This window comes from Methylobacterium sp. D48H, from assembly GCF_053345715.1.
Map to the genome: position 1 here is coordinate 1 of NZ_JBKFAP010000013.1, position 55,122 is coordinate 55,122.

The 55,122-nt window shown below is 71.3% G+C and carries 49 protein-coding genes and 1 pseudogene (1 of these 50 only partly in view); 27 read left to right on the forward strand and 23 right to left on the reverse strand.

Going from position 1 to position 55,122, the window contains the following annotated elements; all coding sequences use genetic code 11:
• Nucleotides 1–593: pseudogene (locus ACLBX8_RS19765) on the forward strand (polysaccharide biosynthesis/export family protein); the annotation flags it as partial.
• A gap of 198 nt (nt 594–791) precedes the next feature.
• Here ACLBX8_RS19765 and ACLBX8_RS19770 read toward each other — a convergent pair.
• The 3 genes from ACLBX8_RS19770 to ACLBX8_RS19780 form a co-directional block, all read right to left on the reverse strand.
• On the reverse strand, nt 792–2,159 hold the full coding sequence (locus ACLBX8_RS19770) for an aminotransferase class I/II-fold pyridoxal phosphate-dependent enzyme (protein ID WP_012317954.1): 1,368 nt from the start codon (nt 2,157–2,159) through the stop codon (nt 792–794).
• The gene (locus tag ACLBX8_RS19775) at nt 2,156–9,598 is read right to left on the reverse strand and encodes an SDR family NAD(P)-dependent oxidoreductase (protein ID WP_447700616.1); all 7,443 of its coding nucleotides are present in this window, start codon (nt 9,596–9,598) and stop codon (nt 2,156–2,158) included. Before ACLBX8_RS19775 ends, ACLBX8_RS19770 begins: the two co-directional genes overlap by 4 nt.
• A gap of 368 nt (nt 9,599–9,966) precedes the next feature.
• A complete protein-coding gene (locus ACLBX8_RS19780) occupies nt 9,967–11,310 on the reverse strand; it encodes a UDP-glucose dehydrogenase family protein (protein ID WP_447715640.1) in 1,344 nt (447 codons plus the stop codon).
• 312 nt (nt 11,311–11,622) lie between these two features.
• Here ACLBX8_RS19780 and argB point away from each other — a divergent pair, with 312 nt between their 5' ends.
• The 3 genes from argB to rplS all read left to right on the forward strand — a co-directional run bounded on the left by argB (nt 11,623) and on the right by rplS (nt 14,155).
• A complete protein-coding gene (gene argB / locus ACLBX8_RS19785; RefSeq protein ID WP_020095286.1) occupies nt 11,623–12,516 on the forward strand; it encodes an acetylglutamate kinase in 894 nt (297 codons plus the stop codon).
• A 201-nt stretch (nt 12,517–12,717) separates the two neighbouring features.
• Nucleotides 12,718–13,470 (forward strand): pyrimidine 5'-nucleotidase, encoded by a 753-nt coding sequence (locus ACLBX8_RS19790; RefSeq protein WP_447715641.1) that lies wholly within the window; start codon nt 12,718–12,720, stop codon nt 13,468–13,470.
• A gap of 283 nt (nt 13,471–13,753) precedes the next feature.
• The gene (rplS, locus tag ACLBX8_RS19795) at nt 13,754–14,155 is read left to right on the forward strand and encodes a 50S ribosomal protein L19 (protein WP_091683176.1); all 402 of its coding nucleotides are present in this window, start codon (nt 13,754–13,756) and stop codon (nt 14,153–14,155) included.
• Nucleotides 14,156–14,269: 114 nt separating this feature from the next.
• Here the strand turns inward: rplS and ACLBX8_RS19800 are convergent, their stop codons facing one another.
• The 3 genes from ACLBX8_RS19800 to ACLBX8_RS19810 form a co-directional block, all read right to left on the reverse strand.
• Nucleotides 14,270–15,856: a methyl-accepting chemotaxis protein gene (locus ACLBX8_RS19800; RefSeq protein WP_447715642.1), complete on the reverse strand. Its 1,587-nt coding sequence runs from the start codon at nt 15,854–15,856 to the stop codon at nt 14,270–14,272.
• Nucleotides 15,857–16,338: 482 nt separating this feature from the next.
• On the reverse strand, nt 16,339–16,722 hold the full coding sequence (locus ACLBX8_RS19805; RefSeq protein WP_091980913.1) for a RidA family protein: 384 nt from the start codon (nt 16,720–16,722) through the stop codon (nt 16,339–16,341).
• Nucleotides 16,719–17,933, reverse strand: a complete 1,215-nt coding sequence (locus ACLBX8_RS19810; RefSeq protein ID WP_447715643.1) for a lytic murein transglycosylase — start codon at nt 17,931–17,933, stop codon at nt 16,719–16,721. Before ACLBX8_RS19810 ends, ACLBX8_RS19805 begins: the two co-directional genes overlap by 4 nt.
• Before the next feature lie 171 nt (nt 17,934–18,104).
• On the opposite strand from ACLBX8_RS19810, the gene ACLBX8_RS19815 reads away from it, so the two are divergent.
• The gene (locus ACLBX8_RS19815; RefSeq protein WP_447700620.1) at nt 18,105–18,446 is read left to right on the forward strand and encodes a carboxymuconolactone decarboxylase family protein; all 342 of its coding nucleotides are present in this window, start codon (nt 18,105–18,107) and stop codon (nt 18,444–18,446) included.
• Between the two features lie 49 nt (nt 18,447–18,495).
• Here the strand turns inward: ACLBX8_RS19815 and ACLBX8_RS19820 are convergent, their stop codons facing one another.
• Nucleotides 18,496–19,149 carry a TetR family transcriptional regulator gene (locus ACLBX8_RS19820; protein WP_447700621.1) on the reverse strand — a complete coding sequence of 218 codons (654 nt, stop codon included), beginning with the start codon at nt 19,147–19,149 and terminating at the stop codon, nt 18,496–18,498.
• 94 nt (nt 19,150–19,243) lie between these two features.
• Between ACLBX8_RS19820 and ACLBX8_RS19825 the strand changes: the two genes are divergently transcribed.
• On the forward strand, nt 19,244–19,915 hold the full coding sequence (locus tag ACLBX8_RS19825; protein WP_447715644.1) for an O-methyltransferase: 672 nt from the start codon (nt 19,244–19,246) through the stop codon (nt 19,913–19,915).
• A 72-nt stretch (nt 19,916–19,987) separates the two neighbouring features.
• Here the strand turns inward: ACLBX8_RS19825 and leuD are convergent, their stop codons facing one another.
• The gene (gene leuD / locus ACLBX8_RS19830; RefSeq protein WP_447715645.1) at nt 19,988–20,590 is read right to left on the reverse strand and encodes a 3-isopropylmalate dehydratase small subunit; all 603 of its coding nucleotides are present in this window, start codon (nt 20,588–20,590) and stop codon (nt 19,988–19,990) included.
• 69 nt (nt 20,591–20,659) lie between these two features.
• Complete coding sequence (locus ACLBX8_RS19835; protein WP_447700623.1) at nt 20,660–21,391, reverse strand: HisA/HisF-related TIM barrel protein; 732 nt, start codon at nt 21,389–21,391, stop codon at nt 20,660–20,662.
• A 9-nt stretch (nt 21,392–21,400) separates the two neighbouring features.
• Here ACLBX8_RS19835 and ACLBX8_RS19840 point away from each other — a divergent pair, with 9 nt between their 5' ends.
• Genes ACLBX8_RS19840 through ACLBX8_RS19855 form a run of 4 tightly spaced genes read left to right on the forward strand, consistent with a single transcriptional unit; the run spans nt 21,401 to nt 24,108 of the window.
• Entirely contained in the window at nt 21,401–22,450 is a 1,050-nt protein-coding gene (locus ACLBX8_RS19840; protein WP_447715646.1) for a hydantoinase/oxoprolinase family protein, read from the forward strand.
• The gene (locus ACLBX8_RS19845) at nt 22,447–22,647 is read left to right on the forward strand and encodes a hypothetical protein (protein ID WP_012317969.1); all 201 of its coding nucleotides are present in this window, start codon (nt 22,447–22,449) and stop codon (nt 22,645–22,647) included. Before ACLBX8_RS19840 ends, ACLBX8_RS19845 begins: the two co-directional genes overlap by 4 nt.
• 23 nt (nt 22,648–22,670) lie before the next feature.
• Nucleotides 22,671–23,453: a hypothetical protein gene (locus ACLBX8_RS19850; protein WP_447700624.1), complete on the forward strand. Its 783-nt coding sequence runs from the start codon at nt 22,671–22,673 to the stop codon at nt 23,451–23,453.
• A 34-nt stretch (nt 23,454–23,487) separates the two neighbouring features.
• Complete coding sequence (locus tag ACLBX8_RS19855) at nt 23,488–24,108, forward strand: GNAT family N-acetyltransferase (RefSeq protein ID WP_447700625.1); 621 nt, start codon at nt 23,488–23,490, stop codon at nt 24,106–24,108.
• A gap of 77 nt (nt 24,109–24,185) precedes the next feature.
• Here the strand turns inward: ACLBX8_RS19855 and hpnH are convergent, their stop codons facing one another.
• Nucleotides 24,186–25,349 (reverse strand): adenosyl-hopene transferase HpnH, encoded by a 1,164-nt coding sequence (gene hpnH, locus ACLBX8_RS19860; RefSeq protein ID WP_020095300.1) that lies wholly within the window; start codon nt 25,347–25,349, stop codon nt 24,186–24,188.
• 620 nt (nt 25,350–25,969) lie between these two features.
• On the opposite strand from hpnH, the gene ACLBX8_RS19865 reads away from it, so the two are divergent.
• Complete coding sequence (locus ACLBX8_RS19865) at nt 25,970–28,636, forward strand: MMPL family transporter (RefSeq protein WP_447715673.1); 2,667 nt, start codon at nt 25,970–25,972, stop codon at nt 28,634–28,636.
• 45 nt (nt 28,637–28,681) lie between these two features.
• Here ACLBX8_RS19865 and ACLBX8_RS19870 read toward each other — a convergent pair whose 3' ends face one another.
• From ACLBX8_RS19870 to ACLBX8_RS19895, 6 genes are all read right to left on the reverse strand, one after another.
• Entirely contained in the window at nt 28,682–29,557 is an 876-nt protein-coding gene (locus tag ACLBX8_RS19870; RefSeq protein ID WP_447715647.1) for a bifunctional helix-turn-helix transcriptional regulator/GNAT family N-acetyltransferase, read from the reverse strand.
• Between the two features lie 32 nt (nt 29,558–29,589).
• Nucleotides 29,590–30,432 (reverse strand): hopanoid biosynthesis-associated protein HpnK, encoded by an 843-nt coding sequence (gene hpnK, locus ACLBX8_RS19875; RefSeq protein WP_447715648.1) that lies wholly within the window; start codon nt 30,430–30,432, stop codon nt 29,590–29,592.
• A gap of 121 nt (nt 30,433–30,553) precedes the next feature.
• On the reverse strand, nt 30,554–31,987 hold the full coding sequence (hpnJ, locus tag ACLBX8_RS19880; protein WP_020095304.1) for a hopanoid biosynthesis associated radical SAM protein HpnJ: 1,434 nt from the start codon (nt 31,985–31,987) through the stop codon (nt 30,554–30,556).
• A gap of 57 nt (nt 31,988–32,044) precedes the next feature.
• Nucleotides 32,045–33,253 carry a bacteriohopanetetrol glucosamine biosynthesis glycosyltransferase HpnI gene (hpnI, locus tag ACLBX8_RS19885; RefSeq protein ID WP_447715649.1) on the reverse strand — a complete coding sequence of 403 codons (1,209 nt, stop codon included), beginning with the start codon at nt 33,251–33,253 and terminating at the stop codon, nt 32,045–32,047.
• An 86-nt stretch (nt 33,254–33,339) separates the two neighbouring features.
• Complete coding sequence (locus ACLBX8_RS19890) at nt 33,340–33,963, reverse strand: MlaC/ttg2D family ABC transporter substrate-binding protein (protein WP_020095306.1); 624 nt, start codon at nt 33,961–33,963, stop codon at nt 33,340–33,342.
• A complete protein-coding gene (locus ACLBX8_RS19895; protein ID WP_091980928.1) occupies nt 33,954–35,066 on the reverse strand; it encodes a flippase-like domain-containing protein in 1,113 nt (370 codons plus the stop codon). Before ACLBX8_RS19895 ends, ACLBX8_RS19890 begins: the two co-directional genes overlap by 10 nt.
• Nucleotides 35,067–35,276: 210 nt before the next feature.
• Between ACLBX8_RS19895 and ACLBX8_RS19900 the strand changes: the two genes are divergently transcribed.
• Complete coding sequence (locus ACLBX8_RS19900; protein WP_020095308.1) at nt 35,277–36,452, forward strand: amidinotransferase; 1,176 nt, start codon at nt 35,277–35,279, stop codon at nt 36,450–36,452.
• 75 nt (nt 36,453–36,527) lie between these two features.
• Here the strand turns inward: ACLBX8_RS19900 and ACLBX8_RS19905 are convergent, their stop codons facing one another.
• Nucleotides 36,528–37,538, reverse strand: coding sequence for an alpha/beta fold hydrolase (locus ACLBX8_RS19905; RefSeq protein ID WP_447715650.1), 1,011 nt, complete (start codon nt 37,536–37,538; stop codon nt 36,528–36,530).
• 181 nt (nt 37,539–37,719) lie between these two features.
• On the opposite strand from ACLBX8_RS19905, the gene ACLBX8_RS19910 reads away from it, so the two are divergent.
• The gene (locus ACLBX8_RS19910) at nt 37,720–38,208 is read left to right on the forward strand and encodes a hypothetical protein (RefSeq protein WP_091683202.1); all 489 of its coding nucleotides are present in this window, start codon (nt 37,720–37,722) and stop codon (nt 38,206–38,208) included.
• Between the two features lie 10 nt (nt 38,209–38,218).
• Nucleotides 38,219–39,073 carry a 3-deoxy-8-phosphooctulonate synthase gene (gene kdsA / locus ACLBX8_RS19915; RefSeq protein WP_103986064.1) on the forward strand — a complete coding sequence of 285 codons (855 nt, stop codon included), beginning with the start codon at nt 38,219–38,221 and terminating at the stop codon, nt 39,071–39,073.
• Between the two features lie 5 nt (nt 39,074–39,078).
• On the opposite strand, the gene ACLBX8_RS19920 is transcribed toward kdsA, so the two are convergent.
• Nucleotides 39,079–39,753, reverse strand: a complete 675-nt coding sequence (locus ACLBX8_RS19920) for a class I SAM-dependent methyltransferase (RefSeq protein ID WP_447700629.1) — start codon at nt 39,751–39,753, stop codon at nt 39,079–39,081.
• Between the two features lie 316 nt (nt 39,754–40,069).
• On the opposite strand from ACLBX8_RS19920, the gene ACLBX8_RS19925 reads away from it, so the two are divergent.
• Complete coding sequence (locus ACLBX8_RS19925) at nt 40,070–40,408, forward strand: hypothetical protein (protein ID WP_012317985.1); 339 nt, start codon at nt 40,070–40,072, stop codon at nt 40,406–40,408.
• 64 nt (nt 40,409–40,472) lie between these two features.
• Here the strand turns inward: ACLBX8_RS19925 and queF are convergent, their stop codons facing one another.
• Nucleotides 40,473–40,925 (reverse strand): preQ(1) synthase, encoded by a 453-nt coding sequence (queF, locus tag ACLBX8_RS19930; RefSeq protein ID WP_447700630.1) that lies wholly within the window; start codon nt 40,923–40,925, stop codon nt 40,473–40,475.
• Between the two features lie 195 nt (nt 40,926–41,120).
• Between queF and eno the strand changes: the two genes are divergently transcribed.
• Both eno and ACLBX8_RS19940 read left to right on the forward strand, forming a co-directional pair.
• Entirely contained in the window at nt 41,121–42,410 is a 1,290-nt protein-coding gene (eno, locus tag ACLBX8_RS19935; protein WP_012317987.1) for a phosphopyruvate hydratase, read from the forward strand.
• A gap of 104 nt (nt 42,411–42,514) precedes the next feature.
• Nucleotides 42,515–42,811 carry a DUF3574 domain-containing protein gene (locus ACLBX8_RS19940; RefSeq protein ID WP_280142487.1) on the forward strand — a complete coding sequence of 99 codons (297 nt, stop codon included), beginning with the start codon at nt 42,515–42,517 and terminating at the stop codon, nt 42,809–42,811.
• A 69-nt stretch (nt 42,812–42,880) separates the two neighbouring features.
• Here ACLBX8_RS19940 and ACLBX8_RS19945 read toward each other — a convergent pair whose 3' ends face one another.
• Complete coding sequence (locus ACLBX8_RS19945; RefSeq protein ID WP_447700631.1) at nt 42,881–44,083, reverse strand: adenylate/guanylate cyclase domain-containing protein; 1,203 nt, start codon at nt 44,081–44,083, stop codon at nt 42,881–42,883.
• 112 nt (nt 44,084–44,195) lie between these two features.
• On the opposite strand from ACLBX8_RS19945, the gene ACLBX8_RS19950 reads away from it, so the two are divergent.
• The 8 genes from ACLBX8_RS19950 (at nt 44,196) to lpdA (ending at nt 51,825) form a co-directional block, all read left to right on the forward strand.
• A complete protein-coding gene (locus ACLBX8_RS19950) occupies nt 44,196–44,507 on the forward strand; it encodes an FtsB family cell division protein (RefSeq protein WP_012317989.1) in 312 nt (103 codons plus the stop codon).
• Between the two features lie 172 nt (nt 44,508–44,679).
• The gene (gene pdhA / locus ACLBX8_RS19955) at nt 44,680–45,765 is read left to right on the forward strand and encodes a pyruvate dehydrogenase (acetyl-transferring) E1 component subunit alpha (protein ID WP_020095317.1); all 1,086 of its coding nucleotides are present in this window, start codon (nt 44,680–44,682) and stop codon (nt 45,763–45,765) included.
• Between the two features lie 56 nt (nt 45,766–45,821).
• Nucleotides 45,822–47,264, forward strand: coding sequence for a pyruvate dehydrogenase complex E1 component subunit beta (locus ACLBX8_RS19960; protein WP_100253252.1), 1,443 nt, complete (start codon nt 45,822–45,824; stop codon nt 47,262–47,264).
• Between the two features lie 59 nt (nt 47,265–47,323).
• Nucleotides 47,324–47,611: a DUF5076 domain-containing protein gene (locus ACLBX8_RS19965; protein ID WP_020095319.1), complete on the forward strand. Its 288-nt coding sequence runs from the start codon at nt 47,324–47,326 to the stop codon at nt 47,609–47,611.
• 15 nt (nt 47,612–47,626) lie between these two features.
• Complete coding sequence (locus ACLBX8_RS19970) at nt 47,627–48,220, forward strand: Uma2 family endonuclease (RefSeq protein WP_447715651.1); 594 nt, start codon at nt 47,627–47,629, stop codon at nt 48,218–48,220.
• A gap of 4 nt (nt 48,221–48,224) precedes the next feature.
• Nucleotides 48,225–49,658 carry a pyruvate dehydrogenase complex dihydrolipoamide acetyltransferase gene (locus ACLBX8_RS19975; RefSeq protein WP_447715652.1) on the forward strand — a complete coding sequence of 478 codons (1,434 nt, stop codon included), beginning with the start codon at nt 48,225–48,227 and terminating at the stop codon, nt 49,656–49,658.
• Nucleotides 49,659–49,914: 256 nt separating this feature from the next.
• Complete coding sequence (locus ACLBX8_RS19980) at nt 49,915–50,385, forward strand: endonuclease domain-containing protein (protein ID WP_447700634.1); 471 nt, start codon at nt 49,915–49,917, stop codon at nt 50,383–50,385.
• Nucleotides 50,386–51,825 (forward strand): dihydrolipoyl dehydrogenase, encoded by a 1,440-nt coding sequence (gene lpdA / locus ACLBX8_RS19985; protein WP_447715653.1) that lies wholly within the window; start codon nt 50,386–50,388, stop codon nt 51,823–51,825.
• A gap of 60 nt (nt 51,826–51,885) precedes the next feature.
• Here lpdA and ACLBX8_RS19990 read toward each other — a convergent pair whose 3' ends face one another.
• Nucleotides 51,886–52,089, reverse strand: coding sequence for a hypothetical protein (locus tag ACLBX8_RS19990; RefSeq protein ID WP_091928197.1), 204 nt, complete (start codon nt 52,087–52,089; stop codon nt 51,886–51,888).
• Nucleotides 52,090–52,211: 122 nt separating this feature from the next.
• Nucleotides 52,212–52,430, reverse strand: coding sequence for a hypothetical protein (locus ACLBX8_RS19995; protein WP_020095325.1), 219 nt, complete (start codon nt 52,428–52,430; stop codon nt 52,212–52,214).
• Nucleotides 52,431–52,680: 250 nt separating this feature from the next.
• On the opposite strand from ACLBX8_RS19995, the gene ACLBX8_RS20000 reads away from it, so the two are divergent.
• Nucleotides 52,681–53,697: a threo-3-hydroxy-L-aspartate ammonia-lyase gene (locus ACLBX8_RS20000; protein WP_447715654.1), complete on the forward strand. Its 1,017-nt coding sequence runs from the start codon at nt 52,681–52,683 to the stop codon at nt 53,695–53,697.
• A 133-nt stretch (nt 53,698–53,830) separates the two neighbouring features.
• Nucleotides 53,831–54,208: a HesB/IscA family protein gene (locus tag ACLBX8_RS20005; RefSeq protein WP_012317999.1), complete on the forward strand. Its 378-nt coding sequence runs from the start codon at nt 53,831–53,833 to the stop codon at nt 54,206–54,208.
• Between the two features lie 64 nt (nt 54,209–54,272).
• Here the strand turns inward: ACLBX8_RS20005 and ACLBX8_RS20010 are convergent, their stop codons facing one another.
• Nucleotides 54,273–55,122: the 3' portion of a GGDEF domain-containing protein gene (locus tag ACLBX8_RS20010; protein WP_020095327.1), read on the reverse strand. Its footprint extends 209 nt past the window's final position; 850 of the gene's 1,059 nt are visible here — the last part of the coding sequence; its start codon lies off the right edge, out of view; its stop codon occupies nt 54,273–54,275.

The window sequence follows — 55,122 nt, forward strand, 5'->3', positions numbered from 1 at the left end:
CGGGCCACGGCGACCGCATCCTCGACGTCATCGCCGCCGCCGGCGGCAACCGCGCGCCGGTCAACGAGACCTTCGTGCGGCTCTCGCGCGGGCCGGTGACCGCGACCGTGCCGCTGACCACGGTGGTGTCGAACCCCAAGGAGAACATCTACCTGCGGCCCAACGACGTGCTGACGCTCGTGCGCGACCCGCAGACCTTCATCGCGGTGGGCGCGCTGGGCAACAGCACCGAGCTGCCGTTCCAGGCCGACGGCATCACGCTGGCGCAGGCGCTGGCCAAGGCGCGCGGCCTGTCGGACTTCGCCGCCGACCCGGCCGGGACGTTCATCTTCCGGTTCGAGCCGGCCAGCGTCGTGCGCCGGCTCAGCCCCGGCTCGAAGCTTCTGGGCACGCCTCTGGTGCCGGTCGTCTACCGGATCGACATGCGCGACCCCAACAGCCTGTTCGTGTCCCAGGCGTTCCGCATGCGCAACCGCGACCTGATCTACGTGTCGAACGCCCCCTTCACCGAGGTCCAGAAGGTCCTCACCGCCTTCAACGGCGTCACGGGCCCCGTCTCCTCGGCCGCCCTGGCCTATTCCTACGCCAAGTAAGGCGGCGCACCGCGACGCGGGCACCCACCCCATCGCGCGACGGATGCCGGGTTCGCGTCGCGCCGATCCGGCCGATGCGCGCGTCCGACCGAGACCGCGGAGACCGGCCGCCCGAATGCCGAAGGGGGCGCGGATGTGATCCGCGCCCCCTTCTTCGTAACGCTCTCGGGGAACCGGGGCTCCCGGCCCCGGCCGGGCTCAGACGCGCTTCGCCAGCAGTTGCTCGATCAGCGAGCCGCCCTTGTCGATGGCGGCGAGCTCCTCCGCCACCGCGTTCACGGTGTCGCGGATCTGGTCGGGGGTGTGCTCGGAGGTGAGGAAGAAGCGCAGGCGCGAGGCCCGCTCCGGCACGGCCGGGTGGATGATCGGCTGCACGTTGATGCCCCGGCGGAACAGCCGGTCCGACAGCGTCACCGCCTTCAGCGAGTCGCCGACGATGATCGGCACGACCGCGAGGCCGAGGCTGAAGCCGGTGTCGAGGCCGAGCTTCTTGGCGGTGGCCAGGAACAGGGTGCCGTTCTGGCGCAGGCGCTCGACCCGCTCCGGCTCGGCGTGCATCACGGCCAGCGCCGCCTCGGCGGCGGCGGCCAGCGGCGGCGACATGCCGACGCTGTACACGAAGCCGCCGGCCGTGTGCTTCAGGTACTCGATCAGCGCGATCGGGCCGCAGATGTAGCCGCCGCAGGTGGACAGCGTCTTCGACAGCGTGCCCATCCAGATGTCGACCTCGCGGGGATCGACGCCGCAATGCTCGAACAGGCCGGCGCCGGTGCGGCCGGTGACGCCGAGGCCGTGCGCCTCGTCGACCATCAGCCACGCGTCGTAGCGCTTCTTGAGGGCCACGAGCCCGGCGAGGTCCGGCGCGTCGCCGTCCATGCTGTAGAGGCCCTCGACCACGATCAGCGCCCGGCGATGCTCGTGGCGGGTCGACTGGAGCAGGGTCTCCAGGGCGTCGAGGTCGTTATGCGCGAAGGAGCGGCGCTGGGCGCCCGACAGCTGCGCGCCGGTGACGATGCTGTTGTGGGACAGCGCGTCGTGGAAGATCACGTCGCCGGCTTCCAGCAGGGCGCCGATGGTCGTGACGTTGGTGGCGTGGCCGCTCACCATCACGATGCAGCCCTCGGACTGGTAGTGCTTGGCCAGAGCCTGCTCGAGGCTGATGTGCCCGGGCCGCTCGCCCGCCACCACGCGGCTCGCCGACGCGGAGGTGCCGTAGGCCTCGATCGCCTCCCGGGCGGCGTTGCTCACCCGCGGATGGCCGTTGAGGCCGAGGTAATCGTAGGACGAGAAGTTCGTGAAGCTCTTCTGGTCGATCCGCGTTGTGGCCCCGGCCTTGGCGTCGTGGACGCGGAAGAACGGGTTGCCCAGACCGATCAGGTCGGCCGCCTGGCGCTGGAGCTTCAGCTCGCGGTAGCCCGGCAGGTTCTCGAAGTTCTGCGCCGCCGACTTGCCGGCGGGAGAGGCCGTCTTGACGGGGGCCGGGCGCGGCGTCGCGCGCCCGAGCCGGTTGGTCACGAAGCCGGCGAGCGCCGCGCGCCCGCCGTCCGGCCGTGCCGTGTCGGTCATGAGTTGGTCTCTTTGATCTCGCTGGACGTCTGCTCGATGAGTTCCTTGAGAGGCGCGAGGATCTGCGCATCGACCTCACCGCCGACATGCTTCGAGACGAGGCTCATCGCGACGCCGGCCGTCTCGTCCATGGGCGCGGAAACCGCCTGAATTAAGGACTCCGACAGCTCGTTGACGGTCATGCCCGACGAAAGTCCGGCGGGCGGCGCGTCGAGGGCGAAGCGCTCCTGCAGGCTGGCGCCGAGCTCGACGCCCATCAGCGAGTCGAGGCCGATCTCCGAGAGCTGGCGCACGCGGCTGATGTCGTCCTTCGGCAGCCGCAGGATGCGGGCGATGTCCTCGACGATCGCGTCCGACACGGTCTTGCGGACCGCGTCGAGGTCGCCGCCCTTGAGCAGCGACGCGATGTTGATCGCCTGGACGCCGCCGGCCTCGGCCTGCTGGTCCGAGCCGAGTTCGGCGTAGCTCGGCGAGCGCATGGTGGCGAGACGCTCGCGCGCCTTGCCCCAGTGCATCGCCGCGATGGCGATGACCGCCTCGTCGGGGGACGTGCCCTGGCTGCCCAGCGCCTCGGCCATCAGGTCGAGGCAGCGACGGGCCTCCATCGGCGTGACGCCGACGCGGCCGGCGAGGCCTTCCATGACCGCCTTGTTGCGGGCGAGCATGCCGACATCGCCGATGGCGCCCCAGGCCACGGCCAGCGCGGGCAGGCCGCGGCGGCGGCGCTGGCGCGCGAGTCCCTCCATGAAGCCGTTGGCGGCCACGTAGGACCCCTGGCCCGGGTTGCCGATGAAGGTCGTCGCCGAGGAGAACAGGACGAAGTAGTCGAGGCTCCGGTCGCGGGTCGCGGCGTCGAGGTGCTGGGCGCCGATCACCTTGGGGCCGATCACCGCGTCGAGCGCCGCGGCGTCGATGTTGGAGATCAGGCCGTCCTGGAGCACCGCCGCGGCGTGCAGCACGCCGGCGAGCTTCCTGCCGCCCTGCTCGATCCCGGCGATGAGCCGGTCCACCGAGGCGCGGCTCGTGATGTCGACGGCCTTGGCCTCGACGGTCACGCCCCGCGCGGCGAGTTCGGCGACGATCGCCTTGGCCTCGTCGGTGGCCGCGCCCTTGCGGCCCGCGAGCACGAGGTGCTTGGCACCCCGATCGATCAGCCAGCGCGCCGCCTCCAGGCCGAAGCCGCCGAGGCCGCCGGTCAGCAGGTGGACGCCCTCGGCCGAGACCGTGAATGGCCGGGCCGTGTCCTTCATGATCGTGCCGGCCTTGGGCGGGCTGATCACGATCTTCCCGATGTGGCCGGACTGCTGCATCAGCCGGAACGCGTCCGAGGTCTCGGCCGCCGTGAACGGCTGGTACGGCAGGGGCTTCAGGCCGCCGTCGTTGAAAAGGGCCATGACCTCGCGGAACATCCGCGCACCGTCGTCGCCCTGGTGCTGGATCACCTGATCGAGGTCGACGCCGAAGTAGCTGAGGTTCCGCCGGAACGGGCGCAGGCCGATATGGGTGTTGGCGACGTAGTCGCGCTTGCCCAGCTCGACGAAGCGGCCGAAGGGCCGGAGGGCGTTGAGCGAGCGCTCCATCGCCTCGCCGAACAGGCTGTTCAGCACGATGTCGACGCCGTCGCCGGTGATCGCCCGGACCTCGTCCACGAAGGCGAGGGAGCGGGAATCGAGCACGTGCTCGGCGCCCAGCGCCTTCACGAGGGCCCGCTTCTCGCGGGAGCCGGCCGTGGCGATGACCCGCGCGCCCTTGAGCTTGGCGATCTGCAGGGCCGCCAGCCCGACGCCGCCCGCGCCGCCGTGGACCAGCACCCACTCGCCGCGCCGCATCCGGGCGCAGGAGACGAGGCCGTAATAGGCGGTGAGGAAGGCCACCGGCACGGTGGCGGCCGCCATCGGGTCGAGGCCGTGCGGCATCGGCGCGACGACGAGGTCCGGCACAACGATGTGCGTGGCGAAGCCCGACTGCGCGAAGGCGACGACCGGGTCACCGACCTTGAAGCCCTTCACGCCCGGGCCGACGGCGGTGACGCGACCGGCACACTCGAGGCCGAGGCGGGGGCCGGCGAAGCCGTCCTCCAGGATCTCCTCGGGGAGCATCGAGAGCGCCCAGAGAACGTCGCGGAAGTTGAGGCCGGTGGCCTCGACCGCGATCTCCATCTCGCCCTTGCCGGGAGCGCGGCGCTCGGCCGGCCCCCAGACCATCTCGCTCAAGCCGCCGGTGTTGCTGCGCTCCAGGCGCGCGGCCTCGGCCGGGACGGCGTCGGCCGGATCCCGGTGCTGCGGCCGGCCGGCATGGAAGCGCACGACCTGGGTCCGCTCGTCGTCCAGCACGATCTCGGTCTCCGGGGTGCCGGAGAGGATGAGGTCGCGTAGGCGCTCGGAGGCGCGCTTCGACGACATCTCGGGGGAGAGGTCGATGCGGCGGACGTCGAGGTTCGGGGCTTCGTTGGCGAGCGTGCGGGAGAAGGCCCACACGCCGGCCTCGATGTTGGTGGTCTGGCCGCCGCGGTCGCGGGTCGCGCCCGGGGCCACGACCCAGAGCTTGGTCTGGCGCGATCCCAGGTGCTCGGTGCAGCGCTTCAGGCTGAGGCAGCGGTCGCGCAGGCGCTCGGACGCCTCGCCGCCGCGGGTGAAAGCGCCGGCCAGGAACACCACCGTGTCGGGGGTCTCCTTCTCCAGCTCCATCAGGGAGGTCTCGGAGTCGAGGATGATGGAGACGTGCACCCCGCCCGCGACCAGCAGGGTCGCCAGGGAGGAGGCGGTCTCGGCCGCGAACTCGTCGTCCGAGCCGATGATGAAGGCGAAGCTCTGCGCCGGGGCCGGGCCCGGACGCACCGGCGCCTCGGCCGTCAGCAGCAGGTCGTCGCCGTTGGCGGAGGCGGCCCGCTCGACCTCGACCTTGACCAGGCCGTGGGCGCTCAGGATGCGCTGCCAGCCCTCGATGTCCTCGAGCCGGCCCACGGGCAGGCCGCCCGCGGCCTCCTCGAACCAGCCGGCCGTGAGACCGAACACGAGGTCACGGAACAGGGAGGCGCCCGGCTCGACGGCCACCAGCAGGCCGCCGGTGGCGAGCGCCCCGGCGAGCTGGCCCGGCAGGGCCCGGTCACCGCGATGCAGGCTGCCCGACGCCAGGATCAGGTCGAAGCTGCCGGGCGCGAGCTCCTCGGCGGTCTCGACCACGGCGGCGGCACGGCCGAGCGACAGGCGGGCGCGCTCGGCGAGCCGGCGGTCGGTCTCGAAGACGGTGAGCCGGGCCTCGGCGGCGGACGCGAAGGTCGCGGCCTGGGCCGAGAGCGGGCCGAAGCCGACCTGCAGGACGCGGAGCGCCCGCTCCTTCGGGAGCTGGGCACGGCTCCGCTCGATCAGGCCGGCGACCACGTCGGCGCCGTGGCGCGCAGTGGCCGAGCGCAGCACGAAGGCGTCGATCGCCCCCTGCGGCAGGGACGGTGCGTCGGTGAGCGTGCCGGCGAGCAGCCGGTCGACCAGGGCGCCGACATCGGCGATCAGCACGAGCTCGGCCGAGAGGTCCGGATGGTCGCCGGCGATCCAGCGCATGATCTCGTCGGGCGCCGGCAGGGCGGAGCCGTCGCCGAGCGTCCAGTTCTGGCCGGCGCGCTCGGCGAGGCCGCTGCTCTCCAGGGCGTAGAGCGCGTTCAGCAGCCAGGGGCGCAGGGCCTCCGGCACGCGGCTGTCGGTGACCGAGACGGTGGCGCCCTGCGCCAGCCCGGAGGCGAGGCGGTAGGCGAGCGAGGTCGCCCAGCCCTCCAGCAGGAGGTGGCCCGGCGACAGGGCGGCGTCGGACGGCCCTTTCGCCTCGGCGGCGAGCGGGCGCAGACGCGCGGCCACGCTCGGGCGGCGCTCCATCGGGATCGCTGTCGGCTCGGTGGCGAGCTCCGGCACCTGCGAGATCGCGAAGGTCGAGAGGTCGCCGCCGCTCTTGGCGCGCAGGGCCTGGAACCGGCCCTCGCGGATCGTCGCGATGACCGCGCCCTCGGCGTCGAGGAGCGTGAAGTCCGCCAGGATCGAGCGCTCATTGCAGCGGCGGGTGCGGATGATCGAGCGGGCGATCACCGCGCCGGGGCGCAGCATCCGGACCTCGCCGAAGCGCACCGGGATGTAGGCCTTGCCGCCGTTCTCGCCGAGCAGGTCGGCGAACAGCAGGATCAGCCCGTGGAAGCACGCGTCGAGCCGGTTCGGCACCAGGCCGTAGCGGGTGTCGGGCTCGGCCGGCAGCAGGTCGGAGACGATCGTGGCGTCGTCGAGCCGCGCGCTCATCGCCACCTGCTGGAAGCTCGGGCCGAAGCCGAGCCCGGAGGCGAGGGCCTTGGCGTAGAGCGCGTCGCCGGTGAGCACGTGGTCGCCCGCGGTCTCGAAGCTGAAGCCGTCGAGATCCGGTGTCTTCGGGGCCGAGAAGGTGCCCTCGACGATCTTGGCCTGGGCGTGCAGCTGCCAGGGGGTCTGGGTCAGGCGGGGCCGGCTCAGCACCTGGATGCCGTTGCCGGAGCCCGACAGGCGCACCGCGACCTCGCGCAGGGCGTCCTCGGCGAACACCATCGGCGCCACGATCTCGAAGTCGGCCAGCACGACCTCGTCGTCGCGCAGCGCCTCGCGAACGCAGGCCAGGGCCATCTCGACGAAGCCGGCGCCCGGCATGATCACCTGGCCGTCGACCTTGTGATCCTCCAGTTCCGGCACGGTCACCGGGTCGACGAAGCCGTTCCACTCCAGCCCGTCGAAGGTCGTGCGCGACCCGATCAGCGGGTGATAGGGGCGGGGGCTCATCGCGCCGACGCCCTCGGTGGTGTCGGCGAGGCGGAACGGGCGGCGCTGCCACGGGTAGGAGGGCAGGCGGACGTCGCCCTTCGGGGCGTCGCCGAACAGCAGCGTCTCGTCGACCTGCGCGCCCTGGACGAGGGCGGCGCTGACCGCCTTGGCGATCGGGTCGCCGCCGGAAGCCTTGCGGTGCATCACGCCGACCGTGGCGGTCTCGATGCCCAGCGGCTCGACCGCGTCGCCGACGTGCGACATCAGGGTCGCGCGCGGGCCGACCTCCACGAACACGCGGGCGCCGCGGCGGGTGGCGTCCTGCACGGCCTCGCAGAAGCGCACGGGCTCGCGGATGTTGCGCCACCAGTAGCCGGCGCCGAAATTCTCGCCGCCCAGCACCGAGCCGGTCACGGTCGAGACCATCGCGGTGGTGCCGGTCCGCGACTTGAGGCCCGCGAGGTCGCGCAGCAGCGGCTTCTCGGTCGGGTCCATCAGCCGTCCGTGGAAGGCGTAGGCGAGGTCGAGCTTGCGGCCGCGGCGGCGCTTGCGCGACAGGGCCTTGATGGCGGCGTCGATGTCGGCCACCGGCCCGGCGACCGTGACGGCCTTGGGGCTGTTGTAGGCGGCGATGTCGAGGGTCGGGTAATCCTTGAGGAAGGTCTCGACCTCCTCGGCCGGCATCAGCAGCACCGCCATGGTGCCCTGGCCGTGCGTTGTCTCCTGGTGGTGGCTGCGGTAGTAGATGACCCGGACCGCGTCCTCCAGGCTGAGGATCCCGGCGGCCTCGGCGGCCGCGATCTCGCCCACGGAGTGGCCGAGGACGTAGGACGGGATCAGGCCCTTCGCCTTGAGCGCGGCCGTCGAGGCGCTCTCGATGGCGAAGATCAGCGGCTGCGAGACGCTGGTCAGCGCGAGGCGCTCGTCGAGGTCGTCGGCGTAGAGCGCGTCCTTCAGCGACCAGTCCGAGTAGGCCCGGAACAGGGTGTCGATCCGGTCGAAGGTCGCGCGGAAGGTCGCGTTCTCCTCGTAGGCCTCGCGGCCCATGCCGGCCCACTGGCTGCCGTTGCCGGAATAGATGAAGGCCACCTCGGCGACGCGGTCGACCGCGGTGCCGGTGAAGGCGTCCTGCGTGTCCTCGCCCTCGCCGACGGCGCGCAGCGCCGCGGCGACGTCGGTCTTGCCGTCGAGCGCGACGGCGAGGCGGGCGGGCATGCGCTCGCGGCGATGCGCCACCGCGGCCGCCACGGTCGCGACCTGCTCGGGGGCGGCCTCGAGGCGCTCGGCGTAGTCGAGGGCGAGCTCGTTCAGCGCCGCCCGGCTCTGGGCCGAGAGCAGCAGCACCTGGGCCTGGGGCTCCGCGGTCGCCGCCGCGGGCTTCGCCCAGGCCGGGGCGTCGGTGATGACGACGTGGGCGTTGGTGCCGCCGAAGCCGAAGGAGTTGACGCCGGCGAAGCGCTCGCGCGAACCGCGGCCGATCTTCAGCGGCGCGCGCACGACGTCCAGGTTCAGCTCACCGAACGGGATCTCGGGATTGAGCTCGGCCGCGTGCAGCGACGGCGGGACGAGATCGTGCTCGAGCGCCAGAGTCGCCTTCATCAGGCCGGCGAGGCCGGAGACCGGCTCGGTGTGGCCGATATTGGTCTTGATCGAGCCGATCGGCAGCGGCGCCTGCCTGCCGCGGCCGAGCTTCGAGCCGATGGCCGAGGCCTCGATCGGGTCGCCCACCGGCGTGCCGGTGCCGTGCGCCTCCATGAAGGCGAGGTCGTCGAGGCGGATCTCGGCCTCGCGGTAGACCTTCTCCAGCAGGGCGCCCTGGGCGTAGCCCGAGGGGAGGGAGATGCCGGTGGTCCGGCCGTCGGAGTTGATGCCGGAGGCGGCGACGACCGCGCGCACGGTGGCGCCGTTGCGCCGCGCGGCCTCGGCCGACTGCAGCACGAACACCACGCCGCCCTCGGAGCGCACGTAGCCGTCCGCGTTCTTGGAGAACGCCTGGCACAGGCCGGTGCGCGAGAGCATCTGCGCGGTGGAGAAGCAGATGAAGTTGAACGGGCTCGCCAGCACGTTCACGCCGGCGACGACCGCGGTGTCCACGCGGCCCGACCGGATCGCCTGCACGGCGTTGTCGAAGGCGACGAGCGAGGACGAGCAGGCCGTGTCGACCGTGAAGCTCGGGCCCTTGAGGTCGAAGATGTAGGAGATGCGGTTCGAGATGATCGAGAGCGTGTTGCCGGTCGCCGCGTAAGCGTCGCCCGACGGCGCGTCGAGGATGCGCAGGTTGCCGTAATCGAGGGACGAGGCGCCGACGAACACGCCGATATTGCTGCCGGCCACGCTCGACGGGCGCAGGCCCGCGTCCTCGAGGGCTTCCCAGGTCAGCTCCAGCAGCATCCGCTGCTGCGGATCCATCTGCTCGGCCTCGCGGGGCGAGATCCCGAAGACCGACGGGTCGAACGACCACACGTCGTCGATGACACCGGCCGCCCAGGTGTAGCTCTTGCCGCGCTCATGGGCGCGCGGATGGGCGAACCGCTCCAGGGAGAACCGGTCGGCCGGCACCTTGCTGACGGCGCAGCGCCCTTCGGACAGGAGTGACCAGAGCCCATCCACGCTGGGGGCCCCGGGCAGTCGGCATGCGCGTCCGACGATCGCAATGTCTGTACGTTGTGTCACGTTCGGTTCGCACACGCTCGTTATCGGAAGTCGGCTCGGCTCTCGACGAGTGAGTACCCTCTCACCCCTTACTGTGGCACCATTGCGGTGTCCAACCAGCCCTAACGCGAGGTCATCCCCGCGTGGCAAAATTGCCAGAGGCTGTGACATGTATTCATCAGAAGCTTATCCAATTCCTACGGTCAAAACGCCAAGTTTGAACCGCCGGACCGGCTGCCGAGACGCGGGCTCGATCACGAGAAAGCCACAGTTGCGCCTCCGCGGACGCCGCCCGTCTAGCGGCATCGATGCCGATTCCGGAAGAAATCTTCGCGATGTCGCGCAGGTCCCGCACAGGAATCCGGGCTCGAAGGCCGGCGCGGTGATGATCAAGACCCGATCCGGGCGACGCTCTCCTTGGTTCGTCCGACGCCGCAATAGGTGAAACCGTGGCGCGCGGCGCTCGCGGGGTCGTAGATGTTGCGCAGGTCGATCAGCACGGGAGCCGCCTCACCGGACGACATGGCCTGACGCAGCCGGTCGAGGTCGAGGGCCCGGAACGCGTTCCACTCGGTGACGATCACCACCGCGTCGGCGCCCTCAGCGCAGGCGTAGGCGTTCTCGGCGTAATCCACAGCCGGCATCAGGATCCGAGCCTGCTCCATGCCCTCGGGATCGTAGGCGCGGATTACGGCGCCGGCGTCCTGCAGACCCGCCACGATCGCCAGCGCGGGCGCGTCGCGCATGTCGTCGGTGTTCGGCTTGAAGGTCAGGCCGAGCAGCGCCACCGTCCGGCCGCGCACCGACCCGCCGCAGGCCTTGATCACCTTGCGCGCCATCGCGCGCTTGCGCTGGTCGTTGACCGCCACCACCGTCTCGACCAGCCGCAGCGGCGTGCCCGCATCCTGCGCGGTCTTGACCAGGGCCAGCGTGTCCTTGGGGAAGCACGAGCCGCCGTAGCCCGGCCCGGCATGCAGGAACTTCGACCCGATCCGGTTGTCCAGGCCGATGCCGCGCGCCACCGCCTGCACGTCCGCGCCCACCGCCTCGCACAGGTCCGCCACTTCGTTGATGAACGTGATCTTCGCCGCGAGGAACGCGTTCGCCGCGTACTTGGTCAGCTCGGCCGTCCGGCGCGAGGTGACCATGATCGGCGCCTGGTTGAGGTAGAGCGGCCGGTAGACCTCGCGCATCACAGCCTCGGCCCGGGCCTCCTCGGCGCCGACGACGATGCGGTCGGGGCGCTTGAAGTCGGCGATGGCCGCGCCCTCGCGCAGGAACTCGGGGTTCGAGACGACCGCGAACTGCGCCTCGGGGTTGGTCTCGCGGATGATGCGCTCGACCTCGTCGCCCGTGCCCACCGGAACGGTCGACTTGGTCACAACCACGGTGAAGCCGGACAGGGACCCGGCGATCTCCCGGGCGGCATCGAACACGTAGCTCAGGTCGGCGAAGCCGTCGCCGCGGCGGGAGGGCGTGCCCACCGCGATGAAGACCGCGTCCGCCTCGGCCACGGCGTCCCGCATGGTCGCGCGGAAGGCGAGCCGGCCCTGGCGGACGTTCTCGGCGACCAGGACGTCGAGGCCCGGCTCGTAGATCGGCATGCGGCCGGCGTTCAGGCTGGCGATCTTATCGGGATCCCGGTCGATGCACACGACCGTGTGGCCGAAATCGGCCAGGCAGGCGCCGGAGACCAGGCCGACATATCCGGCCCCAATCATCGCAATCCGCATCGGGCCCTCCCGGCAGCTCGCCCTCGGCTTGCTGCGATGCAACATGATCCGGGCCGCGTGAGGATGCAACCCGGGCCAGCCTGGATCTGCTCCAGTCTGTCACGGGAATGCAACACCCGCGAAGGATGACTGTAGTTTGACAGCGGGTCCCGGAGCGCCCCGCATCGGCCGCCGATCCGCGCGGCGCGCCTCCGCGACGGCGCGCGGGGCGGCTTCGCAGCGCGGGCGGCTTCCTGTAGAAGCGCCCCCGCCCGACGGGGAGGCCCGGATCCGCCCCCGAGGACCCGACCCAAGGATCGGTGAAGGACCGCGATGACCGAATTGCCCAACGTGCACGTGCGTGCCGAGGTCCTGGCCCAGGCGCTGCCCCACATGCAGCGCTACGACCAGGAGATCGTCGTCATCAAGTACGGCGGCCACGCCATGGGCGACCGGGCCGCGGCCGAGGACTTCGCCGAGGACATCGTCCTGCTGGAGCAGTCCGGCCTGAAGCCGATCGTCGTGCACGGCGGCGGACCGCAGATCGGCAAGATGCTCGACCGGCTCGGCATCCAGTCCGAGTTCCGCGGCGGCCTGCGCGTCACCGACGAGGCCACCGTCGAGGTGGTCGAGATGGTCCTGGCCGGCCTGATCAACAAGCAGATCGTCGGCTGGATCTCGGCCGAGGGCGGCCGGGCGGTCGGCCTGTGCGGCAAGGACGGCAACATGGTCCGGGCCAAGCGGGCGATGAAGACCGTCGTCGATCCCGAGAGCCGCGTGGAGCAGACCGTCGATCTGGGCCTCGTCGGCGAGCCGGACCACGTCGAGCGCGGCGTCCTCGACGCGGTGCTCAAGGCCGAGCTGATCCCGGTCCTGGCGCCGGTCGCCTACGGGGCGGACGGGCAGACCTACAACGTGAACGCCGACACCTTCGCGGGGGCGATCGCCGGGGCGCTCCGCGCCAAGCGCCTGCTGCTGCTCACCGACGTGCCGGGCGTCCTCGACAAGGACAAGAAGCTGATCCCGGAACTCACCGTGGAGGATTGCCGGCGCCTGATCGCCGACGGCACCATCACGGGCGGGATGATCCCGAAGATCGAGACCTGCATGTACGCGATCGAGCGCGGCGTCGAGGCGGTCGTCATCCTCGACGGCAAGGTCAACCACGCCGTGCTGCTCGAGCTGTTCACCGATTACGGTGCCGGCACCCTGATCCGTCGCGGCTGAGATCCGGACCGCCCGCGCACTGTGCCGGATCCCGGCGCAACGCGCGGGCGCAACCTCCGCGGGCCCGGCGCATTGTCGTACCCCGCCCGCCCCGGAGGGGCCGGCCCAGCAAGGCCCGGGCAAGGTACCGGCAAGCACCGAACTTGCGAGCTTGACCGTTCCGGTCCAGATTCCAGGGCAACAGCAACCTGAGGGGTTCCGGTGCACCACCCCGACAAGGCCCAGTTCACCACGCCCGCGGCGCGCGGCTTCGCCGATGTCGACACCTGGGTGTTCGACCTCGACAACACGCTCTACCCGAGCGACGCGGCGGTCTGGCCGAAGGTCGACGAGCGCATCACCCTGTACGTGATGCAGCTCTACGGGCTCGACGGGATCTCGGCCCGCGCCCTGCAGAAGTACTTCTACCACCGCTACGGCACGACGCTGTCGGCGCTGATGGTCGAGTCGCGGGTCGATCCCCACGACTTCCTCGATTTCGCGCACGACATCGACCATTCGTCGATCAAGCTCGACAAGAGCCTCGGCGACGCGATCGAGCGGCTGCCCGGGCGCAAGCTGATCCTGACCAACGGGTCGCGCCGGCACGCCGAGAACGTCGCCGCGAAGCTCGGCATCCTCGACCATTTCGAGGACGTGTTCGACATCGCCGCCGCCGACTTCGTGCCGAAGCCGGAGCGCACGACCTACGAGCGGTTCCTGGAGAAGCACGCCGTCGAACCGACCCGCGCCGCCCTGTTCGAGGACATCGCCCGCAACCTCGCGGTGCCGCACGACCTCGGCATGGCGACCGTGCTGGTGGTGCCGAAGGTCACCGATCCCTACCGCGAGGCCTTCGAGCAGGAGGCGGTGCGCGAGCCGCATATCGACCACATCACGGACGATCTCGCCGCCTTCCTCGACGCCTGCGTGCTGCCGGACGTACGGCCCGGCGAATCCAAGGAGCGCCGCTGACGCGAGGCCGGGGCGCCTCCCGGAAAGGGCGCCGCGCGCGGCGCCCGATGTCGGAGCAGGCGCGGGACGCGGACCCGGCGCTCTCCCGGACAGGCGGCGCGCACCGGGCCCCGATCCGGTATCGATCGACCATCGGCAGCACCGCGGACCGATCGCGGCGGCAACCCAATCGACAAGCCGGCGACGATCCTGTAGAGAGCCGCCCAACTCACAACAGGATCGCCGAAATCCTGGCGCCGATCGCCCATGAGGGGCGGAACGGCGCGACGGCCGGAGCTATGCCATGAACATCATCGAGCAGCTGGAGCGCGAGGAAGTCGCGCGCCTCGCCAAGACCATCCCAGATTTCGAGCCGGGCGATACGCTCATCGTCAACGTCCGCGTGAAGGAAGGCGAGCGCACCCGCGTCCAGGCCTACGAGGGCGTCTGCATCGCCCGCTCGGGCGGCGGCCTCAACGAGAGCTTCACGGTCCGCAAGATCTCCTACGGTGAGGGCGTGGAGCGCGTCTTCCCGGTCCATTCGCCGATGATCGACTCGATCAAGGTGGCCCGCCGCGGCAAGGTGCGCCGCGCCAAGCTGTACTACCTGCGCGACCGGCGCGGTAAGTCGGCCCGCATCGTCGAGCGCACCGACCGCTACAAGGCCAAGGACACCCCGGCCCAGGCGCCGGCTGCCGCCGAGTAAGCTGTCCGATTCGCTCCGCAGGCCGGAGCGATCGCCCCGTTTCAGACCGGTCCGGCTCAGCCGGGCCGGTTTTTTCGTGGCCGACAGGTCCGTCCAGTCGGCCGATAGCGCGCCTCAGGCAGCCCGGATCCCGTCGAGGAGCCGGTGGATCTCGGCGGAGAGCTGATCGGACCTGCGCGACAGGTCGATCGCGGCGCCGAGGACCTGCTCGGCCGCCTCGCCCGTCGCCTCGGCGCCCTGCGAGACCTCGGCGATGTTGCCGGTGACGGCCTCCGTGCCGGCCGCCGCGCGCGCGACGCTGCGCACGATCTCCTCGGTGGTCGCGCCCTGCTGCTCGATCGCGGCCGCGACGGACGCGGCGAGCGTGCTGACCTCGCCCACGCTGCGGCCGACTCCGTGGATCGCCTCCACGGCCTGCCGGGTCGAGGCCTGGACCGCGCCGATCCGCGCGGCGATCTCCTCGGTCGCGGCCGCGGTCTGCTCGGCCAGCGCCTTGACCTCGCCCGCCACGATGGCGAAGCCCCGGCCCGCCTCGCCGGCCCGCGCCGCCTCGATCGTGGCGTTGAGGGCGAGGAGGTTGGTCTGACGGGCGATGCCCGCGATCATGCTGGCGACGGCCCCGATCCGCTCGGCCCCGTCGGCGAGATCGCCCACGAGGGCGTCCGTACGCCGCGCCTCGGTCGCCGCCCGCGCGGTCTTGGCCGAGGATTGCGCCATCCGTCCGGAGATCTCCTGGATGGTGATCGCCATCTCCTCGGTGGCCGCGGCGACGCTCTGCACGCTCCCGGCGGTCTCCTGCGCGGCCCCGGCGACGCGCGTCGCCCGGGCACTCGTGCGCGACGCCGTCCGCGCCATCGCCTCGGCGGTCGCCTGCATCTCGGTGGCGGCCGCGGAGACGCCCGTCATCAGCGCCCCGGCCCGGGCCTCGAACGCCCGGGTGAGCGCGTCGAGGGTCTGCGCATGCCGGACCTTGGCCTCAGCTTCGCGCGCGACCGCCCGGTCCGTCTCGGCCTTGGCGACCAGCGCCTGCCGGAACACTTCGACGGTCCGGGCCATCTGACCGATCTCGTCCGTCCGCTCGAGTCCCGGTATCGGCTCCGCACCGTCGCCCCGGGCGAGCGCCTGCATCCGGCGGCCGAGGCGGTCGAGCGGGCGCGTGATGCCGCGCCCGATCAGGACGGAGCCGATCACCCCGAGCGCGCCGACCCCGAGCAGAAGGCCGGTCGTCGCGAGGGCGAGCGCCTGGAAGGCGGCCCTGATGTCGTCGGTGTAGGTCCCGGCCGCGATCATGATGTCCCAGGGCTCGAACCTGACGGCGAGCGTCGTCTTCGGAGACAGGCCTTCGTGCCCCGGCCGGGGGTAGAGATAGCTCAGCGTCGCCGTGTCGGAGGTCTTCAGCCGTTCGATCAGCGTTCCGGCCGCGCGAACGCCGTTGACCCGGGTCTCCAGCTGATTGCTGCCGACGAGACGGCGGTCGGGGACCGCCAGGACCGTGCCGTCCATCGCGTAGATGGCGACGTAGTTGGTGCCGTTATCGAATCGCATGGCCATGGCGGTCTCGGCCAGCTCCGCCAGGGCCGCCTCACGGGACAGGGCGCCGCTCCTGACCCGGCTCTCGAGACTTTGCGCATAGGTGGTGAACAACTCCGTGACCGTGCGCAGGGACTTCAGCCGCCCCGACAGCATCTCTTGGTAATACATGCGCAGTCCGATGACACCGATGACCGATATAAGCAGCCCTATCAAGGCAATCTGCGTCATCATCCGACGTGATAGATTTTTACTCAAAAATCTTCTTATCATAATACGTTCCGCGAGATCGACAAACTCGTCGATGCTGCGGTGTGGCCTGATAAATCTGAGCCCGCATGTCAACGTGATCTCGCAGATCTGGATCGAGATCTGAGAGACACACGGTTCAGGCGCACAGGGCGGGCGAGGAAGCGGTCACTCGCGACGCGGTCTGCGCCGGCGGCAGGAGCGGGCCGTCAGTCGGCGAGCAGAACCTGAGATCGTGCCCGCGGCGCGGGGCCACGCCCGACCAGCCCGAATGACCGGGATCGAACCGCTCCCTTGCACGCAGAGCTCGGGCACGATGGGGATGACGTCATCGGCGGATCGGAGTGGCGCCGCGGCCCGGCGGAACGGCGCGGAGACGGCGCGATCGGGAGCGGGACAGGCGTCTAGCCGATCCGCGCGGTCACCTCGATCTCGACGCGCATCTCGGGGCGCAGGAGGCCCGCCACGACCACGATCGTGGCGGCGGGCCGGACGTCCGCCAGCACCCGCCCGCAGACGGCCAGCACGGCCTCGGCATCGTCCCGGTCGGTGACGTAGTAGGTGGCGCGCAGGACGCCGGCGAGGCCGGTTCCGGCCTCGGCGAGGACCGAACGGATCGTGCGCCAGCAGGCCTCGGCCTGCGCGGCGGCGCCGTCGGGCATCGTCATCGTGGCGTAGTCGTAGCCGGTCGTCCCAGAGAGGTAGACGGTGTCGCCGTCGACCACCGCCCGGGAGTAGCCGTAATCCCGCTCGAACGGGGACCCCGACGTGATCAGCCGCCGGCTCATCCCCCGCGCAGGGCCTCCAGAACCTTGCCGCCGGCGCGGCCCGTCGGTGTCATGCCGAGCCGGCGCTCGACGTCCTTGATGGCGTCGCGCGTCTTCTGGCCGACCTTGCCGTCCGGCTCGCCGACGTCGTAGCCGCGGGCGGCCAGCCGGGTCTGGAGGTCGCGGCGCTCGGCCCGCGACAGGGGCGGGTCGTCGGTCGGCCAGGCGGCCTGGACGCCGGGCCGGCCGCGCAGCCGGTCGGACAGGACCGCGATGGCGAGGCCGTAGGATTCGGCGGCGTTGTACGAGTAGATCGCGTCGAAGTTCCGGGTCACCAGGAAGGCCGGTCCGTCGATGCCGGCGGGCGCCAGGATCCCGGCCGGGCCCTCGCCCGAGAGCGGGCGCCCGTCCGCGCGGGTGACGCCGAGCGACGCCCAGTGGGCGACCGGCTTCTTGTTCTTGCGCCCGGCGGCGCCGACGTTGAAGCCGCGGGGCAGCTTCACCTCGTAGCCCCAGACCTGACCGTTCTGCCACTTGGCGACGCGCAGGAAGTTGGCGGTGGAGGCGACGGCGTCGGCCACCGAGTCGACCACGTCGCGCCGGCCGTCGCCGTCGCCGTCCACGGCGAGTCGCTGATAGGTCGTCGGCATGAACTGGGTCTGGCCGAAGGCGCCCGCCCAGGAGCCGGTCAGCCGCTCCGGCGCGATGTCGCCGCGCTCGATGATCCGCAGGGTGGCGATCAGCTCGCCGCGGAAGAAGTCCCGACGGCGGTTGTTCGAGCAGGCGAGCGTCGCCAGCGACTGCACCAGCGGCATCTTGCCGAGGTTCTTGCCGAAATTCGACTCGACGCCCCAGACCGCCGCGATCGTGTAGCGGTCGACCCCGTAGCGCGACTCGGCCTGGGCGAGCGCCGCCGCGTTCTGGCGCATGGCCGCGCGCCCGTCCTCGACCCGCTCGTCGTCGACGAGCGCCGCCATGTAGTCCCAGATCGGCGTCTTGAACTCGGGCTGCGCCTGGGACAGCTCGATCACCTTGTCGTCGTAGCCGATGCCGCTCGTGGCGGCCCGGAAGGTCTGCGCCGAGACGCCCGCCGCTGCCGCCTGCGACTGGATGCCGGCGAGGCAGCTGTTGAAATCGGCCCGCGCCGGCAGGCTCGCCAGGGGCAGGACCGCGATGCCGGCGAGCAGCCCGAGCGCGCGCGCCGTCCTCGGTCCCGTCGGGTGCTTCGGCATGCTGACGATCCTCACGATGCGGAACGGAGTCTGGGCGCGGATTCAGGCGACATGTGGGTTAACGAACGGTGAGGAAACCCGCCTCGTCTTGACCCTGCGGCCTACCAACCGGTAGGTTGGTACCGTACTGGCGCATCGCCGGTCGGGTCAACGAACAGGGAGACGGGACGCATGATGAAGGACTGGAATCAGTACGGCGCCGAGCTCGTCAGCACGCTCGAGCGCATCGGTGCGGTGAGCCCGGACCTCCTCAAGGCCCACGACCAGCTCGCCGCGGCGGCCCCGACCGAGCGCAAGCTGGACGCGAAGACCCGCGAGCTGATCGCCCTCGCGGTCGCGGTCACGACCCGGTGCGACGGCTGCATCGCGGTGCATTCCGACGCCGCCCGCAAGGCCGGCGCGAGCAAGGAGGAGGTCGTGGAGGCGCTGGGCGTGGCGGTGGCACTGAACGCCGGCGCCGCCCTGGTCTACACCGCCCGCGCCTTCGAGGCGTTCACCGGCGAGTCCGGCTGAGCCGACCGGGATAGGGCCATGTCCGGTTCGCCGGGTCCGGGGCTCGTCTTCAGGACGGCGTGCCGGCCCAATCTCGGCTGCCCAGGCGGTCCAGATAGGCGCAGAGCATGTCGGCCAGGGCGTCCGCGAAGGTCGCCATGGCCGCCTCGGTCCGGACCATCTCCGAGATGCGCTCGCCGACCTCGCCGAGCGTCATCGCGATGATCTCGCCCGCGACCGCCAGGTCCGTCTCGGGCGCCGCGGGAAGTGCCGCGCGCAGGAAGTCGCGGAACGCCTGCGAGCCGGCCAGCTGCGGCTCCGCGGCCTCGGGCGCGTCGCGATAGGCCGGGGCGGCCGCGTCGAGGGCCCGGCGCATCGCGGCCTCCGCGCATTCCGAGCGCACGAAGGCGTGGACGGCGGCGCGCAGGCGCTCGCCGGGCGCGCAAGCGGGATCCGTCAGGATGCCGGCGAGGAGCGCGGACGTGTCCCGCCACTCGTCGCTCTGGAGCTGGAACAGGATCGCCGCCTTGTTGGGGAAGTACTGGTAGAGCGAGCCGATGCTGACGCCGGCGCGCTCGGCGACCCGCGCCGTCGTGAACCGCGCCGCGCCGACCTCCGCCAGAACCTGAGCGGCGGCCTCCAGAACGGCCGCGACGAGGTCGCTGGAGCGCGCCTGCCGGGGCTGCTTTCGCTTGGAGATTCCGAGACTTGGCCGGTTGGGCATGGGGCGGGGCTCGGAACGCGAATAGGCGCGGGCAGGGGGTGCCGGTACTCTGCGTCGTGTTCAGTTGAACGCGCAAGACGGAAAGCAACGCGCCATGTCACTCTCAGCATCCACACTCGCCGAACCGCGTATCGCGTCGCTGTTGGACAGTCTCTTCGCGCAGGCGGAGGCCTCCTCACCCTTGAGCGCCATCGGCGATCTCTCGGCGGACGAGCGGGCGCGCCTCATGGCGAGCCGCACCGGCTACCGGGACTTCTACAGCCGGCTCAAGGACATGCCCCTCGCGGTCTCGCGGGAGACCGGCCGGCTGCTCTACATGCTCGCCCGAACCCGCCGGGCGCGGACGATCGTCGAGTTCGGCACGTCCTTCGGTCTCTCGACCCTGCACCTCGCCGCGGCCCTGCGCGACAACGGCGGCGGCCGGCTGATCACCTGCGAGTTCGAGCCGTCCAAGGTGGTGCGGGCGCGGGCGAACCTGATGGAGGCCGGGCTGGCGGACCTCGTCGAATTCCGCGAGGGCGACGCACTCCAGACCCTCGGCCTCGACCTGCCCGACTCGGTCGACCTGCTGCTCCTCGACGGGGCGAAGGGGCTCTATCCGGAGGTTCTGAGCCTCGTGGAGAGTCGCCTCGGACCGGGGGCCCTGGTGGTCGCCGACAACGCGGACCACAGCCCGGACTACCTGCAGCGGGTGCGCGCGCCGAGCCGCGGCTACCTGTCGGTGCCGTTCGCCGAGGACGTGGAGCTGTCCATGCGGCTCGGGTGAGGCGGGCCCTGGCCTCGGACCGGCGGTCGCCTCAGCGCGACGCGACCGCCGTCGGGACGCGGGTCCGGTCGCTCAGGCCCACTCGCGCTGGGCGAGCTTCTGCTCGTAGGCGTCGATGGAGGAGACGCGCTCCAGCGTCAGCCCGATCTCGTCGAGTCCGTTCAGCAGGTTGTGCTTGCGGCCCTCGTCGACGTCGAAATGCAGGGTGCCGCCGTCCGGTCCCCGGATCGTCTGCGCCGCCAGGTCGACCGTCAGGGTGGCGTTCGCGCCGCGCTCGGCGTCCTCGAAGAGCTTCTCCAGATCCTCGGGCGACATGACGATCGCCAGGATGCCGTTCTTCGCGCAGTTGTTGAAGAAGATGTCGGCGAAGCTCGTGGAGATCACGCAGCGGATGCCGAAATCGGCCAGCGCCCAGGGCGCGTGCTCCCGGGACGAGCCGCAGCCGAAATTGTCGCCGCACACCAGGATCTTGCTGTTCCGGTAGGCCGGCTGGTTGAGGATGAAGTCCGGGTTCTCGGAGCCGTCCTCGCGGTAGCGCATCTCGGCGAACAGGCTCTTGCCGAGGCCGGTCCGCCGGATCGTCTTCAGGTACTTCGCCGGGATGATCCGGTCGGTATCGACGTTGATCGTCCGCAGGGGCGCCGCGACGCCCTCCAGGGTGGTGAACTTTTCCATCGTCTGACGGCTCGTGTCGGTGGTCTCTCTGTCGCGCGGTTTAGCAGCCGCGGGCCCGGGCCGGAAGCGTCAGGCGAGGTCCGGCGCCGTCGCCCGGGACAGGGTGCCGTCGTGGAGGGCCGAGGCGACCAGCGCCCCGGCGATCCCGGCCGCCCGGAGCGCCCGCAGGTCGTCCGGGCCGCGCACGCCGCCCGCCGCGTAGAGGCGGCGATCCGGCGCCCGCGCGCGCAGGGCTCCCAGGGCCGCGAGGTCCGGGCCGGACCCGGCGCCGACCTGCGCCAGCGTCATGGCGATCACCTCCGGGGGCCAGAGCGCGGGATCCTCGTGGAGGGCCGCCGGGCCGAGGCGCTCCGCGCCGCGCGTGTCGAGGGAGAACACCGCCCGGTCGCCGAGCCGCGTCACGAGGTCGGCATCCGCCTGGCTCTCGCTGCCGATCACCGGTCGCCCGAGTCCGGTGTCCAGGAACGCCGCGACGCCGGCCGGCTCGGCGAAGCCGGCATCGACCCACAGGGCGATTCCCGGGCAGGCGCGGGCGATCGCCTCCAGGGCGCGGAGATCGGGCGCGGCGCGGTCGATGATCGCGTCGAGATCGGCGACGTAGAGGATCGCGGCGGGCCACGCGTCGACCAGCCCGCGGGCCACCGCGTCCGGCGCCGAGCCCTTTGCCAAGGGCGTCTCGATCGGGGCATAGGAGGAGCGCTCGCCCCGGCGCGCCCGCACCACGCGGCCGCCCCGGAGATCGAGCACCGGGATCACCGCGAAGCCGGGGCGCCCGATCCTGTGGTCCATCGAGGCGCTCATCGCGGTCCCATGCGCTCATCAAACCCAACGACCATCGGGTGGGACCTCGGCGGGGTCCACGTCAAGGTTGCCCTGGTCGAGGACGGCCGGGTCGCGGCCGCCGCCCAGGTGCCGTGCCCGCTCTGGCAGGGCCTGCCGGCCCTCGACCGGGCGCTGGAGGCCGCCCCCGACTGGGCCCGCGGCGCGGCCCTGCACGCCGTGACCATGACGGGCGAGCTGACCGACTGCTTCGCCGACCGGCGCGACGGCGTCGCGGCGCTCGCCGGATGGGCCGGGTCGCACCTCGCCGGGACCGTGCGCATCTACGCCGGCCGCTCCGGCCTCGTCGCCCCCGAGGCGGCCGCGTCCCTGTCGGCGGACGTGGCCTCGGCCAACTGGCACGCCACCGCGGCGCTCGCCGGCCGGCACGTCCGGGACGCGCTGCTGGTCGATATCGGCTCGACCACCGCCGACCTGATTCCCGTCGTGGGCGGGCGGCCGGCCGCGACCGGCTACAGCGACGCCGAGCGGCTGGAGACCGGCGAGCTCGTCTATACCGGCGCGGTGCGCACGCCGGTGATCGCCCTGTCCGACCACGCCCCCTTCGCGGGCCGCCGGACCCGGCTGATGACCGAGACCTTCGCCCACATGGCGGACGTCTACCGCATCCTCGGCCAGCTCCCCGAGGGCGCCGACCAGCAGCCGAGCGGCGACCGCAAGGGCAAGACGGTCGCCGAGAGCGAGACCCGGCTCGCCCGGATCGTCGGGCGGGACCGGGCGGAGGCGCCCGGAGCGGCCTGGACGGCGCTCGCCGCCCATTTCGCCGAGGCGCAGCTGCGCCTGCTGCACGACGCGGCGGCGGAGATCCTCAGCCGGCCCGACATCGGCGCGGACGCGCCCCTCGTCCTGTGCGGCGCCGGCGCCTTCGTGGGCGCCCGCCTCGCCGAGCGTCTCGGCCGGCCCTCGACACCGCTCGTGACGCTGCTGGCGGACCGGATCGGCGGCGCGCGCGACGGCATCTCGACTTGTGGACCGGCGGTGGCGGTCGGCCTCATCGCCGCGGAGGAGGCACTCGCATGAGCGCAATCAAGATCCTGGCCCGGATCCTGACGGCCCGGGTCGGGCCGCATATCGAGTTGGCCGTCGAGACGGAGACCGGGGAGGTTCTGAAGGTGCTCGCCACCGAGGACCAGGTCGACCGGCTGGTCGACGAGCTCGAGGACATCCTCAACTCGCCCGCCGACCCGGAGGATGACGGGCCGCCCCAGGCGGCCTGAGGCCCCGGGCCCCGCTGGTCGCCATGAGCCTGATCGCCGCCAAGATCGTCGTCACGCCGACCCTGATGTGGGCCGTGTCGGCGGCCGCGCGCCGGTGGGGCAGCCTCGTCGGCGGCCTGCTCTCGGGCCTCCCGCTGACCTCGGCGCCGATCTCGATCTACCTCGCCGCCGAGCAGGGCGAGCGCTTCGCCGCCGACGCGGCGATCGGCTCGGTGGAGGGGCTCGGCGCGGTCACCGTCAGCTACCTCGTCTACGCCGTCGCCGCGCCGCGGACGGGGGGCCTCGCGGCCGCGCTGCTCGCCCTCGCGGGCTTCGTCCTCGGCGGCGCGCTGCTGCACGGGGTGATCCAGCCCGGCCTGTGGCTCGCCACGGCGATCGACCTGCCGGCGATGGTCCTGGTGGTCGCCCTGTGCCGGCCGGCCGCGGGGACCGAATCGCCGGCCCGCCGGGCGCGCCCGCCGCGCTGGGACATGCCGGCCCGGCTCGCGGCCGCCACCGCCCTGGTCCTGATGGTCTCGGGGCTGGCGCCGCATCTCGGCTCCGGCCTGAGCGGCGTCCTGGCGCCGATCCCGATCATCTCCTGGCCGCTCATCGTCTTCGCCCGGGCGCAGGACGGCGTCGGCGCCGCCCTGGAAGTGGTGCGCGGCAGCGCCCAGGGCGCGTTCGGCGTGCTGGCCTTCTATGTCTGCGTGCACCTGCTGCTCGGGCGCATCGACCCGGTCGCGGCCTACGCCGCCGCGATCGCGGTGTCGGCAGCCTGCGTGCTGCCGTGGCTGGTCGCGCGGCGGCGCCCGCTTTCCGCGTGACCGGGCCGCGCCGAGGCGACCGCGGAGGGGATCGATGCTGCCGGAGACGGGAATCCCGACCCTCACACCGGGCTACGCGGCGGTGCCGCCCGGCCATCTCGCCACGATCGTCACCAGCCTGGAGATGCTGCGCCCGCCGCCCCCGCGGCCCGGACGGCCGTTCCCGCCCGGGCTCGCCCTCGAGGCCCTGGAACGCACCGACCCGGAGACCTACCGGAGCCTGTTCCGGGCGGTGGGCGCCGACTGGCTCTGGTTCTCGCGCCTCACCCTGGCCGACGAAGCGCTGGCGGCGATCCTGGCCGACCGGGATGTCGAGATCCTCGCGCTGCGGCGGGACGGGCGGAACGTCGGCATGCTGGAACTGGATTTCCGCCGGCCCGGCACCTGCGAGCTGGTCTTCCTCGGACTGACCGGGGACGCGGTCGGTACCGGGATCGGCCGCACGCTGATGAACGCGGCGATCGGCCGGGCCTGGGCGCGCCCGATCGCGCGGTTCTGGCTGCATACCTGCACGCTGGACCATCCCGGCGCGCTCGCTTTCTACCGGCGCTCCGGCTTCGTTCCTTTCGCGATCCACGTCGAGGTCGCGCCCGATCCGCGGCTCGACGGGACCCTGCCGCGCGACTGCGCCCCGCACGTGCCGCGGCTCGGCTGAGGCGCCGCGGGGTCCGGACACGAAGAGACCCGCGGCCTCGCGGCCGCGGGTCTCGTGTCGTCAGTCGCGTGCGCCGGTCAGGCGGCGGTGCGCTTGCGGGCTTCCTGCTTCGTGTCGACGCCGGCCGCTTTGATCTCGGACAGCTTCTGCGCGACGTTGCGCGAGAACACGAACTCGGCCGGGCGCTGGTTCTCCAGGCTGACCTCGGGGGCCATCTCGCCCTCGGTCTTGATGCCGCGGATCGCGTGCACCAGCGGCTTCCAGGGCTTGCGGACCGAATCGACCACCGAGGAGGCCTCGTAGCCCGAGTGGACCATGCAGTCGGCGCACTTCTCGTAGTTGCCGGTGCCGTAGGCGTCCCAGTCGGTGGTCTCCATCAGCTCCTTGAAGGTCGCCGCGTAGCCCTCGCCGAGCAGGTAGCAGGGCTTCTGCCAGCCGAACACGGTGCGGGTCGGGTTGCCCCACGGGGTGCAGTGGTAGGTCTGGTTGCCGGCCAGGAAGTCGAGGAACAGGCCCGACTGCTGGAAGGTCCACTTCTCGCGGCCCTTCTCCTTGCCGTGCCGGAACACGCCGCGGAACAGGTCCTTCGTCGCCTTGCGGTTCAGGAAGTGCTTCTGGTCGGGGGCGCGCTCGTAGGCGTAGCCGGGGGAGACGGTGATGCCGTCGATGCCCATCCGGGTCACGCTGTCGAAGAAGTCGGCGATCTTCTCCGGCTGGGAATTGTTGAAGAAGGTGCAGTTGATGGTGACCCGGAAGCCCATCTCCTTGGCCTTCGCGATCGCCGCCACGGCCTTGTCGTAGACGCCGCGCTGGCACACCGACTGGTCGTGCATCTCCTTGTCGCCGTCCAGATGGATCGACCACGTGAAGTACGGGCTCGGCTTGTACTCCTTGATCTTCTTCTCGAGGAGCAGCGCGTTCGTGCAGACGATCGCGAACTTCTTCTGGGCGATGATGCCCTCGACGATCTGCGGCAGGTCCTTGTGGAGGAGCGGCTCGCCGCCGGCGATCACCACCACCGGGGCGCCGCACTCGCGCACCGATTCGAGCGCGTCGGCGACCGGGAGGCGCTTGTTCAGGATCTCGTCCGGGTAGTCGATCTTGCCGCAGCCGGCGCAGGCCAGGTTACAGCGGAACAGCGGCTCCATCATCATCACAAGCGGGTAACGCTTGCGGCCCGTGAGGTGCTGCTTCAGGATGTAGCCGCCGATCTTCGCGACGTACCGGAGGGGGATACCCAAGATTGCGGCTCCTTACTTCGTCGGCCCCGGGACATCGGGGTGCTTAACGCGAAAAAATCTCGAATTCCAGCGATCTAGCTTGGAACTAATCTGAAATGACCCCGTTTCGGCGGGGCGATGACATCTTATTCCGTGCCTGACGCAACGGCGCCACATGGACCGCGCGTGCGGAGCCCGTGGGCGGACGCGCCCGATCGTCGAGGACAGCACGTGCATTGCGTCGGCAATACGACCGGAATCCCACGATTCGGGTGGCCGCGCCAGAAACGCCGTGCGCTAGCGCACACGGGCGGGCGCGGGATGCGCGCCACGGCGGCCGCGTTGCAATCTGGCATCGCCCTCTTTACTGAGCCTCGTGGCCGCGATGCAAGTCCCGGCCCGCGGCGGGTGTCCCGACCGCGGACCGCATCGGGCGCAATCAGTCGGGTGCCGGGCGCGCGCGGCGCGCTCGGATCGGGCGGCGTGGCGTTCCTCGAACCCGATGCGCACCCGGCCGAATCGCGGAGCGTCGCGCGGCGGAGCCCTGAGCCCGCCCGTGTCGGTGGCCCGGGTTCGGACCGGACAGATGGCAGGAGCCGGTCGCGCACGGGGCGCGTCCGATGCGAACAGGCAGGGTGCTCGTGATCGAAAGTCTCGTCGCGTTCTCGGTGCGGTATCGGTGGCTCGTGATCGCCTTCACGGCGTTCCTCACGGTCGCGAGCCTCGGAGTCGCGGCGCACTTGTTCCGAATCAACACCGACGTCGAGCGGCTGATCGACCCGAAGGAGCCGTGGCGGCAGGACGAGATCAATTTCGAGAAGGCGTTCCCGCAGCGCAGCAACACCATCGTCGCGGTCATCAACGGCGAGACGCCGGAGGAGACCGAGGAAGCGGCCGCCAACCTCGCCAAGGCGCTCACGGCGCACAAGAACCTGATCGAGACGGTCTACCGGCCCGACGGCGGCCCGTTCTTCAACAAGAACGGCCTGCTGCTGATGTCGCAGGCGGACCTCGACAAGACCCTGGAGGCGCTGACCCAGCAGCAGGGTCTGCTCGGGCCGCTCGCCGCCGACCCGTCGCTGCGGGGCATCATGCGGGTGCTGACGCTCGGCGCGCGCGGCGTGAAGAGCGGCGAGGCCAAGATCGAGGATCTCGAGAAGCCCATGGGGCAGATCGACGCCACCCTGCAGAAGGTGCTGGCGGGTCAGCGGGCGCGCCTGTCCTGGCAGGAGCTCCTCTCGGGGGGTGAGACCAGCGTCACCGACAAGATGAAGTTCGTGGTGATCCAGCCGGTCCTCGACTTCAACGCCCTGGAGCCCGGCTACCAGGCGACCAAGCTGATCCGCAACGTCGCCAAGGATCTCGGGATCGATGCCCAGAACGGCCTGCGGATGCGCCTGACCGGCACGGTGGCCGTGGCGGACGAGGAGTTCGCGACGCTGTCGGAGGATGCCGGCCTCAACAACAGCATCATCGTCGGCGCGATCGTGCTGTTCCTGTGGCTGGCCCTGCGTTCGGGCAAGCTCGTCGGCGCGGTGATCATCACCACCTTCGCGGGCCTCGTGGTCACGGCCGCCCTGGGCCTCATCATGGTCAAGGAGCTGAACCCGATCTCGGTGGCCTTCGCGGCCCTGTTCGTCGGGCTCGGCATCGATTTCGGCATCCAGTTCTCGGTGCGCTACCGGGCCGACCGCTACGAGCAGCCGACGCTGGAGAGCGCGATCCGCGCCGCCGCCCGGGGCGTCGGCTGGTCGCTGACGCTCGCCGCGGTGTCGCTGGTGGCGGGCTTCTTCGCCTTCCTGCCCACGGCCTTCCGCGGCGTGTCGGAGCTGGGCCTGATCGCCGGCGTCGGCATGATCGTGGCCTTCCTGTTCTCGCTGATCCTGCTGCCGGCGCTGATCGCGGTGTTCAAGCCGGTGGGCGAGAAGGCGGCGGTCCAGACCGAGTGGCTCGTCGGCGTCGACCCGTGGATCATCCGGCACCGCAAGCCGATCCTGATCGGCGTCGGCGTCCTGACCCTGGCCGGCGCGCCGCTCCTCTGGCACCTGCCGTTCGACTCGAACCCGATGCACCTGCGCAGCGCCAAGACGCAGTCCATCGCGACCTACCTGGACCTGATCAAGAATCCCGAGACCAGCCCGAACTTCATCGACGTGCTGGCGCCCAGCGTCGCGGAGGTGCCGGCGCTGTCGAAGACGCTCCTGGCCCTGCCGGTCACCGCCTCGGTCAACAGCATCGACACCTTCGTGCCGCGGGATCAGGACAAGAAGCTGGCCCAGATCGCCGACACGGCCCAGCTGCTCGACCCGGTGCTCAATCCCGGCCGCCGGCCGCCGCCGCCGACCGACGCCGACAACGTCAAGGCGCTCAAGGACGCCGCCGCGGCGCTCAACGGCCTCTCGGCCGACGCCAAGGGCGACGCGAAGGGCGCGCAGGAGGCAAAGCAGCTCGCCGGCACCCTGGACAAGCTCGCCGCCGGACCGGTGCAGCTGCGCGAGGCGGCCTCGGTGGCGCTCACCAAGGATCTGGTGCCGCTGCTCGCCCGCCTGCGCGACCTGCTGCATCCCGAGAAGATCACGCTGGACAACCTGCCGCCGCAGCTGAAGGCCGACTGGGTGGCGGCGGACGGACGGGCGCGCATCGAGGTTCACCCGAAGGGCGACTCGAACGACGACACGGTGCTCCGCCGGTTCTCGGACGAGGTCCTGAAGGTCGCCCCGCACGCGACCGGCGCGCCCGTGGCCACCACGCAGTCGAGCTACACGATCCTGGGCGCCTTCGTGCAGGCGGCGGTGACGGCCTTCGTGCTGATCTTCGTCATCCTGTCGGTCGCCCTGCGCAAGCCGTGGGACGTGGCGATGACCCTCGGCCCGCTGGTGATCGCGACGCTCTGGACGCTGATGGCGATGCGCATCGTCGGCATGCCGCTGAACTTCGCCAACATCATCGCCCTGCCGCTGATGCTCGCGGTCGGCGTGGCGTTCCACATCTACTACGTGATCGCGTGGCGGGCGGGCGTGACCGACATGCTCGCCTCCAGCCTCACCCGGGCGATCTTCTTCTCGGCGCTGACCACGGGCAGCGCCTTCGGGTCGCTGGTCCTGTCGAGCCATCCGGGCACGGCCAGCATGGGCAAGCTGCTGGCGCTGTCGCTGTTCTTCACCCTGGTGGCGGCGTTCTTCGTGGTTCCGGCGACCCTCGGCGAGCCGCCGGAGCAGCCCGACGAGGATCGTCCGGAAGCCGAGAAGGCGGCCGGCGCGGCCCTGCGCAAGTCCGCCCCGCACCAGGATCCGGTGCTCGCCAAGTAGAAGCCGAGCAGCGCCGGCCGGTCGTGGCCGGCGCTTCGGAGGGCCTCAGAGGGCCTTCTCGAAGAAGTGGTCCGGGTAGGGATCGTCGTTGAAGCGGTCGATCTCCACCCAGCCCGACCGCCGGTAGAGCGCCAGGGCCTCGGGGAGGGCGCTGTTGGTGTCGAGCCGCAGCGTCCGGATCCCGAGGTCGCGGGCGGCGGCCTCGGCCTCCCGCATCAGCCGCTTGGCGAGGCCCAGCCCGCGGGCCGCGGGATCGATCCAGAGCCGCTTGATCTCCGCCACCGCGCCGCCGCCCCCCTTGAGCCCGACGCATCCGACCGGCAGCCCGTCGGCGCTCGCGAGCAGGAACACGCCGCGCGGCCGCACCATGGCGGCGGCCTCCGGGTCGCACGACAGGGCGACGTCGAACCCGCCGGCAAACCGGGTCGCGAGCTCGGCGTAGTAGGCGGCGAGGCAGGCGCGGGCGCCCGCGTCGGTCGGGTCGGCCTCCCGGATCGCGATGGCGTCGCGTCCGAGGGCCAGGGCGATCCGGTCCATGGCGTGCAACAGCGCGTCCACCTGCGGTGCGCGCTCCAGCAGGGCGACGGCGCGGGCATCCGACAGCGCCTCGTAGGCCGCGAACTCGCGCCGCCCGGCCTCGGTCAGGGAGGCGACCCGGCGGCGGGCATCCGCGGGATGCGGCGCGGTCGCCACCAGCCCCTCCTCCTCCAGGCTCCGCAGGAGACGGCTCATCAGGCCGGAATCGAGACCGAGATAGGCGCGGATCTCGCCGATCTCCGCGCGGCCCGCGCCGATGGCGTTCAGGACCCGCGCCGCACCCAGAGGACGGCCGCGACCGAGGAACGAGGAATCGAGCGCGCCGACCTCGGCGGTGACCGCGCGGGCGAAGCGGCGGACGCGGGCGATCTCGGCAGGCTCCATGTTATCTGACTAAAGTCAGATAACGACCTGGGTCAACCGAGGAAGTCGGAGAACCCGCCGCGAACGGCGCCGGACGCGTCGGCGGCCGACCGGGATGCGGGGGCGGTCAGGGCGTCGCGCTCGTCGGCGTAGCGGTAGCCCGGCGCCTCGCCGGGGAAGCCGCCGGCGGTGGCCGGATGGGTGTAGAGCTCGGTCAGGCCGTCCGGAAGTTCGGCCAGCAGGGCCGCGACACGGGCGGGCGTCATGGCGCCGGACCACGCGAGGCCGAGGGTGCGGTCGGGGATCAGCAGCCCGGCCTGCCGGGCGCGGACGGCGAGCAGCGCCGCCCAGGGGGCGATGTCGAGGGCGGCTCGCGGCCGCGCGCCGGGCTCGGCGCGGCGCAGGATCTCGCGCGGCTCCCGCGGCACCCGCAGGGCGCGCATCCCGAAGTCGCGGCCGACGCGCAGCACCGCCCCGGCGATCAGCGGGTGGACGTGGAAGTGCTTGTGGGCGTTGACGTGGTCCAGCGGCAGGCCGGTGGCCCGGTAGGCCTCGAACTGAGCCCGGATCTCGGCGGCGAGCTGGCGCCGGGCCGCGGGCCTGCGGGCGAAGTCGAGGCCGAGGCGGGCCATGTCGGCCCGCATCAGGCCGGCCTCGTCCGTCAGGTCGGGAAGCTGTTCCGCCGGCAGGGTCGGCCACGCCTCCACGAGGACGAGGTGCAGCCCGACCCGCAGGGACGGCATCCGCCGGGCCCGCGCCACGGCGTCGGCGGCGGCCGGCGCCGAGACCATCAGGCTCGCCGCCGAGAGGATCCCGTCGCGATGGGCCTGCTCGACGGCCTCGTTGACCTCGGGGCTCAGCCCGAAATCATCCGCGGTGACGACCAGACGCTTCACGGTAACCTCGTAACGGGTGTCGAGAGGGCTCGCCCTCCCGCGGGTCCAGGGCGGAGCCCTGGAAGAGGGGCGGGGCTCTGCCCCGCTCCCCGCCGGGGCCGCCGGCCCCGGACCCCTGACTTCAGGCCGCCTTGGCGGTGCCCTGACGCTCCTTGAGGAAGCGGTAGAACTCGACGCCCTCGCGCAGGCGGCGCTTCATCATGTCGGGCGAGCGCACCATCTCGCTGACGATCGAGGCGATCTTCGGCGCCCGGAAATAGAACTTCTTGTAGAACTCCTCGACCGAGGTGAAGATCTCGGTGTGCGAGAGGTGCGGGTAGTGCAGCGGCGCGACCTGCACGCCGTTCTCGTCGACGAGCTCGGCGTTCTCGATGTCGAGCCAGCCGTTCTCCACCGCCTGCTTGTACAGGAAGGTGCCCGGGTAGGGCGCCGCCAGCGAGACCTGGATCGTGTGCGGGTTGATCCGCTTGGCGAAGTTGATCGTCTCCTGGATCGTCTCCTTCGTCTCGCCCGGCAGGCCGAGGATGAAGGTGCCGTGGATGGCGATGCCGAGGTCGTGGCAGTCCTTGGTGAACTTCTCGGCGACCTCGACCCGCATGCCCTTCTTGATGTTGTGCAGGATCTGCTGGTTGCCGGACTCGTAGCCGACCAGCAGCAGGCGCAGGCCGTTCTCCTTGAGCACCTTCAGGGTCTCGCGCGGCACGTTCGCCTTGGCGTTGCACGACCACGTGACGCCGAGCTTGCCGAGTTCGCGGGCGATCTCCTCGGCGCGCGGCAGGTTGTCGGTGAAGGTGTCGTCGTCGAAGAAGAACTCCTTGGTCTGCGGGAACTCCTTCAGGCAGTACTTGATCTCCTCGATCACGTGCGCGACCGAGCGGGTGCGGTAGGTGTGGCCGCCGACCGTCTGCGGCCACAGGCAGAAGGTGCAGCGGCTCTTGCAGCCCCGGCCCGAGTAGAACGAGATGTAGGGGTGCTTCAGGTAACCGATGAAGTACTTCTCCATCTCCAGGTCGCGCTTATAGACGCTGGTGACGAAGGGCAGCTGGTCCATGTCGGTCATGATCTCGCGGTCCTCGTTGTGGACCACGACACCGTTGGCGTCGCGATAGGACAGCCCCTTGATCTCCGACATCGGGACGCCGTCGGCGACCTCCTTGACGGTGAAGTCGAACTCGTTGCGGGCGCAGAAATCGACCACCGGGGCCTGGGCCATCGCGCCGGCGGCGTCGACCGCGACCTTGGCGCCGATCAGGCCGGCGATGAGCTTCGGGTTGGCGGCCTTGAGCGCCTCGATCGTCTTCACGTCGGACTTGAACGACGGCACCGAGGTGTGGAGCACGACGAGGTCGAAGTCGTTGGCCTGGGCCACGATCTCGGCGAGCTTGATGTTGTGCGGCGGCGCGTCGATCAGCTTCGAGTTCGGCACCAGGGCGGCCGGCTGGGCCAGCCAGGTCGGGTACCAGAACGACTTGATCTCGCGCTTGGCCTGGTAACGGGAGCCGGCACCGCCGTCGAAACCGTCGAAGGTGGGGGCCTGGAGGAAGAGCGTGCGCATGGGGTTCAAGGCCTCAGGGCAATGCCGGGGGAGGGGCGGAGGACGAGGGAGCCGGGTTCAGCGGAGCGGCGCGCCGGCATCGCGGCCGAGTTCGGCGTCCGGGATCAGGGTGCCATCCGCAACCACGTGATAATCGTGACCTTTCCATGTCACCGCCCCCGACACGAAGGCCCAGGAGAAGTTCAGGAAGGAGAGGATGTCGCGGATCGGCAACAGTCCGTAGGGGTGCGGGGCGAGGCCGAAGGCCCGCTCCAGCTGCCGGCAGAGCAGCACGCGGCTCGCCAGCGCCGCGGCGGCGACCCAGAGGGCGCCGGTGCCGGCGCCGGGCAGGAGCGCGCCCAGCAGGGCGAGCGGGAAGGCGTGGGTGACGATCGAGCCAGCGTAGCCCGCCGGGTCGACGGTGCGGATCGTCCGGTTCCAGCGCAGCTCGTGCCGCCACAGGCCGGAGAGATCGGTGTCGACGCTGGTGTGGCCGATCGTGAAGCTCGGGATCACCACCCGGCCGCCGAGGCCGCGCAGGGCGGCGCCGATGGCGTAATCGTCCGCCAGATCGTTGCGGAAGGTGCGGAAGCCGCCGATCGCCTCCAGGCTCGCCCGGGTGAAGGCCACGGTGGAGCCGAAGCAGGGCTTCGCCAGACCGAGGCTCAGGCCCATCACGACGTTGGGCAGGAAGTGGGTGTCGATCGCGAGCGTCGAGAGCTGGTCGTACAGGCCCCGGAAGGCCGGGACCCCGTGGTACAGGCAGGTGACGCCGGTGACGCCGTCCTGGGACAGCTCCGCGACGAGGCGCTCGAGGTAGTCGGGCCCCACCACCATGTCGCTGTCGGCCAGCACCACCACGTCGTGGGCGATGGCCTCGGCCATGTTGATCAGGTTCGAGACCTTGCGGTTCGATCCGTGCTGCCGGCCGTCGATCACGAGGTCGATGCGGGCCTTGGGATAGGCCTGCTGCAGGCGCTCGACCACGCCGATCGCGGGATCGGTGGGCTTCTGGACGCCGAACAGGACCTGGACCGGCCCGGCGTAGTCCTGGCGCAGCACGGTCTCGAGATTCGCGTAGAGATTGGGCTCGAGGCCGCAGAGCGGCTTCAGCACGGTCACGGAGGGCCGCGTCGCGCCGGCGGGCAGCACCGGCGGGCGGCGGCCCGCGTAGCGGCCCGCGCAGATGGCGGCGGCCAGCCCGTAGACGCAGCCCGCCGCCGCCAGGATCAGGCAGAGCAGCGAGAGCCACGAGAGGCCGAGCAGCGCCAGGGAGGAGACATCCATCCGGTCGGATCCGTGCGATCGTCCGGCCGCCGAGGCGGCGATGGCCGCGAACGGCCGGTTCAGGTCGGCGCAGGCGCCGGCGCCGCTCAGGGCGTCGGCTTGGCCGCGAGCATGCCGTCGGCCCGCGCCCGGAGGAACTTCACGACGCCGTCGGCGCCCCCGGACTTCAGCGGCGCCGACAGGGCGTTCCGCTGCGCGGCGATCTCGCTGACGTCGCCGTTGAGCAGGACGTCCTGGATGCGGTTGTCGGCGTTGACGACGAAGTCCACGGCGGAATCGTCGCCGTCCGCGGCGGTGACGCGGGTCGGCACCACGCGCTGGGCGCCCCGCTCCTCGACCTTCGGGGTCACGTCGAACTTGCCGCCGGCGGCGCGTGCCAGCCGGTTCGCGTAGGTGACGGTCAGGCTGCGCTTGAAGGCGTCGATCACCGCCGCCTGCTGCTCCGGGGTGAAGCTCGACCATTTCGAGCCCACCGCGATGCGGGTCATGGCGGGGAAGTCGAACGCCTTGTCGAGCGCCGGGCCGACGGCCTCGACCCGGGCCGGCAGGGGGCCGGGCCCGTCCTTCAGCGCGGCCGAGAAGGCGGCGTAGAGGTCGCGCACGGTCTGAACGGCCGGATCATCCGCGGCCCGTGACGGGGCCGGGACGAGCAGGGTCAGGGCCAGGGGTGCGGCGATGAGGGCGGCCGCGAGCCGGCGGGTCAGGCGCACTTCTTCAACTCCTCGCCGTCGCCGAGCCGCGCCCCCATGCGCGGCGGAGCGTAGCTGTAGAACGGGCCGAGGGTGGCGGGCTGCGCGACCCTCTTGGCCTTGCGCCCGGCCTCCGGCTCAGGCTCGCGCTCCTCTTCCTCGGGCGTCTCGGACCGGAGCCTGGACTCGATCCGGTGCCAGAGCAGGAGGCTCGGGAGCCCGACGCCGAGATCGGCGAAGCGCTTGACCAGCGACAGGGCGAGCGCCGCCTCGGCCGGGATATTGAACAGGCCGCACAGGGCGATCAGGCCGCCCTCCTGCGCGCCCAGGGCGCCGGGCACCGCGAAGGCCGCGCCGCGCACCGCCTGGGCGAGGCTCTCGATCATGAGCGCCTGCGCGAAGTCGATCGGGTAGCCCATGAACCGCAGGCAGACATAGACCTCGAGCGTGCCGATCACCCAGCCGGCGAGGTGGACCACCAGGGCCAACGCGAAGCGACCGTGGTTGCCGTAGAGCCGGCGCAGACTGTCGTAGAGCTGGTCGATGGCGCCGAAGGCCCGCCACTCGCGCCCGGAGGCGAAGCGGCTGAGCAACGCCTGGATCAGGCGGTGACCGGCCTTGCGCTGGATCAGGTAGAAGGCGCCGAGCGCCGGGACCGCCAGGGCCAGCCCGCCCTCGACCGTGTGGGCGATCGGTCCGTCGCCGGAGATCAGGACCAGCAGGGCGAGGCCGGCCACCGTGAACAGGAGCTGCGTCAGCGCCTGGGTCATCAGGTCGACGAACATGCTGGCACCCGCGAGCGCGCCCGGAACGTTGCGCTTCGACAGGAGGCGGGCGCCGACGAAGTCACCGCCGACGGTGGCGACGGGCAGCAGCGTGTTGATGCCCTCGCGGACGAAGCGGAGCGAGATGCAGTCGGCGAGCTTGGTCGCGCCGGCGGGGAACACGACGTACCAGCCGAGCCCCGCCCAGGCGACGGCCACGAAGCGCGCGAGCACCACCAGGGCGGCGCCCCAGCCGGCGCTCACGACGGCGGCCGACACATCCTCCAGGCCGGAGGACATGAACAGGCCGACGACCGTGCACAGACCGGCGATCGAGGCCAAGGTCGTCAGGCGCTTCATTGTCGTCTTTCAAGCTCGCGTAAGGCTTGATGCGGGAAATCGGTCACGGTCGCGGCAGAAATAGGTCCATCGGCCCGGGAACGTTTCTGTCACGTTGCAGCACGGATTAGCGGTGTCTATCACCCGTTTGACACACCGAGGGCCAAAGCGGCGGCGGGGCGGAGAAGCCCGCGCAGAAGGCCGCGGCACGTCGCAGAAGGGGCACACGTCATGGAGCGCGAATCACCGATCACGGCCCTGGAGGCCGTGACCGACGACACGCATGCGGGCGGCTTTCCGGGCGGGACCGGACCGGGCGTGCCGGCTCCCCAGTCGCCGGTGATGGCCTGGAACGAGTGGGATCCGCTGGAGGAGGTCATCGTCGGCTCGCTCGACGGCGCCACGATCCCGACTCACCACCTGACGGTGATCTTCAACCTGCCGCGCGCCGCGCAGCCGTTCTACCGGCTGGCGAGCGGCTGGAAGTATCCGAAGTTCATGAAGAAGCTCGCCCAGGCCGAGCTCGACAACTTCATCACCATCCTGGCCGGCGAGGGCGTGAAGGTCCGCCGTCCCGACGCGGTGGACTTCTCGAAGAAGTTCAAGGCGCCGCGCTGGTCCTCCCGCGGCTTCTGCGTCGCCTGCCCGCGCGACCCGTACCTCGTCATCGGCGACGAGATCATCGAGAGCCCGATGTGCTGGCGCTCGCGCTACTTCGAGGGCGACGCCTACCGGTCGCTGTTCAAGGAGTACTTCCGCGCCGGCGCCCGCTGGACCTCCGCGCCGCGGCCCCAGCTGACCGACGACCTCTACAACTACGATTACCGGGTGCCGAACCTGAAGGCCGGCGAGCCCATGCAGTTCACGGTCAACGAGTTCGAGCCGGTCTTCGACGCCGCCGACTTCGTCCGCTGCGGCCGCGACCTGTTCGTGACCCGCTCGAACGTGACGAACCTGATGGGCATCGAGTGGCTGCGCCGCCACCTCGGCCCGGGCTTCCGCATCCACGAGATCGAGAGCCGCTGCCCGCAGCCGATGCACATCGACTCGTCGTTCATGCCGCTCGCCCCCGGCAAGGTTCTGGTGAACCCGGACTACGTCGACGTCGAGAAGCTCCCGGCCGTGCTCAAGAAGTGGGACGTGCTGGTCGCCCCGCGCCCCGACCCGGTCGAGGGCTTCATGAGCAAGATCTCGATGTGCTCGCCCTGGACCTCGATCAACGTCCTGGCGATCACCGAGAAGAAGATCGTCGTCGACCAGAGCCAGCCGACGCTGATCAAGGCCCTGAAGGACTGGGGCTTCGACCCGATCCCGGCGCCGTTCCTCAGCTACGGCCCGTTCGGCGGCTCGTTCCACTGCGCGACCCTCGACGTCCGCCGCCGGGGCGTGCTGAAGTCCTACTTCTAGGATCAAGGCGCCGGGCACGCCGTCGTCCCGGGGCGCCGCGAGCGCCCCGGGACGATGGAGGACGGCGCGCGGCGCCTAGCGCGCCGCGATCCCGGCGATCAGCGCCGCATTGAACCCCTCCGGATCCGACATCTGCGGCGCGTGGCCGAGATCCGGGAACTCGACGAGCCGCGCGCCCGGGATGGCCCTGGCGGCCGCCTTGCCGAGCTCGGGATAGTTGCCGAGGCTCGCCCGCACCTCCGGCGGCGCGAGGTCCTTGCCGATCGCCGTGTTGTCCTTCTGACCGATCAGGAGCAGCGTCGGCACCGCGATCTGCGGGAACCGGTAGACCACCGGCTGGGTGAGGATCATGTCGTAGAGCAGGGCCGAGTCCCAGGCGACCGCCTCCTTGCCGGGGCCGTTGTTGAGGCCCGCGAGCATCGTGACCCAGGGCTCGTAGCGGGGCTCCCAGGCGCCGGCATAGTAGGTCGCCGTCTCGTAGGCCCGGATCGAGGCCGCCGTCACCTTCAGCTCGCGCTGGTACCACTGCTCCACCGAGGTCGGCGGCACGCCCTTGGCGGCCCAGTCCTCCAGGCCGATCGGGTTCACCAGCACGAGCTGCTCCACCGCCTTGGGGTAGAGCAGGGCGTAGTGGGCCGCCAGCATGCCGCCCGTGGAGTGGCCGACCAGGATGGGGCGCTCGATCCCGAGCTTGTCCAGGAGCGCGCGGGTGTTCTCGGCGAGCTGCCGGAAGGTGAACTGGTAGGCCGCCGGCTTGCTCGACTTGCAGAAGCCGATCTGGTCCGGCGCGATGACCCGGTACCCGGCGGCGCTGAGCGCCCGGATCTGGCTCTCCCAGGTGGCGGCGCAGAAGTTCTTGCCGTGCAGCAGAACGGCGGTCCGGCCGTTCGGCGTCGCCGGCCGGACGTCGAGATAGGCCATCTGCAGAGGCTGGTGCTGCGACGTGAACGGGAACCGCTCCACCGGGAACGGGTAGGCGAAGCCCTCGAGTTCGGGCCCGTAGGTCGGCTGCTGGGGCGGCTCTGCGGAAGCGTGCCCGGCCGGCACCAGGGCCAGCAGGACGGAAGCGAGGAGGGTTCGAAGCATGGCCGCGTCGGTGCCTGATCTGCGAGCGGCGTGCGGTGCCGCGCCGCCCGCTCAGATCGGTCATCCGGGTGTCCCTGTCCACGCCCCGCGGAGCGCCGCGGCTTCGCGCCCGCCGCAGGGCGCGCTATCTCCCGGGCGCGCTATATGCCGGGCGCGACCGTCTCCCGCCGCGGATGTCCCGATGCTGCGCCTCACCGCCCTGACCGCCCTCGCCGGCGCGCTCCTCCTCGGGCCGGCCCCGGCCCGGGCGGCGGATGCCTGCGACGTCCTCGCCGCGCGGGTGATCCGCACCACCGGTGCATCCCTGGCCGGCCGGGCCGGCCCCGTCGCGGTGTTCCGGGCGCAGGATGCCGAGCGGCTGAGCCTCGATTGCCGCGCCCCCGCCCGGATCACCGTGGCCTCCCGCGAGCGCGAGCCGGCGCCGGCCTACTTCGTCCTGATCGGCCGCGCCGCGCAGGCGCTCGCCGGGGCGGACGCCGCCGCGGTCGAGGTGCTGGCGCTCAACCTCCACCAGGCCAGCCTGCTGGCCGATGCCCCGCGCCGGGGTGGCGCCGGCCGGATCCTGATGCTGTGCGAGACCGGCCCGCGCGCGGACGCCCTCCGAGACGACCGCACGGTCTGCCGGGTCGCGCCCCGGCCCGGGCTTTCGCGGATCCGCCGCGCGGGCTAGACCGGCCGGCATGTCGAAGATCGAGACACCCGGCCCCGTCGTCCAAGTCGGCGACGCGCGCTTCGCCAACCACCTGCCGCTGACGCTGATCGCCGGCCCGTGCCAGCTCGAAGGGCGCCAGCACGCCCTGGAGATCGCCGCCGCCCTCAAGGAGATGGCCGCGGGTCTGGGCGTCGGCCTCGTGTTCAAGACCTCCTTCGACAAGGCCAACCGCACCTCGGGCAGCGCCGCCCGGGGCATCGGCCTCGACGGGGCGCTCCCGGTCTTCGCCGAGATTCGCGAGACCCTCGGGCTGCCGGTACTGACCGACGTGCACGCCGCCGAGCAGTGCGCCCCCGCCGCCGAGGCGGTGGACGTGCTCCAGATTCCCGCCTTCCTGTGCCGCCAGACCGACCTGCTGCTGGCCGCCGCCGCCACCGGCCGGGCGGTCAACATCAAGAAGGGCCAGTTCCTGGCGCCCTGGGACATGAAGCACGTCGCCGCCAAGGTGACGGAGGCGGGCAACCCCAACGTCATCGTCACCGAGCGCGGCGCCTCGTTCGGCTACAACACGCTGGTGTCGGACATGCGCAGCCTGCCGATCATGGCGCAGGTCACGCAGGGCGCGCCGGTGGTGTTCGACGCCACCCACTCGGTGCAGCAGCCCGGCGGGCAGGGGGCGAGTTCCGGCGGACAGCGCGAGTTCGTCGCCGTCCTCGCCCGCGCCGCCGTGGCGGTGGGCGTGGCGGGGGTGTTCATCGAGACCCATCCCGACCCCGACCGGGCGCCCTCTGACGGCCCGAACATGGTGGCGCTGAAGGACATGCCGGCCCTGCTCGAGGAACTCCTCGCCTTCGACCGCCTCGCCAAGAACCGGGCCGCCTGACCGGCTCAGGCGGCCGCCGGCTCCAGGACGTGGATCCGCAGCGGCTGGACGAGGCCGAACTGCCCGTCGGCCTCGCGCGCGGCGGCCTTCAGGAAGGCCTCCTCGACCACGGATCGCCGGTCCCGGATGGTCGCCTCGCGGGCCGGGTCCACGGCGCTGACGCGGGCGAGGAAGGCGTCGAGCGAGTCGAAGCGCTCGCGCCGCTCGATCGTCGCGTCGCGGCGGCACGTGTAGGCGCCGCGGGCGAGGGCTGCCGCGATGGCGTCCTGGGCGGCGGCGCGGATCGCGGTCTCGTCCTCGATCGGCCGCAGGGCCTCGAAGAAGCTGCCCTCCGCCAGGGGCTCCACCACGACGAGCAGCCCGCCCGGGGCCAGGACGCGGGCCGCCTCGGCGAGGGCCGCCGCCGGGTCCGGGACGTGGTGGAGGGAATTCAGCATCACGGCGCCGTCGAAGCTGGCGTCCGGGAAGGGCAGGGCCTCGCCGGTCGCGGCCTCGAAGCGCGCCTCCGGCACGGCGTCCCGCGCCCGCGCCAGCGCCGCCGCGCCGGGATCGATCCCGGTGACCCGCGCGCCCGCGTCGACCAGCCGCCGCGCGAGCGTCCCGGGGCCGCACCCGATATCGACGACCCGCTTGCCGGCCAGCGGCGCGAGGCTCTCGCGGATCAGGGTCAGGGCATCCATCGTCGGTCCTCCCGGCCGATCCGTAGCACGCCCGACCCGCGGCGGGGCGGATTTCCATCTCCGGGACCGGCCGTCCGCCGCGCCGGCCCGCCGCGGCGTTTCAGGTGTTCCCGAAGACTCACCGCAAGAGTTCGAGCGGTTCCGGAAGAGCCGCACCCAAGCTTGACCGCACTCATCGAAGCGGCGGCTACGCTGAACAACGGTTCATAATCCCGACTGGGTGCGGATCCGCACGCAAGTCCGGCGTGAAATCTGGAACTGTCCGGATGCGGCCACGTTATTGGGCATGTTCGATCAGGGATCGAGAAGGAACACTATGCGCAAGATCGGTATCATCGCCACTGCCGCCGCCATGGCTCTCGGCAGTGTTGCCGTCACCACGAGCGCCGAGGCGCGGCCTTACGGCTACCACGGCGGCTACGGCGGCTACGGTCACGGCTACTACCGCGGCCGTCGCGGCATCGGCACCGGCGCCGCCATCGGCCTCGGCATCGCCGGCCTCGCGGCCGGTGCGATCGCCGCGGGCGCGGCCCGCGACAGCTACTACGGCGGCGGCTACGGCTACGCCCCGTCCTACGGCTACGGCTACGCCCCGGTCTACGGCGGCTACGGCTACGCCGCTCCGGGCTACGGCTACTACGGCTACGGCTACTGAGATCGGAGATCCGTAAGGATCGGGGGCGACCGGCGCGAGCCGGTCGCCCTTTTCGTTGGCTCGGTCAGCGTCCGCGGTAGGGCGGCACGCCCGGGTCCGGCAGCCACGCGGTCTTCGGCAAGTCGCCCGTCTGCCAGAAGACGTCGATCGGGATTCCGCCGCGGGGATACCAGAACCCGCCGATTCGCAGGTAGCGCGGTTCCAGCAGGTCGCGGAGCCGCTTGCCGATCGCCACCGTGCAATCCTCGTGGAATGCTCCGTGGTTGCGGAACGCCCCCAGGTAGAGCTTCAGTGACTTCGACTCCACCAGCCAGTCACCGGGCACGTAGTCGATCACCAGGATCGCGAAATCCGGCTGCCCGGTGACCGGGCAGATCGAGGTGAATTCCGGCGCGGTGAAGCGGGCGACATAGTCGGTGTCCGCGTGCGGGTTCGGGACCCGGTCGAGTCGCGCCTCCTCGGGCGAGGCGGGGACGGGCGTCGGCTGGCCGAGCTGGAGGTCGTCGGGAGAGGTCATGGCCGGCCATATAGAGCCTGCCGGCGCCGCGCGCATCCGCCTGATCCGCGACGCTTTCCCGACAAGTGTGGGCTGTGCGCCGTCCGTCCCGGCGCTTGCCGCCGGCCGCGGCTTGACGGATAAGCCGCCGCGATGCGCCGCACCCTCCGATTGGGGCGCGGTCGCCGACCCGCGGCCCCCGCGAGAGGACGTTCCATGACCGCGATCACCAATATCAGCGCCCGCGAGATCCTCGACAGCCGCGGCAACCCCACGGTCGAGGTCGACGTCATCCTGGAGGACGGCTCCTTCGGCCGCGCCGCGGTGCCGTCGGGAGCCTCCACCGGCGCCCACGAAGCGGTGGAGCTGCGCGACGGCGACAAGAACCGCTTCCTCGGCAAGGGCGTGCTGAAGGCGGTCGAGGCGGCCCAGACCGAGATCCTCGACGCGATCGGCGGCATGGAGGCCGAGGACCAAGTCGCGGTCGACGAGGCGATGATCGAGCTCGACGGCACGCCCAACAAGGCCCGCCTCGGCGCCAACGCGATCCTCGGCGTGTCGCTGGCGGTGGCCAAGGCCGCGGCCGAGGCCTCGGGCCTGCCGCTCTACCGCTACGTCGGCGGCGTGCAGGGCCGGGTCCTGCCGGTGCCGATGATGAACATCATCAACGGCGGCGCGCACGCCGACAACCCGATCGACTTCCAGGAATTCATGATCATGCCGGTGGGCGCCGATTCGCTCGCCGAGGCCGTGCGCATGGGCTCCGAGGTGTTCCACACCCTCAAGGGCAAGCTGAAGAAGGCCGGCCACAACACCAATGTCGGCGACGAGGGCGGCTTCGCCCCGAACCTGCCGTCCGCCGAGGCCGCCCTCGATTTCGTGATGGACGCGATCAGCGCCGCCGGCTTCAAGCCGGGCCAGGACATGGCGCTCGCCCTCGACTGCGCCGCCACCGAGTTCTTCAAGGACGGCGCCTACGCGTACGAGGGCGAGGGCAAGACCCGCACCATCGAGGCGCAGGTCGACTACCTCGCGCAGCTCGTCGCCACCTACCCGATCGTCTCGATCGAGGACGGCATGTCGGAGGATGACTGGGCCGGCTGGAAGCTCCTCACCGACAAGATCGGCGACCGCTGCCAGCTCGTGGGCGACGACCTGTTCGTCACCAACGTCGAGCGCCTGTCCCGCGGCATCGCCGAGGGCACGGCCAACTCGATCCTGATCAAGGTGAACCAGATCGGCTCGCTCACCGAGACCCTGGCGGCCGTCGATATGGCCCAGCGCGCCGGCTACACCGCGGTGATGTCGCACCGCTCGGGCGAGACCGAGGACTCGACCATCGCGGATCTCGCGGTGGCCACCAATTGCGGGCAGATCAAGACCGGCTCGCTCGCCCGCTCGGACAGACTGGCCAAGTACAACCAGCTGATCCGCATCGAGGAGGGCCTGGGCCCGCAGGCACTCTACGCCGGCCCGTCGGCGCTCAAGCAGCTCGCCCGCCGCTGATCGGTAAGATCCTGCTGGCCGGCCTGCTCGGTGTCGGGGCGGCCGGCCCCGCCCGCGCGGACCCGCTCTGCGACGGTGCCCGCCCGACGCTCAGCGCGCAGCTGCTGTTCGGCCTGTCGCGGCCGGACGGCGGCCGCGTCTCGGGGGCGGCCTTCGACCGGTTCCTGGCCGAGTGGATCACCCCGCGGTTCCCGGACGGGCTGACCGTGTTCGCCGGCCGGGGCCAGTGGCGCGGGCCGGACGGACGCATCGTCCGCGAGGCCGCCCGCATCGTCCTGATCGTCACCGAACCGACGCCCGAGGCGGTCGCGGCCCTGCGTGAGATCCGGGAGGCCTACCGGCGCCGCTTCGTGCAGGGCGCGGTCGGGCTGGTGCTCCAGCGGAGCTGCGCGCTGTTCTGACGACGTCGGCGCGGCGCCTCCCACCTTGTTCCGGGGCGCCGCAGGCGAGCCCGGAAGACGGCGCTCGCCTCAGGTCATCACCGCACCGGACGACTCCCCCGGCACGGTCCAGACCCGCATCGGCCGCGACAGGCCCCGCAACTCGATCGTCCCGACCGGCTCCAGCCGCCGGGCGCACCGCTCGGCGAAGGAGTCCGACACGAGGAGGTCGTGGCCGAGGGCGGCGCACTGGCTCTCGATCCGGCTCGCCTCGTTGACCGCCCGTCCGATGATCGTGAAGTCGAGGCGCCGCTCGGTCCCGACATTGCCGTACATCACCGTCCCGAAATGCACGACGCCCTCGGCCGGCAGCTCCGGCAGCCCCGCGGCGCGGCGGCGGGCGTTGAGCGCCGCGTTGGCGGCGAGGCCCTCGATCGCGGCGTCGAGCGCCGCACCGCAGACCGGGCAGGGGAGGGTGTCGGCGTCCGGGACCGGGAAGATCGCCAGGAAACCGTCCCCGAGGAATTTCAGGATCTCGCCGCCGTGCCGCGCCACCGGGTCGCCGAGGGCGTCGAAATGCTCGTTGAGCCACGTGACCATGTCGGCCGGATCCACCCGGTCGGCCAGGGCCGTGAAGCCGCGCAGGTCGGTCAGCAGGATCGCCGCCGGCACGGCCCGCCCCTCGCCCCTCCGGATCTGACCGTCGAGGATGCGCTCGGCGGTCGACCGGCCGAGATAGGTGGCCGAGACTTCCCGGAACGTGTGGGCGAGGCCCATCTTGGCCATCGCCAGCGTCAGGAACGGCAGGACGCCGGCGATCGCCGCGAGGTCCGCCTCGGTGAAGCCGGCGGCGGCGCGGGTGCAGAACGAGACCGCGATGCCCCGCAGCGCGGTGCCGGGAGCGAACTCGGCGATGTGCAGCACGTAGTCGACGCCGCCCTGCGCCCCGAGGGCCTTCAGGACCGGGAAGTCCACCGCCAGCCCGGGCGCGTCGAGGCGCCAGCGGCCGAAGGTCTCGCCCGTCTCCACGAGGGCGTAGACGGGGCTCAGGAGCCAGTCGCTCTCCTCGTCGGCGCCGTGGGCGTTGGCGACGAAGGACATGCCCTCGCCCGCGTGCCAGTTGAGGCTGACGCCGCGCAGCGTCGGGTCCAAGGCCGGCGCCATGACGCTGACCCGCCAGACGGGGAGGCCGGCCTCGACCAGCGACTCGCAGAAGCCCGAGAGCAGGGTGTCGTGGTCGTCGGTCGCCGTGGCGTGCGCGGCGATCCAGCGTCCCAGATGCGTCAGGTCCATGCCTCAGGCTCGCCCCTGTTCGTCCCGGCCGCGGTCCGGCCCCGTCGCGGTCCTGCCCCGACCGCGGCGCGGTCGAAAAGAACCGTTAACCTTTCCGCGCGAGGGTCGCGCCATGGTCGTGCGCCGCCGAGTCAGAATGGTCGTGTTGCCGCTGGGTCTCTGGACCCTGTCGGCGCTCGTGGTCGGCTATTTCGTGTGGCAGGCCGAGAGTGGCAACCGTGGCCTCGAGGCCAAGAAGGCCCTGAAGATCCGCGCCTACGGCCTCAGCCAGGAACTCGCCGCCGTGAAGGCCGAGCGCGCCGTCTGGGAGCACCGGGTGAACCTGCTCAAGAGCGACCAGATCGACCGCGACCTCCTTGAGGAGCGCGCCCGGATCGTCCTGGGCCGGGTCCACGCCAACGACGTGGTCATCATCACGCCCTGACAGGTCCGCGGGAGGTCCCGCGATCGTCCCGCGGAAGTCCAGGGGATCGTTTTCCCTAGTCCCGAAAGTCCTCTGACAAGAGCGGCTTCCTGTCAGAGCGGCAGCCCTCGCTTTCCAATCGTCGCTGTCCTACACCCCCACGAAGTCGCGTGGAATCACGGGGAGAGCGCCGATGGACGCCGCCAAGGAGCCTGCCAAAGAGCCCGCCAAGGACGCGTCGTCCGCGCCGGTGCAGGCCGCGAGCCCTCAGGCCGCCGAGGCGCATCGCCCCGCGCCGAACATGCCCCAGTTCACGCGGGACGAGGATCTCCACGCCTATCACGAGATGCTGCTGATCCGGCGCTTCGAGGAGAAGGCCGGCCAGCTCTACGGCATGGGCCTGATCGGCGGCTTCTGCCACCTCTACATCGGCCAGGAGGCCGTGGTGATCGGCATGCAGATGGCCTCGGTCGAGGGCGACCAGGTCATCACCGGCTACCGCGACCACGGCCACATGCTCGCCTGCGGCATGGACCCGAAGGGCGTCATGGCCGAGCTGACCGGCCGCCGCGGCGGCTACAGCCGCGGCAAGGGCGGCTCGATGCACATGTTCAGCCGCGAGAAGCAGTTCTTCGGCGGCCACGGCATCGTCGGCGCGCAGGTCTCGCTCGGCACCGGCCTCGCCTTCGCCGACCATTACCGGGAGAACGGCAAGGTCAGCCTGACCTACATGGGCGACGGCGCCGCCAACCAGGGCCAGGTCTACGAGAGCTTCAACATGGCGGCGCTCTGGAAGCTGCCGGTCGTCTACGTGATCGAGAACAACCGCTACGCCATGGGCACCTCGGTGGCCCGCGCCTCGGCCCAGACGGACTTCTCGAAGCGCGGCCTCTCCTTCGGCATCCCCGGCGAGCAGGTCGACGGCATGGACGTCCGCACGGTGCGCGAGGCCGCGACCCGGGCGATCGAGCACGCCCGGACCGGCCAGGGCCCGTACATCCTGGAGATGCAGACCTACCGCTACCGCGGCCACTCCATGTCCGATCCGGCCAAGTACCGGACCAAGGACGAGGTCTCGAAGATGCGCGACGAGCACGACCCGATCGAGATGGTGCGCAAGCGCCTGCTCGAGCTGCACGCCGTGCCCGAGGCCGAGTTGAAGGCCACCGACGCCAAGGTCCGCGAGGTCGTCAACGCCTCGGCCGAGTTCGCCACCAACGACCCCGAGCCGGATCCGTCCGAGCTCTGGACCGACATCCTGCTCGAAGCGCACGCCTGAGCGCGCACGACAAAGCTGGCCGCCCCTTAACGATAAAGACGACCGCAGAGCTGAGCATGGCGACCGACATCCTGATGCCCGCCCTCTCGCCCACCATGGAGGAGGGCAAGCTCGCCAAGTGGCTGAAGAAGGAGGGCGACCCGATCAAGTCCGGCGACGTGCTGGCCGAGATCGAGACCGACAAGGCCACCATGGAGGTGGAGGCCATCGACGAGGGCATCCTCGCCAAGATCCTGATCGCCGAGGGCACCGAGGGCGTCGCGGTCAACACGCCGATCGCCGTCATCGCCGGCGAGGGTGAGGATCCGGCGAGCGTCCAGTCCGGCGGCGGCGCCAAGCCCAACGGCGCGGGCGGCCACCCGGCCCCGACCCCCGACATGCAGGCCGAGGGCATGGCTGACAAGGCCGCCCCCGCGGCCAAGACCGGCGACGACGCCCCGAAGGCGCCGGCCGCGCCGGCCGTCATCACCAACAAGGCCCAAGAGCCGGTGATGGAGGAGTTCCCGGCCGACACGCCGATGGTCACCCAGACCGTCCGCGAGGCCCTGCGCGACGCCATGGCCGAGGAGATGCGCCGCGACGGCGACGTCTTCGTCATGGGCGAGGAGGTCGCCGAGTACCAGGGCGCCTACAAGGTCACCCAGAACCTGCTGCAGGAGTTCGGGCCGAAGCGCGTCGTCGACACCCCGATCACCGAGCACGGCTTCGCGGGCATCGGCGTGGGCGCGGCGCTGGCCGGCCTGAAGCCGATCGTCGAGTTCATGACCTTCAACTTCGCCATGCAGGCGATCGACCACATCATCAACTCGGCGGCCAAGACCCTCTACATGTCCGGCGGCCAGCTCGGCTGCCCGATCGTGTTCCGCGGGCCCAACGGCGCCGCCGCCCGCGTCGCCGCCCAGCACAGCCACGACTATTCCGCGTGGTACTCCAACGTGCCGGGCCTGAAGGTGATCGCACCCTACACGGCCTCCGACGCCAAGGGCCTGCTCAAGGCCGCGATCCGCGACCCGAACCCGGTGATCTTCCTCGAGAACGAGATCCTGTACGGGCAGTCCTTCCCGGTGCCGAAGCTCGACGACTTCGTGCTTCCGATCGGCAAGGCGAAGATCCACCGCACGGGCAGCGACGTGACCATCGTGTCCTTCGCCATCGGCATGACCTACGCGCTCAAGGCCGCGCAGGCGCTCGCCGAGCAGGGCATCGAGGCCGAGGTGATCGACCTGCGCACGATCCGCCCGATGGACAGCGCGACGGTGGTGGAATCGGTCAAGAAGACCGGCCGCTGCATCACCGTGGAGGAGGGCTTCCCGCAATCCGGCATCGGCGCCGAGATCGTGGCCCGCCTGATGGTCGACGCCTTCGACTTCCTGGACGCGCCGGTCCTGCGCATCACCGGCAAGGACGTGCCGATGCCCTACGCGGCCAACCTCGAGAAGCTGGCGCTGCCGACGGTGGCGGAGGTCGTCGAGGCCGCCAAGAGCGTCTGCTACAAGTGACGGGCGCGCGGGCGACGCCGTCGCCCGCCCCGGCCAGATCGAGGAACAGCCGGCGCGCCATGAGCCAGGATCCCAGCACCGACTTCGCCGAACTCGCCATCCCGCCCGACGCCCTGGAGCAGGGCGGCATCGAGGTGCTGCGCGCGGCCGTGGTCGACGGCGCGGTGAGCGTCGCCCTGCGCCGCTCCTTCGACGATCCGGCGACCTGGGGCCGGCTGCTGGCCGACCTCGCCCGCCAGGCCGCCCGCGCCTACGCGCTGGAGACCGACATGTCGGAGGACGAGGCGGTCGAGCGGATCCGCGCCGGCTGGGAGGCCGAGGGGCTCGACCCCGGCGGCCTCAACTGACGATGGCGGCCGACCATGGCTGAGGCGGCTGTCCGGCAGGCGACTTACGCGGATCTGGAGGCGGTCCCGGAGCATCTCGTCGCCGAGATCATCGACGGCGTGCTGGAGACGCATCCGCGGCCTAGGCCGCGGCATGCCGGCGCGGCTGTGCGGTTGGGGGGTGAGCTCGATCTCACCTTCAGCCGGGGACGCGGCGGTCCAGGAGGCTGGATTATCTTGATCGAGCCGGAACTCCATCTCGGATCTCAGATTGTGGTGCCCGACCTCGCGGGCTGGCGCCGTACACGCATGCCCACCGAGCCCGAGGGCGCCTATATCGAGACTTCCCCCGACTGGGTCTGCGAGATCCTCTCGCCATCCACGACCAGCCTCGACCGGGGTCCGAAGCGCCGTATCTACGCCGAGGCCGGGATCGGCCACCTCTGGCTGCTCGATCCGGCCGCGGGCGTGCTCGAAGGCTTCGCCCTCGCGGACGGGCGCTGGGTGCTCCTCGCCACGATCCAGCGCGGCGAAACCGTGGCCCTGCCGCCCTTCGACGCCGTCCCGTTCCCCCTCGACGACCTCTTCCCCTTCGACGATCCGGCCGCCCCGGCCTTGCCCGAGACCTGATGCCATGCCGATCAACGTGCTGATGCCCGCGCTCTCCCCCACCATGGAGAAGGGCAACCTCGCCAAGTGGCTGAAGAAGGAGGGCGATCCGATCAAGTCCGGCGACGTGCTGGCCGAGATCGAGACCGACAAGGCCACCATGGAGGTGGAGGCCATCGACGAGGGCGTGCTCGCCAAGATCCTCGTGCCCGAGGGCACCGCGGACGTGCCGGTCAACGACCTGATCGCCATCATCGCCGCCGAGGGCGAGGATCCGTCGAGCGTGCAGGCCGGCGGCGCGCCGAAGGCGGCCTCGAACGGCGAGGCCAAGACAGAATCCAAGCCTGAGCCCAAGGCCGACGCGTCGGCCGCATCGCAGAACACAACGCCCGGCGGCGGCCACATGTCGTACGAGCGGGTGAACGCCGCACCGGAGGGCGCGCAGCCGAGCGGCGCTCCGCAAGGTGGCGCCCAGGCCGGCCCGGGCGGCCGCGTGTTTGCCTCGCCGCTCGCCCGCCGGATCGCCAAGCAGGAGGGCGTCGATCTCGCCGCCGTCCAAGGCAGCGGGCCGCACGGCCGCATCATCGCCCGCGACGTCCAGGCTGCGAAGGCCTCCGGCGCCACCAAGGCACCCGCCGCCGCGCAGGCCGCCGCCGAGGCGCCGAAGGCGGCCGCACCGGCCCCGAAGGCCGCCCCGGCGGGCGGCGCGCCGGCCGGCCTCACGACCGACCAGGTCAAGGGCTTCTTCGCCAAGGATGCCTACGAGGATGTGCCCCTCGATGGCATGCGCAAGACCATCGCCAAGCGCCTCACCGAGGCGATGCAGGTCGCCCCGCACTTCTACCTGACGGTGGATTGCGAGCTCGACGCGCTGATGAAGCTGCGAGAGACGCTGAACGGCTCGGCCGGCAAGGACAAGGACGGTAAGCCCGCCTTCAAGCTCTCGGTCAACGACTTCGTCATCAAGGCGATGGGCCTCGCGCTGACCCGCGTTCCGGCCGCCAACGCGGTCTGGGCCGAGGACCGGATCCTGCGCTTCAAGCACGCCGAGGTCGGCGTCGCGGTGGCGATCGACGGCGGCCTGTTCACGCCGGTGATCCGCCGGGCGGACGAGAAGACGCTCTCGACCATCTCCAACGAGATGAAGGATTTCGCCGCCCGCGCCCGCGCCAAGAAGCTGAAGCCCGAGGAGTATCAGGGCGGCGTCACCTCGGTGTCGAACCTCGGCATGTTCGGGATCAAGCACTTCACCGCGGTGATCAACCCGCCGCAATCGAGCATCCTGGCGGTGGGCGCGGGCGAGAAGCGCGTGGTCGTGAAGGACGGGGCGCCGGCCGTGGTCCAGGTCATGACCTGCACCCTGTCGTGCGACCACCGGGTGCTCGACGGGGCGCTCGGCGCGGAACTGGTCTCGGCCTTCAAGGGGCTGATCGAGAACCCGATGGGCATGCTGGTGTGAGGCAGGGCCTCTCCTCCCCCTTGTGGGGAGGAGTTGGAGGTGGGGGTGGTGCAGGAGGCACCGGGACGCTCGATCCTGAACCACCCCCACCCCTGACCCCTCCCCACAAGGGGGAGGGGAAAGTGCGTCGCAGAATGTCGAGGTGGGGGAAGGTGACAGGCACCGGTCAGTACACCCGATCCTGCTGCGATGTGCCGTGCTCCATGCTCACGATGAGCATGCCCCCATCGGCCACGTTCGATTGACCTGCCGCCCCATGCCCTGGAGCCAGCAGCCCCGGAGATCAGCCTCGCCCAGAGCAACCGCGAACGCGAAGACGCTGCGGCGCTCGCTCACGGAGGCGGAGAAGCGGCTCTGGTGGCACCTGCGTCACCGCCTGCCGGTGGACGGCTCGCATTTCCGCAGGCAGGTCGCCCTCGGCCCTTACGTGGCGGATTTCTGCTGCCTCACCGCCCGGCTCATCGTCGAGGTCGACGGGGAGCAGCACGGCTTCGAGGCCAGTACGGCCTACGATGCCCGCCGGGATACCTATCTTTGCTCCGAAGGCTTCCGCGTCCTGCGTTTCCCGAACCGCACGGTCCTGCGGGAGATCGATACCGTCCTCGAGACGATCCACGCGGCCCTTGCCGCATCCGACGCGCCTCTTCCGGATTCAGCCGGCCAGGCGGAGCCACCCCCACCCCCAGCCCCCTCCCCACCAGGGGGAGGGGCGTTCGCGGAGAGGTAAATGTCCGACACCTACGACGTCCTCATCATCGGCGCCGGGCCCGGCGGCTACGTCACGGCGATCCGCGCGGCGCAGCTCGGCTTCAAGACCGCCGTGGTCGACCGCGAGCACCTGGGCGGCATCTGCCTGAACTGGGGCTGCATCCCCACCAAGGCGCTGCTCCGCTCGGCCGAGATTTTTCATTATTTCCAGCACCCCGGTGATTACGGGCTGACGGCCGACAAGGTCGGGTTCGACACCGCCGCGATCGTGAAGCGGTCCCGCGGCGTCTCTTCCCGCCTCAACGGCGGCGTCGGCATGCTGCTCAAGAAGAACAAGGTCGACGTGATCTGGGGCGAGGCCTCGGTCGACAGCGCCGCGCAGGGCAACCAGCCCGGCAAGGTCACCGTGAAGGAGACCAAGCGCGCCGAGGCGCCGAAGGGCGCCAAGGGCGCCGGCACCTACCAGGCCAAGCACATCATCGTGGCGACCGGCGCGCGTCCGCGCGCGATCCCGGGGATCGAGCCCGACAAGAAGCTGATCTGGACCTACTACGAGGCCATGGTCCCCGAGGCGATGCCCAAGAGCCTGCTGGTGATGGGCTCGGGCGCCATCGGCATCGAGTTCGCCTCGTTCTACCGCACCATGGGCGCCGAGGTGACCGTGGTGGAGCTGCTGCCGCAGATCCTGCCCGTGGAGGATGCCGAGATTGCCGGCCTCGCCCGCAAGCGCTTCGAGAAGCAGGGTATCAAGATCCTCACCGGCGCCAAGGTGACCAAGGTCGAGAAGGGCGCCGATTCCGTCACGGCCACCATCGAGGGCGGCGACGGCAAGACCCAGCAGATCACCGCGGAGAAGCTGATCTCGGCGGTGGGCGTCGTCGGGAACATCGAGAATATCGGCCTCGAGAAACTCGGGGTGAAGATCGACCGCGGGATCGTGGTGACGGACGGGCTCGGCCGCACCAACGTGCCCGGCCTCTACGCGATCGGCGACGTCGCCGGGCCGCCGATGCTCGCCCACAAGGCCGAGCACGAGGGCGTCATCTGCATCGAGACCATCAAGGGCCTGCACACCCACCCGATGGACAAGGCCAAGATCCCGGGCTGCACCTACTGCCAACCGCAGATCGCCAGCGTCGGGCTCACCGAGGCGAAGGCCAAGGAGCAGGGCTTCTCGGTGAAGGTCGGCCGGTTCCCCTTCGCGGGCAACGGCAAGGCGATCGCGCTCGGCGAGCCGGACGGCCTGATCAAGACCGTGTTCGACGCCAAGACCGGCCAGCTGCTCGGCGCCCACATGGTCGGCGCCGAGGTGACCGAGCTGATCCAGGGCTACGTGGTGGCGATGAACCTCGAGAGCACCGAGGAGGAGCTGATGCACACGGTGTTCCCGCACCCGACGCTCAGCGAGATGATGCACGAGAGCGTGCTCGACGCCTACGGCAAGGTGATCCACACCTGATCGGAGGCCGACGCGGCGCGCGGGTCGGACAGGGATCCGAGCCGCGCCGCCACCGGCCGGTCAGTGCGGACCGGTCCGCGCCGCGAGCGTCAGGCTCACGGCCTGGAACAGCAGGATCACCAGAACCGTCGCCACGCTGCCGCCGATCGGGATCATCAGCAGGGCGACGAGCGGATCGAGCCCCCGGACGAGCAGGAGCGTGACGCAGCTGCCGATCACGGAGGCGATGGTCATCCGAAAGATGCAGCATTCGGACGGTTGCATGTGCCCTCCCATCAGGTCCCCGGCGGAAGAGTGAGGACCCGCACCGCAATATGCAACCGGAGATAGTGCCTAGCTGAGAATCAATCCCAGATCGCGATTTCGGCGTCTTACGCGACAGCGCCTCAGGAGCACCCGCGATCCACGGGCTCGGCCTGGTCCGGCGACGGCACATAGGCGCACCACTCGCAGATGCCGCGTTCAGCGCCCCGCCGCGCGTTGCGCTGCGAGCAGAGCGGGCAGACGAGCAGGATCAGGCGCGAGCCGGTGCGCAGCGCCAGCCCGCGCCCCCGGAAGGTGACCTCGGTCGCCGCGTCGCCCGAAGCGCGGTCGCGGGCGCTCACGGCGAGGCCCTGCCGCCGTGCGGGCGGCGCACCGGTGCGCGCGTGATCTCTGTTGCCATGGCGATGCCGCCCCCCAGCGTTCCTGCCAAGTTGTCGCTGGGTATAAGCGGCGAGGTGGCGAATGGCTCCGCTTGCGCATGTGGATCGGCGGGATGCGCGCGGGTCGAAAGGCCCGTATGACGGGCTGCGCCCCGGCCTCGCTCCGGCGCGGCCCCGGGCGGATGGTACCCGGACGACGATGCAGGCAACGATGCAGGCGACCATGCACGACACGCAGCACGGCGGATCCGGCGCGGCCGCCGGCGGCCTTCCGACCTTCGCGGACGTGGCCCGCGCCGCCGAGCGGATCGCCGGGGCCGCGCACCGCACCCCGGTGCTGACCTCCCGCACGGCCGACGCGATGACCGGCGGCCGCCTGTTCTTCAAGGCGGAGAACCTGCAGCGGGCCGGCGCCTTCAAGTTCCGCGGCGCCTACAACGCGATCAGCGCGCTGCCGGAGGCGGCCCGCACCCGCGGGGTCATCACTTACTCCTCGGGCAACCACGCCCAGGCGATCGCCCTGGCGAGCCGGCTGCTCGGAGCGCCCGCCACGATCATCATGCCGGGCGACGCCCCCGCGGCGAAGATCGCCGCCACCCGCGGCTACGGCGCCGAGGTGGTCCTGTACGACCGCTACACCCAGGATCGCGAGGCCCTGGGCCGCGAGATCGCCGAGGCCCGCGGCCTGACGCTGATCCCGCCCTTCAACCATCCCGACGTCATCGCCGGGCAGGGGACGCTGGCGCAGGAGCTGATCGAGACGGTCGGTCCCCTCGACGTGCTGGTGGCCTGCCTCGGCGGCGGCGGCCAGCTCGCGGGCTGCGCCCTCGCCGCCGCGGAGCTGTCACCGGGCTGCCGGGTGATCGGCGTCGAGCCGGAGGCGGGCAATGACGGGCAGCGTTCGTTCCGCGAGGGCCGGATCGTCACGATCCCGGTGCCCCGCACCATCGCCGACGGGGCGCAGTCGATGGCGCTGGGCGACCTGACCTTCGCGATCATCCGCGCGCGGGTGTCCGACATCCTCACCGTCACCGACGCGCAGCTCGTCGAGACCATGCGGTTCTTCGCCGGCCGGATGAAGCTCGTGGTCGAGCCGACCGGCTGCCTCGCGGCGGCGGCGGTGCTGAGCGGCCTCGTGGACGTGACGAACAAGCGCGTCGGCGTGGTGATCAGCGGCGGCAACGTCGATCTCGGGACCTTCGCGCGACTGACCGGCGAGGCCGCCTGAGGGCGCTCCCGCGCGGCGAATGCCGGGCCGGTGTGACCCCGCCGCGGTGGACCGGCCCCGGGCCAATGCTTATCTTGTACGCGTCGGAATGCGCGTCCCCGGGCCTTGAACCCGGATGGGCGGGAGGGTGACGATGTCCGCTGGTTTCAAGGTTCTCTCGCTGACCGATCGCGCCGCCGATCGGATCAAGGCGATCATGGCGGAGGCCGACCGGCCGATCGCCGGGCTGCGCGTCGGCGTCCGGAACGGCGGTTGCGCCGGGATGTCCTACACGATGGAATACGCCGAGGCGGCCAAGCCCGGAGAGGACGTGGTCGAGGATCGCGGCGTGCGCGTGTTCGTCGACCCGAAGGCGGTGCTGTTCCTGCTCGGCACCGAGATGGACTTCACCACCAACAAGCTGGCCTCGCAGTTCGTGTTCAACAACCCGAACCAGACCTCGGCCTGCGGCTGCGGCGAGTCGGTGGCGATCACGCCGGTCTCGGCTGACCGCCTGCCCGCGCAGGCCTGACCGGTCCGCGCCCGCCGTCCCGGGTGGCGCGTGTCGCCGGACGGCGACACGGCCGGGGCCGGCTCTAGGCCACCTGCATCAGCGACTCGGCGGCGTCGTCCAGGAAGCGGTTCCGGCCGGCGCGCTTCGCCGCGAACATGCACAGGTCGGCCCGCTCCATCAGCGAGGCGGGCGTGTCGCCCGGGCGCAGCACCGCCACGCCCAGCGAGATGGTGACCTTGCCGAGCGACTCGCCGGTCGAGCGCTTGACCAGCTCGCGCCCCATGACGCTGGCGCGGACCGTCTCGGCCACCTGCTTGGCCACCGTCCGGTCGACCCCGGGCAGGATGATGCCGAACTCCTCGCCGCCGAACCGGGCGAGCTGCGCCTGCTTGCCGGCGTTCTCGCGCATCACGATCGCCACGAGCCGCAGGACCTGATCGCCCGTGAGGTGACCGTACAGGTCGTTGAATCGCTTGAAGAAGTCGATGTCGAGGATGATCAGGCTCATGGGCGTGCTGCGCGCCCGGGCCGTCTCCATCGACGCTTTCAGCGTCTCCTCGAAATGCTTGCGGTTGGCGAGCCCCGTCAGGGCGTCGGTCAGGCTCTCGCGCCGGGTCGCCTCGAGCTTCTCGCGCAGGGTCTCGATCTCGCTGCGGGTCTCGCGCATGCGGGCTTCGAGGATCCGGTTGTTGGCGGCGACCTCCCGCGTCGTGGCGGCCAGGGTCGCGACGATCTCGCCGAACCGCGCCCGGCTCGGGACGCCCTGGGAGAGGTCCTGGGCGACCGCGCGCAGCGACTCGCTGTACTGCGCCGTCGAGCCCAGGGAGAGGTCCAGGATCTCGGTGACGGCCGCGATCTCGCTGAGGACGATGCGGCTGACGTCGTCGGTGGTGCTCGCGAGGCGGCGCCCGTCGAGATAGGTCTCGTGCAGG

What these genes read in the sequence shown, in the direction of transcription:
- ACLBX8_RS19845 (WP_012317969.1), top strand. Translation starts at nt 22,447, where the DNA reads ATGAGCGCAATCAAGATCCTGGCCCGGATCCTGACGGCCCGGGTCGGG.
- ACLBX8_RS19770 (WP_012317954.1), bottom strand. Translation starts at nt 2,159, where the DNA reads ATGACCGACACGGCACGGCCGGACGGCGGGCGCGCGGCGCTCGCCGGC.
- ACLBX8_RS19990 (WP_091928197.1), bottom strand. Translation starts at nt 52,089, where the DNA reads ATGCAACCGTCCGAATGCTGCATCTTTCGGATGACCATCGCCTCCGTG.
- ACLBX8_RS19980 (WP_447700634.1), top strand. Translation starts at nt 49,915, where the DNA reads ATGCCCTGGAGCCAGCAGCCCCGGAGATCAGCCTCGCCCAGAGCAACC.
- ACLBX8_RS19945 (WP_447700631.1), bottom strand. Translation starts at nt 44,083, where the DNA reads ATGGACCTGACGCATCTGGGACGCTGGATCGCCGCGCACGCCACGGCG.
- ACLBX8_RS19780 (WP_447715640.1), bottom strand. Translation starts at nt 11,310, where the DNA reads ATGCGGATTGCGATGATTGGGGCCGGATATGTCGGCCTGGTCTCCGGC.
- ACLBX8_RS19895 (WP_091980928.1), bottom strand. Translation starts at nt 35,066, where the DNA reads ATGAAGCGCCTGACGACCTTGGCCTCGATCGCCGGTCTGTGCACGGTC.
- rplS (WP_091683176.1), top strand. Translation starts at nt 13,754, where the DNA reads ATGAACATCATCGAGCAGCTGGAGCGCGAGGAAGTCGCGCGCCTCGCC.
- ACLBX8_RS19800 (WP_447715642.1), bottom strand. Translation starts at nt 15,856, where the DNA reads ATGTATTACCAAGAGATGCTGTCGGGGCGGCTGAAGTCCCTGCGCACG.
- ACLBX8_RS19825 (WP_447715644.1), top strand. Translation starts at nt 19,244, where the DNA reads ATGTCACTCTCAGCATCCACACTCGCCGAACCGCGTATCGCGTCGCTG.
- pdhA (WP_020095317.1), top strand. Translation starts at nt 44,680, where the DNA reads ATGGACGCCGCCAAGGAGCCTGCCAAAGAGCCCGCCAAGGACGCGTCG.
- ACLBX8_RS19810 (WP_447715643.1), bottom strand. Translation starts at nt 17,933, where the DNA reads ATGCCGAAGCACCCGACGGGACCGAGGACGGCGCGCGCGCTCGGGCTG.
- hpnJ (WP_020095304.1), bottom strand. Translation starts at nt 31,987, where the DNA reads ATGCGCACGCTCTTCCTCCAGGCCCCCACCTTCGACGGTTTCGACGGC.
- ACLBX8_RS19900 (WP_020095308.1), top strand. Translation starts at nt 35,277, where the DNA reads ATGGAGCGCGAATCACCGATCACGGCCCTGGAGGCCGTGACCGACGAC.
- ACLBX8_RS19910 (WP_091683202.1), top strand. Translation starts at nt 37,720, where the DNA reads ATGCTGCGCCTCACCGCCCTGACCGCCCTCGCCGGCGCGCTCCTCCTC.
- lpdA (WP_447715653.1), top strand. Translation starts at nt 50,386, where the DNA reads ATGTCCGACACCTACGACGTCCTCATCATCGGCGCCGGGCCCGGCGGC.
- eno (WP_012317987.1), top strand. Translation starts at nt 41,121, where the DNA reads ATGACCGCGATCACCAATATCAGCGCCCGCGAGATCCTCGACAGCCGC.
- ACLBX8_RS19855 (WP_447700625.1), top strand. Translation starts at nt 23,488, where the DNA reads ATGCTGCCGGAGACGGGAATCCCGACCCTCACACCGGGCTACGCGGCG.
- queF (WP_447700630.1), bottom strand. Translation starts at nt 40,925, where the DNA reads ATGACCTCTCCCGACGACCTCCAGCTCGGCCAGCCGACGCCCGTCCCC.
- ACLBX8_RS19870 (WP_447715647.1), bottom strand. Translation starts at nt 29,557, where the DNA reads ATGGAGCCTGCCGAGATCGCCCGCGTCCGCCGCTTCGCCCGCGCGGTC.
- ACLBX8_RS19815 (WP_447700620.1), top strand. Translation starts at nt 18,105, where the DNA reads ATGATGAAGGACTGGAATCAGTACGGCGCCGAGCTCGTCAGCACGCTC.
- argB (WP_020095286.1), top strand. Translation starts at nt 11,623, where the DNA reads ATGACCGAATTGCCCAACGTGCACGTGCGTGCCGAGGTCCTGGCCCAG.
- ACLBX8_RS20000 (WP_447715654.1), top strand. Translation starts at nt 52,681, where the DNA reads ATGCAGGCGACCATGCACGACACGCAGCACGGCGGATCCGGCGCGGCC.
- ACLBX8_RS19850 (WP_447700624.1), top strand. Translation starts at nt 22,671, where the DNA reads ATGAGCCTGATCGCCGCCAAGATCGTCGTCACGCCGACCCTGATGTGG.
- ACLBX8_RS19965 (WP_020095319.1), top strand. Translation starts at nt 47,324, where the DNA reads ATGAGCCAGGATCCCAGCACCGACTTCGCCGAACTCGCCATCCCGCCC.
- hpnI (WP_447715649.1), bottom strand. Translation starts at nt 33,253, where the DNA reads ATGGATGTCTCCTCCCTGGCGCTGCTCGGCCTCTCGTGGCTCTCGCTG.
- ACLBX8_RS20005 (WP_012317999.1), top strand. Translation starts at nt 53,831, where the DNA reads ATGTCCGCTGGTTTCAAGGTTCTCTCGCTGACCGATCGCGCCGCCGAT.
- ACLBX8_RS19960 (WP_100253252.1), top strand. Translation starts at nt 45,822, where the DNA reads ATGGCGACCGACATCCTGATGCCCGCCCTCTCGCCCACCATGGAGGAG.
- ACLBX8_RS19820 (WP_447700621.1), bottom strand. Translation starts at nt 19,149, where the DNA reads ATGCCCAACCGGCCAAGTCTCGGAATCTCCAAGCGAAAGCAGCCCCGG.
- ACLBX8_RS19905 (WP_447715650.1), bottom strand. Translation starts at nt 37,538, where the DNA reads ATGCTTCGAACCCTCCTCGCTTCCGTCCTGCTGGCCCTGGTGCCGGCC.
- ACLBX8_RS19835 (WP_447700623.1), bottom strand. Translation starts at nt 21,391, where the DNA reads ATGAGCGCCTCGATGGACCACAGGATCGGGCGCCCCGGCTTCGCGGTG.
- ACLBX8_RS19925 (WP_012317985.1), top strand. Translation starts at nt 40,070, where the DNA reads ATGCGCAAGATCGGTATCATCGCCACTGCCGCCGCCATGGCTCTCGGC.
- ACLBX8_RS19975 (WP_447715652.1), top strand. Translation starts at nt 48,225, where the DNA reads ATGCCGATCAACGTGCTGATGCCCGCGCTCTCCCCCACCATGGAGAAG.
- ACLBX8_RS19840 (WP_447715646.1), top strand. Translation starts at nt 21,401, where the DNA reads ATGCGCTCATCAAACCCAACGACCATCGGGTGGGACCTCGGCGGGGTC.
- leuD (WP_447715645.1), bottom strand. Translation starts at nt 20,590, where the DNA reads ATGGAAAAGTTCACCACCCTGGAGGGCGTCGCGGCGCCCCTGCGGACG.
- ACLBX8_RS19920 (WP_447700629.1), bottom strand. Translation starts at nt 39,753, where the DNA reads ATGGATGCCCTGACCCTGATCCGCGAGAGCCTCGCGCCGCTGGCCGGC.
- ACLBX8_RS19970 (WP_447715651.1), top strand. Translation starts at nt 47,627, where the DNA reads ATGGCTGAGGCGGCTGTCCGGCAGGCGACTTACGCGGATCTGGAGGCG.
- kdsA (WP_103986064.1), top strand. Translation starts at nt 38,219, where the DNA reads ATGTCGAAGATCGAGACACCCGGCCCCGTCGTCCAAGTCGGCGACGCG.
- ACLBX8_RS19950 (WP_012317989.1), top strand. Translation starts at nt 44,196, where the DNA reads ATGGTCGTGCGCCGCCGAGTCAGAATGGTCGTGTTGCCGCTGGGTCTC.
- ACLBX8_RS19805 (WP_091980913.1), bottom strand. Translation starts at nt 16,722, where the DNA reads ATGAGCCGGCGGCTGATCACGTCGGGGTCCCCGTTCGAGCGGGATTAC.